The sequence below is a fragment of the Kitasatospora sp. NPDC048194 genome (assembly GCF_043202455.1).
GTDB lineage: Bacteria > Actinomycetota > Actinomycetes > Streptomycetales > Streptomycetaceae > Kitasatospora.
Genome location: NZ_JBIDAK010000006.1, coordinates 56,823 through 114,493 on the forward strand (window position 1 = coordinate 56,823; position 57,671 = coordinate 114,493).

Annotated in this window: 42 protein-coding genes, 4 tRNA genes and 1 riboswitch (2 of these 47 cut by a window edge); of the genes, 27 read left to right on the top strand and 19 right to left on the bottom strand. The window is 73.2% G+C overall.

The window, feature by feature from the left end:
• Positions 1–522 carry the 3' end of an AIPR family protein gene (locus ACGF07_RS10350; protein ID WP_392897148.1) on the top strand. Its footprint begins 1,215 nt before the window's first position, so the window shows 522 of its 1,737 coding nt (coding positions 1,216–1,737); the start codon falls outside the window, past its left edge; its stop codon occupies positions 520–522.
• A 267-nt stretch (positions 523–789) separates the two neighbouring features.
• Positions 790–2,730, top strand: a complete 1,941-nt coding sequence (locus ACGF07_RS10355; RefSeq protein WP_392897150.1) for a DNA cytosine methyltransferase — start codon at positions 790–792, stop codon at positions 2,728–2,730.
• On the opposite strand, the gene ACGF07_RS10360 is transcribed toward ACGF07_RS10355, so the two are convergent.
• From ACGF07_RS10360 to ACGF07_RS10390, 7 genes are all read right to left on the bottom strand, one after another.
• Positions 2,706–3,188, bottom strand: coding sequence for a very short patch repair endonuclease (locus ACGF07_RS10360; protein WP_392897152.1), 483 nt, complete (start codon positions 3,186–3,188; stop codon positions 2,706–2,708). The genes ACGF07_RS10355 and ACGF07_RS10360 overlap by 25 nt on opposite strands.
• A gap of 15 nt (positions 3,189–3,203) precedes the next feature.
• Entirely contained in the window at positions 3,204–4,748 is a 1,545-nt protein-coding gene (locus ACGF07_RS10365; RefSeq protein ID WP_392897154.1) for a hypothetical protein, read from the bottom strand.
• Between the two features lie 86 nt (positions 4,749–4,834).
• Entirely contained in the window at positions 4,835–6,727 is a 1,893-nt protein-coding gene (locus ACGF07_RS10370; protein WP_392897156.1) for a hypothetical protein, read from the bottom strand.
• On the bottom strand, positions 6,727–10,137 hold the full coding sequence (locus ACGF07_RS10375) for a helicase-related protein (RefSeq protein WP_392897158.1): 3,411 nt from the start codon (positions 10,135–10,137) through the stop codon (positions 6,727–6,729). Before ACGF07_RS10375 ends, ACGF07_RS10370 begins: the two co-directional genes overlap by 1 nt.
• Before the next feature lie 541 nt (positions 10,138–10,678).
• A complete protein-coding gene (locus ACGF07_RS10380; RefSeq protein WP_392897160.1) occupies positions 10,679–10,888 on the bottom strand; it encodes a hypothetical protein in 210 nt (69 codons plus the stop codon).
• A 26-nt stretch (positions 10,889–10,914) separates the two neighbouring features.
• On the bottom strand, positions 10,915–11,580 hold the full coding sequence (locus tag ACGF07_RS10385) for a hypothetical protein (RefSeq protein WP_392897162.1): 666 nt from the start codon (positions 11,578–11,580) through the stop codon (positions 10,915–10,917).
• A gap of 544 nt (positions 11,581–12,124) precedes the next feature.
• Positions 12,125–12,862: a hypothetical protein gene (locus ACGF07_RS10390; protein ID WP_392897164.1), complete on the bottom strand. Its 738-nt coding sequence runs from the start codon at positions 12,860–12,862 to the stop codon at positions 12,125–12,127.
• A 405-nt stretch (positions 12,863–13,267) separates the two neighbouring features.
• Between ACGF07_RS10390 and ACGF07_RS10395 the strand changes: the two genes are divergently transcribed.
• Positions 13,268–13,684: a hypothetical protein gene (locus ACGF07_RS10395; protein ID WP_392897166.1), complete on the top strand. Its 417-nt coding sequence runs from the start codon at positions 13,268–13,270 to the stop codon at positions 13,682–13,684.
• Positions 13,685–14,140: 456 nt separating this feature from the next.
• On the opposite strand, the gene ACGF07_RS10400 is transcribed toward ACGF07_RS10395, so the two are convergent.
• Both ACGF07_RS10400 and ACGF07_RS10405 read right to left on the bottom strand, forming a co-directional pair.
• Positions 14,141–14,773: a response regulator gene (locus ACGF07_RS10400; protein ID WP_392897168.1), complete on the bottom strand. Its 633-nt coding sequence runs from the start codon at positions 14,771–14,773 to the stop codon at positions 14,141–14,143.
• Positions 14,770–16,176 carry a sensor histidine kinase gene (locus tag ACGF07_RS10405; RefSeq protein WP_392897170.1) on the bottom strand — a complete coding sequence of 469 codons (1,407 nt, stop codon included), beginning with the start codon at positions 16,174–16,176 and terminating at the stop codon, positions 14,770–14,772. Before ACGF07_RS10405 ends, ACGF07_RS10400 begins: the two co-directional genes overlap by 4 nt.
• Positions 16,177–16,370: 194 nt before the next feature.
• Between ACGF07_RS10405 and ACGF07_RS10410 the strand changes: the two genes are divergently transcribed.
• From ACGF07_RS10410 to ACGF07_RS10440, 7 genes are all read left to right on the top strand, one after another.
• Entirely contained in the window at positions 16,371–16,946 is a 576-nt protein-coding gene (locus tag ACGF07_RS10410; protein ID WP_392897422.1) for a heme-binding protein, read from the top strand.
• Between the two features lie 229 nt (positions 16,947–17,175).
• Positions 17,176–17,601: a hypothetical protein gene (locus tag ACGF07_RS10415; RefSeq protein ID WP_350742838.1), complete on the top strand. Its 426-nt coding sequence runs from the start codon at positions 17,176–17,178 to the stop codon at positions 17,599–17,601.
• A gap of 130 nt (positions 17,602–17,731) precedes the next feature.
• Positions 17,732–18,619: an NAD(P)-dependent oxidoreductase gene (locus ACGF07_RS10420; RefSeq protein ID WP_392897172.1), complete on the top strand. Its 888-nt coding sequence runs from the start codon at positions 17,732–17,734 to the stop codon at positions 18,617–18,619.
• 246 nt (positions 18,620–18,865) lie between these two features.
• A complete protein-coding gene (locus tag ACGF07_RS10425; protein ID WP_392897174.1) occupies positions 18,866–19,444 on the top strand; it encodes a flavodoxin family protein in 579 nt (192 codons plus the stop codon).
• A 475-nt stretch (positions 19,445–19,919) separates the two neighbouring features.
• The gene (locus ACGF07_RS10430; protein ID WP_392897176.1) at positions 19,920–21,077 is read left to right on the top strand and encodes an LPXTG cell wall anchor domain-containing protein; all 1,158 of its coding nucleotides are present in this window, start codon (positions 19,920–19,922) and stop codon (positions 21,075–21,077) included.
• A 134-nt stretch (positions 21,078–21,211) separates the two neighbouring features.
• Positions 21,212–22,444, top strand: coding sequence for a hypothetical protein (locus ACGF07_RS10435; protein WP_392897178.1), 1,233 nt, complete (start codon positions 21,212–21,214; stop codon positions 22,442–22,444).
• 177 nt (positions 22,445–22,621) lie between these two features.
• Positions 22,622–23,398: a MerR family transcriptional regulator gene (locus ACGF07_RS10440; RefSeq protein ID WP_350742828.1), complete on the top strand. Its 777-nt coding sequence runs from the start codon at positions 22,622–22,624 to the stop codon at positions 23,396–23,398.
• A gap of 95 nt (positions 23,399–23,493) precedes the next feature.
• Here the strand turns inward: ACGF07_RS10440 and ACGF07_RS10445 are convergent, their stop codons facing one another.
• Entirely contained in the window at positions 23,494–24,549 is a 1,056-nt protein-coding gene (locus tag ACGF07_RS10445) for a helix-turn-helix domain-containing protein (RefSeq protein ID WP_392897180.1), read from the bottom strand.
• Between the two features lie 234 nt (positions 24,550–24,783).
• Between ACGF07_RS10445 and ACGF07_RS10450 the strand changes: the two genes are divergently transcribed.
• Entirely contained in the window at positions 24,784–25,464 is a 681-nt protein-coding gene (locus ACGF07_RS10450) for an RNA polymerase sigma factor (protein ID WP_392897181.1), read from the top strand.
• Positions 25,461–26,906: a hypothetical protein gene (locus ACGF07_RS10455; RefSeq protein WP_392897183.1), complete on the top strand. Its 1,446-nt coding sequence runs from the start codon at positions 25,461–25,463 to the stop codon at positions 26,904–26,906. Before ACGF07_RS10450 ends, ACGF07_RS10455 begins: the two co-directional genes overlap by 4 nt.
• 52 nt (positions 26,907–26,958) lie before the next feature.
• Here the strand turns inward: ACGF07_RS10455 and ACGF07_RS10460 are convergent, their stop codons facing one another.
• Together ACGF07_RS10460 and ACGF07_RS10465 are read right to left on the bottom strand one after the other, a co-directional pair.
• A complete protein-coding gene (locus ACGF07_RS10460) occupies positions 26,959–28,458 on the bottom strand; it encodes an aminopeptidase P family protein (RefSeq protein ID WP_392897185.1) in 1,500 nt (499 codons plus the stop codon).
• Between the two features lie 216 nt (positions 28,459–28,674).
• Positions 28,675–30,141, bottom strand: coding sequence for a PP2C family protein-serine/threonine phosphatase (locus ACGF07_RS10465; protein ID WP_392897187.1), 1,467 nt, complete (start codon positions 30,139–30,141; stop codon positions 28,675–28,677).
• Between the two features lie 619 nt (positions 30,142–30,760).
• Between ACGF07_RS10465 and ACGF07_RS10470 the strand changes: the two genes are divergently transcribed.
• A complete protein-coding gene (locus ACGF07_RS10470) occupies positions 30,761–31,423 on the top strand; it encodes a bifunctional DNA primase/polymerase (protein ID WP_350742816.1) in 663 nt (220 codons plus the stop codon).
• 230 nt (positions 31,424–31,653) lie between these two features.
• On the opposite strand, the gene ACGF07_RS10475 is transcribed toward ACGF07_RS10470, so the two are convergent.
• The 4 genes from ACGF07_RS10475 to ACGF07_RS10490 form a co-directional block, all read right to left on the bottom strand.
• Positions 31,654–32,637: a DUF5926 family protein gene (locus ACGF07_RS10475; protein ID WP_392897189.1), complete on the bottom strand. Its 984-nt coding sequence runs from the start codon at positions 32,635–32,637 to the stop codon at positions 31,654–31,656.
• Between the two features lie 300 nt (positions 32,638–32,937).
• Positions 32,938–33,489 carry an ATP-binding protein gene (locus ACGF07_RS10480; RefSeq protein ID WP_350742812.1) on the bottom strand — a complete coding sequence of 184 codons (552 nt, stop codon included), beginning with the start codon at positions 33,487–33,489 and terminating at the stop codon, positions 32,938–32,940.
• A 366-nt stretch (positions 33,490–33,855) separates the two neighbouring features.
• Entirely contained in the window at positions 33,856–34,680 is an 825-nt protein-coding gene (locus ACGF07_RS10485) for a glycerophosphodiester phosphodiesterase family protein (protein ID WP_350742810.1), read from the bottom strand.
• Between the two features lie 99 nt (positions 34,681–34,779).
• Positions 34,780–36,225 carry a purine-cytosine permease family protein gene (locus ACGF07_RS10490; protein WP_392897191.1) on the bottom strand — a complete coding sequence of 482 codons (1,446 nt, stop codon included), beginning with the start codon at positions 36,223–36,225 and terminating at the stop codon, positions 34,780–34,782.
• Positions 36,218–36,365, bottom strand: a riboswitch (TPP riboswitch). (Overlaps the previous gene by 8 nt.)
• A gap of 369 nt (positions 36,366–36,734) precedes the next feature.
• Here ACGF07_RS10490 and ACGF07_RS10495 point away from each other — a divergent pair.
• The 5 genes from ACGF07_RS10495 to ACGF07_RS10515 all read left to right on the top strand — a co-directional run bounded on the left by ACGF07_RS10495 (position 36,735) and on the right by ACGF07_RS10515 (position 42,055).
• Complete coding sequence (locus ACGF07_RS10495) at positions 36,735–38,456, top strand: S1C family serine protease (RefSeq protein WP_392897193.1); 1,722 nt, start codon at positions 36,735–36,737, stop codon at positions 38,454–38,456.
• Between the two features lie 61 nt (positions 38,457–38,517).
• Positions 38,518–38,605 (top strand) — tRNA-Ser (locus ACGF07_RS10500).
• Between the two features lie 166 nt (positions 38,606–38,771).
• A complete protein-coding gene (locus tag ACGF07_RS10505; RefSeq protein WP_392897195.1) occupies positions 38,772–40,136 on the top strand; it encodes an FAD-binding oxidoreductase in 1,365 nt (454 codons plus the stop codon).
• Between the two features lie 431 nt (positions 40,137–40,567).
• Positions 40,568–40,921 carry a hypothetical protein gene (locus ACGF07_RS10510; RefSeq protein WP_392897197.1) on the top strand — a complete coding sequence of 118 codons (354 nt, stop codon included), beginning with the start codon at positions 40,568–40,570 and terminating at the stop codon, positions 40,919–40,921.
• A 357-nt stretch (positions 40,922–41,278) separates the two neighbouring features.
• A complete protein-coding gene (locus ACGF07_RS10515) occupies positions 41,279–42,055 on the top strand; it encodes a pyridoxal 5'-phosphate synthase (protein WP_350748173.1) in 777 nt (258 codons plus the stop codon).
• 185 nt (positions 42,056–42,240) lie between these two features.
• Here the strand turns inward: ACGF07_RS10515 and ACGF07_RS10520 are convergent, their stop codons facing one another.
• A complete protein-coding gene (locus ACGF07_RS10520) occupies positions 42,241–43,305 on the bottom strand; it encodes a DMT family transporter (protein WP_392897199.1) in 1,065 nt (354 codons plus the stop codon).
• A 152-nt stretch (positions 43,306–43,457) separates the two neighbouring features.
• On the opposite strand from ACGF07_RS10520, the gene ACGF07_RS10525 reads away from it, so the two are divergent.
• From ACGF07_RS10525 to ACGF07_RS10535, 3 genes are all read left to right on the top strand, one after another.
• Entirely contained in the window at positions 43,458–44,336 is an 879-nt protein-coding gene (locus tag ACGF07_RS10525; protein WP_392897201.1) for a DUF1906 domain-containing protein, read from the top strand.
• A 46-nt stretch (positions 44,337–44,382) separates the two neighbouring features.
• Positions 44,383–45,639 carry a hypothetical protein gene (locus ACGF07_RS10530; RefSeq protein ID WP_392897202.1) on the top strand — a complete coding sequence of 419 codons (1,257 nt, stop codon included), beginning with the start codon at positions 44,383–44,385 and terminating at the stop codon, positions 45,637–45,639.
• Between the two features lie 190 nt (positions 45,640–45,829).
• Positions 45,830–47,488 carry a long-chain fatty acid--CoA ligase gene (locus tag ACGF07_RS10535; RefSeq protein ID WP_392897204.1) on the top strand — a complete coding sequence of 553 codons (1,659 nt, stop codon included), beginning with the start codon at positions 45,830–45,832 and terminating at the stop codon, positions 47,486–47,488.
• Between the two features lie 104 nt (positions 47,489–47,592).
• Here ACGF07_RS10535 and ACGF07_RS10540 read toward each other — a convergent pair whose 3' ends face one another.
• Positions 47,593–51,099 (bottom strand): PAS domain-containing protein, encoded by a 3,507-nt coding sequence (locus ACGF07_RS10540; RefSeq protein WP_392897206.1) that lies wholly within the window; start codon positions 51,097–51,099, stop codon positions 47,593–47,595.
• A 177-nt stretch (positions 51,100–51,276) separates the two neighbouring features.
• Here ACGF07_RS10540 and ACGF07_RS10545 point away from each other — a divergent pair.
• From ACGF07_RS10545 to ACGF07_RS10570, 6 genes are all read left to right on the top strand, one after another.
• A tRNA-Ser gene (locus ACGF07_RS10545) sits at positions 51,277–51,367 on the top strand.
• A gap of 175 nt (positions 51,368–51,542) precedes the next feature.
• Positions 51,543–51,618: transfer RNA gene (locus ACGF07_RS10550), tRNA-Arg, on the top strand.
• 31 nt (positions 51,619–51,649) lie between these two features.
• Positions 51,650–51,725, top strand: a tRNA-Arg gene (locus ACGF07_RS10555).
• Positions 51,726–52,033: 308 nt separating this feature from the next.
• Positions 52,034–54,682 (top strand): Ig-like domain-containing protein, encoded by a 2,649-nt coding sequence (locus ACGF07_RS10560; RefSeq protein ID WP_392897208.1) that lies wholly within the window; start codon positions 52,034–52,036, stop codon positions 54,680–54,682.
• Positions 54,683–54,948: 266 nt separating this feature from the next.
• The gene (locus ACGF07_RS10565) at positions 54,949–56,232 is read left to right on the top strand and encodes an SPFH domain-containing protein (RefSeq protein ID WP_392897209.1); all 1,284 of its coding nucleotides are present in this window, start codon (positions 54,949–54,951) and stop codon (positions 56,230–56,232) included.
• Entirely contained in the window at positions 56,229–57,305 is a 1,077-nt protein-coding gene (locus ACGF07_RS10570; RefSeq protein WP_392897211.1) for a C40 family peptidase, read from the top strand. The genes ACGF07_RS10565 and ACGF07_RS10570 overlap by 4 nt, the downstream gene beginning before the upstream one ends.
• A gap of 195 nt (positions 57,306–57,500) precedes the next feature.
• On the opposite strand, the gene ACGF07_RS10575 is transcribed toward ACGF07_RS10570, so the two are convergent.
• A protein-coding gene (locus tag ACGF07_RS10575; protein WP_392897213.1) for an aldo/keto reductase crosses the window boundary here: on the bottom strand, positions 57,501–57,671 show its final stretch. It continues 783 nt past the right edge of the window; the window shows 171 of its 954 coding nt (coding positions 784–954); its start codon lies beyond the right edge, outside the window — the gene reads right to left on this strand; the stop codon is at positions 57,501–57,503.

Below are 57,671 nucleotides of genomic sequence, written 5' to 3' on the forward strand. Positions count from 1 at the left end.
GCGCGTGTTCGGCACCAGCTTCCCGACTTCAGGCGGGAGAACCCGGTCGGTCAGAAGTTCGGCAAGACCGACGTCGCCAGGTACGAGTTGACCCACCTGAAGCGCCCGCACGACGTGGTCCTCGGAGCCGAGAAGTGCTTCCGGCTGTGGACGGAGGACGTTGTCGCGCGGTTCGACGGTACGCCTGACAGGCGCTACTTCCGCGAGGTCGTGGCGAAGCTGATCCTCTTCGAGCACACCCGGAAGATCATCCAGCGCATGAGGCTGGGCGGATACCTCGGACCGACGACGGCGTACACCGTCGCACTGATGGTCGACCGGCTCGGGGAGGCGGTCGATCTGGAGCGGATCTGGAGGGCCCAGGGGCTTCCGCAGAGGATCGCTGATCTCGTCCCGACACTCGCGGCCGATGTGGTCAGACCGCTGCTCGTCGATGCTCCCGGTTCCGGGAACGTGGGGGAGTGGTGCAAGAAGGTCCAGTGCTGGGAGAGAGTTCGTGATGCCGACTGGCATCCCAACTAGTGAGGAAATGGACAGGAAGGCGCCGACCGGCTGAGAGGTGATTGCGACAGCGAGCTGAGGCACGAGTGGGTGAGATCCGCCCCCCGGCAGCCGTCTCCGTAGTTTGGGCCACTAGTCTGACCTTCTGGATTGACTAAGCGTCAGTGAGCGACTCCTGGACACGGGAACTGGCCTGCGGAAATAGCTGATCGGGGATCTGGCTTGATCGCGACGGGGTGAGTGTGGTCTCCTGGTGCTCGGCCTTGTTAGTTGGATGGAGGTTGTAGGGTGGGGGAGGATTTTCCTGTCCTGGAGAAGGGGAAGTACGGCGTCCCCCTCGAGCGGAGCGTCCCCTACGAGCCGCGCCCTCACAAGGACAGCTGCAAGCCGGAGGACTTCGCGGCCTGGCTTGAGGGGCGGCGAGAGGACGAACTGCTCGCCGTCGATCTGTTCTCCGGCGCGGGTGGCCTCAGCCTGGGCCTCGAGCGCGCGGGCTGGACTGTCGCAGCCGCCGTGGACCACGACACACGCGCCCTGCAGACGCACGCTGCCAACTTCCCAGGGCTCAGCCTCGACCTTGATCTGGGTAGCCCGACCGACCGCGACCGTCTGTTTGATCTATTCCGTGATGTCAGGGTCGACCTCGTCGCCGGAGGCCCGCCCTGTCAGCCCTACAGCCGTGCTGGTCGCAGCAAGATCCGTAGTCTGGTCAGCCAGGGCAAGAGGGATCGGGAGGACCTGCGTAAGCAGCTCTGGAAGGCGTACCTCGAGATCGTCATCACACTCCAGCCTCGCGCTGTTCTCATGGAGAACGTGCCGGACATGGGGCTCGGCGACGACTTCTTCGTCGTCCGACGGATCCAACAGGACCTCGAGGAGGCCGGCTACGTAACCGAGGTGCGGCTGGTCGACGCATGGAAGTACGGCGTGCCGCAGCACCGGAAGCGCCTGATTCTGTTGGCCAGGAACGACGTCGACGAGTTCACGTGGCCGGCGGAGACGGAGATCACGACCCTCCGCGACGCGATCAGTGACCTCCCCGGGCTCGGGGAAGACGACTACGGGGACCGGCGGCTTTCATACACGATGCCCAAGGGCATCTCCGACTTCGCGCGCGAGATGAGGAAGGGCACCAAGGGTGTGGTCTGGGACCACATGACCCGGCGTGTCCGCCCGGACGACAAGATCATCTTCCAGCACATGGAGTCGGACACTCTCTACTCCGACCTTCCCGAGCAGTACCAGCGCTACAACCCGGAGCAGTTCACTGACAAGTACAAGAAACTCGCCTGGGACGAGCTCAGCCGGACGATCACGGCTCACATCGCCAAGGACGGCTACTGGTACATCCATCCCGAGCAGATCCGCACGCTCACCGTCCGGGAGGCTGCTCGTGTACAGACCTTCCCCGACAGGTTCCGGTTCGCCGGGGGGCGCAGTGACGCCTTCCGCCAGATCGGCAACGCGGTTCCGCCCTTCCTCGGTGAGGCGGCTGCCAGGGCACTGCGGCCCGTCGAGGGCGGGGAAGCGCCTGAGGGAGGCCTGAAGCCGTACTGGCTCGAGGTGCGGCAGGAGCTCTCCGAGTGGGCGAAGAAGAAGCGTCGAGGGAGCCACGCATGGTTCCTCCTTCCCGGCAAACAGCTGAAGCCCCTGCATGCCGCCGTGGTCTCCGTTCTTGCCGGCTCCCGAGCCCAGGCCCATGTTGCCGGGATTCTGGACGTGCTCCGAAGGAGGGCGGGCCTGGACCGGGAGCTCTTCGAAGCACTTCTCGAACGGGCGCCCACCGCCGCGAGCAGGAAGGCGTTGGAACGGCTCGAACCCGTCGTGGACAACGACGGCGCCTGGGATGAGCCGGGCAAGGTTCCGGACCTCCTCGGTCTCAAGCCAGCCGAGACTTCGCTGTACCGGCTCCTCATCAACGAGGACCTGCTGCTCGCTGGACAGGGGCCCGTCCGCGTTGCAGCGCGTGTCAACGGTAGTGAGGATCCGCGGAAGAACCAGTTGAGCGATGGCAGGGTCAGTCTCGCGAAGATCGTCGGCGCTGGTGAGGATGCCCCGCTCAGAATGGCGGCCATACGTCTGATCGGCATGTCGCTGTGCCGGGAGAAGGACCCGCTCTGCTTCAGCTGTCCGTTGAGGGAACGCTGTGTCGAGTACGGGCGACGGACGGAAGAGCAGATGGAGCCCGAGGGTGAGCGGACGCGTCAGTCGCGTTCCCAGCTCTTCTGATCGCTGGCCGTCGCATCCGACGACGCTTCCTGCCCGAGGGCGGCAGAACGCACCCGTTGAGCTGCTGCTCCCGGGTCCTTCCGGACCTCACACTCCCAGATGCGGATGACGAGCCAGCCAGCGTCCTGTGCAGCCCTCGTGTTGCGGCTGTCGCGAGCCTGGTTGGCTGTGATCTTCTCCCTCCAGAGCTGCGCGTTGGGTCCTCGAAACTCCCGTACCCCGTGCTGTGGGCACCCGTGCCAGTAGCAACCGTCCACGAACACCGCGACGTGCCACCGGGGCAGTATGAAGTCGGGTGTACAGCGGGGTGCGACGGCGCGGTGAAGACGGAACCGGAGCCCGAGCGCGTGGACGGCCTTCCGCAGTGCGATCTCCGGCCGGGTGTTACGCGTGACGCGGCCCCGGAGATGGTTCCCGCGCTCCGTGCTGACCCACGCCTGCTCTTCCACTTCAACCACGTCTCCAACACTCGGCTACCGGAACCTCGGCCGCCAGTGGTACGGAGAGATCCCAATCGTGTCCAGATCTACCAGACGCGCCCCGACCCGGAGGGTCTTCCGGACGATCTGGAAGTGCACGCCCTCGGACGGAAGGACCGGATTTCTCAGAACGTCCAGCACCTGTGGCAACCCGGACGGCCTGCCCAGCTTGAGCAGGTACCTCAGCGAGATCGCGGACATGTTGGGCACGGGAAGTGGCCCGAGGCACAGCTGCTGCGGCGTGCCCACGCACCAGGTCCAGTCGATGCTGTCGAAAGCCGGCCAACTGTCGGGCAGCTCGGCGGTGGCGGTGTCGGACCGGAGTTCTCCCCGAAGACGGTCGAGCTGCCTGGCAGCCGAGGAGGCCCAGTTTTCGATCTTCACGACCTCGGTGGAGGTGACCGCGTCGATCGGCCACTTGATCTCGACACAGAGCCCGATCCGTCGCACCGGGTCAACGGCGATGACGTCCAGGTCACCGGCCCGCTTCCCGCCCGCCCGGTACGCGGGTACCCGTTCGGCGACCAGCGTCCCCGGCACGCCAGCAAGCCACTCCGTCCAGGCGGCCGCACGCTCACCCTGTGCCCGTCCCACGGAACCGAAGCGTCGGAAGTCGGACGCAGCAGACCGGAGCACGATGGGGTCGATCGCTCGGGGCGTCAGCAGTGGTGGGCAGAGGATGATCCTCTCGCCGTGTCGTACGAGCGGCGAGGTCCTGGCGGAGCGTCCCCGCCGGAAGAGCAGTCGCTGCACCGCGGCGACCCGATGCTCCTCCGGGACCGTGGGACACATCTCGGCCAGGACCGCGTGGAGCTCCGGTAGGTGCATGTGGGCAAGAGTGCTCTCCAGGCGGGAGAGGCGGACCGCCGTGTGCTCACAGAGCGAGGCCAGACCCATGAGTACGGCCAGGACACGCGCCATGCTCCCCACAGTCAGACCGTCACCGAGGGCGAACGAATCTGGTAGGTAGCCCTCCGGTAGCGCCTGTCGGTACGCCGCCATCGCGGCGCCAGCACGCTCGACGGCAGCCGCGAGGACCTTGACCGGGGGTCCGACTCGCGAGTCGACGGGTCTCGTGGAGATCCACCGCCGCTCGGTCTCGGACAGAGCGGGGACGTCGTGGGGCAATGCTCCTTGCTCGAGGTATATGTCGGCAACCTCGACGGCGGGATCCCAGCGATGGCGAACACGGAGGACATCCCGCGACCGACGAACCTCGTAGGCCCCCGCCCGGATGCTGGTCTCCAGCGCGTCAAGGCGTGCGAGGCCGGCCACAGCCGCCACCAGCTCCACGGCGGCGTCCTCGCGGAAGTCGTGCTCGCCCAGAGGCAGTTCGTGATGCCACTCGATAAGCTGCGCCAGGACGGTCTCCCAGGGCACATCCGTCTCCACACCAGCCGTGATCTCCATCGCGCGCAGTTTCGTCGCAGCCCTGAGAAGGCCGTAGATGCGATCGGAGCCCGAGGCCCAGGCCGTGTGCTGCCGTACCTGGGCGCGTCGGTCGACGATCGCGTCGAGGAGTTCCGCTTCCGGTGTCACCGATCTCGCTCCTGCTCTCGAATTCCTGCTTGGACGCGAACGGCTGTGCATGGGGTGGGGCGGACCGCCCCACCCCATGCACCCGCTCAGAGGGTGGGATCCCAGTAGCCGACGCGGCTTCCGTCGGGTGAACCGAAGAGATGCCAGCGGGAAAGGTTCCTGTTCCAGAACTGGCAGGCAGTTTCGGGGAGTTGCAGACAACCGTGATCCGCCCCATTGTTCGCGAGCATGCAGTTCGGGTCGTAGAGACACGAGTCGTTGTCGACCGCGCGTGTCACGACCGCGTCCAGGTTCTGCTCGAGAACGGTGCGGAGGGCTCCGAGACTGAACTCGCTGCCACCGTTCGGATAGACGGCGAAGGCGAGGTCGTGTGGGAACAGATACTCCGAGAGGCTCGTCTCGCTGTAGCCGCTGTCCACCGCCAGAGCGCGAAGGAGCTGGTGCGAGAGCGAATGGAGCAGTCCGAAGAGCTCGTGGACAGGCAGGTCCGGGTCACCCTCGGCAGGCCGACTCTCCAGTCGGAGCGACTCGCCGTCCGTACGCCCGAGCTGGTGGACCAACCATCGGGTGACGCCGCCGGCCTGCCGGAGATCGGCGGCGGTGACCAGCCTGTTCCGGACCAGCCACCGACTGACCCGCTCACGGTCCACAGGAAACAACAACGCCTCGGCCTGGGTCGGGTGCGCGTACAGCAGTGTGCTCACGGGTGCCCCTCGCGAGGCCCGACCCCGGTACGGAACGAGGTCCGCCTCCTCAGGACTGAAACCGGTCCTGCTGTATCCGATGGCCAGGTAGGTGACGGGCAGATCGCTGATCAGGCAGGTCTCCGCGCCCAGCCCAGCTTCTTCCAGCACCGCGGGGTAGCGCTCGTAGAGCGCTCGACGATCCGGTGTCCGGGCCTCCGCGATGAGCCGTGGAATGCCCAGCCGATCCAGGTTGAGCACCCGTCGGTAGGTGTGAAGCTCGCTGGCGAGCGCGTGAGCGGCCTCGCTGTCCGGGTCGAGTGACAGGCTCTTCGAGACGCGTTCCTTCAGCCCGTCGACCTCCACCGGCATGAACTGGGCACGCAGGGCCTCGGCGTTCGTCGACAGCCCGGCCTCCTCCATGGCCCGGATGCTGTCCAGGACCACTTGGGGGACATCGACGGTGCGTCCGTCGGTGAGCCTCCTGAACTCGTCCTCGGTGATCTCGCCCAGCCACCAGCCCAGCACGGCGGCGGTGTACACCGGATTGCGGAGACGCTGGGCTTCCTGGGTGCTCGTGACGTTGACCAGCGTCAGGCCCTGGCCGACGTGGGCGGCTCCCGCGCTGTGCAGGAGCGGACTCATGTACTTGTCGGAGTAACTGCAGGACGGGTTGTTGCAATTCCACTGCACCGGCAGGTGGAATCCGCACCGCATGCACTCCCACCGGAAGTCACGGAACCGGCTGGCCCGGTCGTCGAGCTTGAACCGGTTGTGGCCTCGCGGGCACGTACGCGGCGGAAGCATCTGCGCGACCTCGCCACAGCGGTGGGCGAACACGAACTGTAGCTGGCGGTTTCCCACGTTGTTGCCGCAGGCAGGACACGGCGGCGGCCAGTCGGTGCCCGGTCGCGGGTCGTCGGCCGGCCAGACGTGTCCACACCGACCGCTGGCACAGCGGACCACACGGGGCCAGATCCGGCAGAAGACCTTTCCGGGCACGACCACCTCGTAGTGACGAGCGGCCATGGGCCCGTCGCTGGGGAACTCGGGAGCACGGTCAACGCCCTGTGCCACCGTGTGACCGGCCACGCGCCACCGGCGAACGAACCTCATGGCCTCGGCGACGAGGTGGTCGCGGTCGAGCGATGGACCGTCGAACTCGTCGTCACGCCCGTACTGCACCACCTGGGTGGTGTAGCCGGCCCGGTGATCGAAGGTCTGGCCTGGCCGGTACCGGTACAGGACCTGGCCGCGGTCGCGGGCCATGTCGTCGTTCCTGGGGGTGAACGCCATCACGACCTCCGGTCGGACAGGACGTAGAACGGGAGTCCCTCGGACACGTCCCGCAGGCTGGTCATGGGCTTGTGCTCAAGCCCCAGGTAGTCGCCCGTGGCCCGGTACCCGCGCGCGCCGCCGGCCGCGATACCGGCAGCCGCGCCGGCGGACCTTATGCTCGCCAAGGCACGCTCGACCATCGTCTCGAGGTCGTCGCGAAGCTCCTCGGCGTCCGGCCGTCCGGTGTGGAAGGCCGCGTGGAGGGACTCCAGCAGCCGGGTGAGCGTCAGCGAGTCCAGTCCCCCTCGGCGCCGGTCGCCAAGCGCCATCTGCATCCGGGACAGGTCGTGGAGGTGGGAGGGGGCGTGTCCGGCCTGCCACCAGTCCCGGTTTCCGATCTGGAGCACCTGGCCCATGAGGATGCCGGGAAGCGTACGGCGGACCGCGAACCGACTCCACCGGTTGATGGCCACGGGCTCGACCATCCGGTCCAGGTACTCGTGGAACTTTCCGTGGTACCTGAAGTGCGAGCGGTCCCGCTCCCGGACGGGGTTGAAGAGCATGAATACCAAGCCGTGGAAGGCGCGACCGACCCGGGACGACGCCTGGATGTACTCGGCCATGGAGCGCGGCATCCCGTTGAACAGCATCACGTTCAGGCGGTCCACGTCCACGCCGTGACTCACCATGCTCGTCGCGACGACCATCCCCGTGCTTCCGCTCGGTGAACCCACGTCGTCCAGGACGGCACGCACCTCGTCCAGTGGGGTCTCACCCTTCAGCTCTGCAACCACCAGGTCCGGATAGCCTTCCCTGCGCAGGGCTTCGTTGACCTGTGTGTCGAGAGATCGCCTGATGCGGCCGAAGTCGACCAGCGTGGTGGCGTAGGTGAGACTCGTCCGGTACAGGTCGACCGCGGTCTGCAGTTCCTCCGGGGGCCAGGAGGCGAGGTGGTCGGGAAGGTCCTGACGTCGCTCGAGCTGCCAGAGAGCCCGATGTGCCGAGGTCAGGATCCTGACCAGGGTCATCTCCGCCGTTCCGCGAGTGGGCATCACGCCGACGAACCTGCGCAGGGGCCGGTCCCGGTCCAGCCGCCAGTAGAAACTCTCCTCGAGGTTCGGGCCGGGCAGGGGGACGACGACTGACCTGAGGCCGAAGAGGTGCTCGCACTGCCTGTCCTCGCCCCGGATGGTGGCGGTCGTGGCGACGACCTTCATCCGCACCCGTCGCCCGTCCGGACGTTGCCGCGACGACAGCTCGCGCTGCACCTCCGCCAGCAGCCCCTCGTAGTGGCCCGAGAACGCACCCAGCTCCTCGTTGACCATGTGGAGCTCATCGATGATCTCGAGAGAGGGAGAGGGATCGTACAGCGGCCTGGACAGCGGCTTCGGCGGTTGCTTCGGATGCCCTGCGGCCTGACGTTCGTGGCACTTGCCGCCTCGCCCGAAACCATGGAGGGGACAGGAGCAGTCGACGTCGCCGAACAGAGCACCGAACCGGTCGGAGAGGCCGATGTTGGCCAGCTTGTCCAGGGTGCCCACGACGACCGCCGGCAGGTACCGGTAGATCTCCGAGTCCACCACGACGATGGGCAGCTTCTTCCCGCATTGCGGATTCGTGCAGACATGTTCCAGTCGCAGGTGCGAGGGGTCCGGCGGAGGAATCTCCACCGAGCGCTCACCACAGTACGGACAGTCGTGCACGAGGCGGTACCGGTGCCGAGCCTCCGCGCTGGAGCGAAGACGGGCCAGCAGCCCCGAGTCGGCGGTGAGGGAGTTGGGCGTGTTCCCCGCACCGGCGTAGAAGCCGATCGCGAAGGTCCAGCCGGGGTCTCCACCCACCGCCCTCAGCATGTCCCCGCGTCGTTGCCGGACGGTGTCGGCCGCCGCCACCACGTCAAGCTGGCGCTGCGTCTGCTGGAGCGTCAGCAGGCGCAGGGGGAACCTGCACCAGGCGGACACTCCGGCCCACTTGCCTCGTGCCCTGTCGTAGAACATGGCGACTAGGACGAGCCCGAGGTACGCCTCGGTCTTGCCACCCCCGGTGGGGTACCAGACGACAGTGGCGGCCTCGGTGGGATCGACGTTGCTCTCGTCCCCCCACAACCCCGGAGCGAAGAGGTTCTCCGGATGCTCCCGCCACGCCAGGGCTCCGAGCTGGCTCACGATGGCCACCAGCTGGAAGAGCCGCCAGCCCCGGCTGGGACGCTCCCTGAGCCGGTTGACCTCCGTCATGGTCTCGTTCGCGAGCCGGAACGCGAGCAGCAGGCGTGGATCGCGACGCAACCACGAGACGCCGTCCCGGAAGCGGGCCACTTCGAGAGCCGACGCCGCACGGTCGGCGTCCTTCCTCCGCGCCAGTTCGGGAGTGCCCTCCAGTTCCTCCGAGTCCCACACCGGGCTGGCCAGGTACGCCTCCATCTCGTCAGCAAGCGCGTCCAACACCGGCAGCGGATCCGAGCTGAGGCTCCCGTAGTCCCATCGCTCGTCGGTCCGCGCGACCGCACGGTAGGTGTCGTGAACGGGCACGGGCACGCTCCGCACCCCCACGAGCTGCTTCCCGTGCCACCGCGGCTCCACACCGCAGTTGTTCGCGTATGCCGCAAGCTCCCCCGAGTAACGGTAGGCGTCAGCTCCGAGATCCATCGTGATCGGCAACAGACGGTCGCCCTCGACGTCCAGACCAGCCCGGAAGAGGAAGCTGTCCCGCGACTCGTCCCGACGTGTACGGCCGGCATTCCTGCCGCGCCCCTGCACCGTCACGACGGGGTCCTTGGAGAGGTTCTGCAGCGTCGCGGTGACCCTGAGCCGCCCGGGGGCGACCGGCCTCACCGTCAGGAGCACGCGCGCGTCCGGGGACGGAACGACCGGAGTACCGACGATCTCCGAGCCAAGCCACTGCTCGAAGGTGTCGTCGTCCAGCATGGCCCCGGGAGGGACGAGGCGCTCGCGGCGGTCGTCTCCGGTCCGGCGATCGATTCGGGGGTCCCGTAGTGCCAGTTGCACCGCTTGGTCGAAGGCGCGACGAAACTCGCCCCGAAGCACCTCGCGGACGCCAGCCTCGTTGCCGAGTACGACCTCGACCGGTCCGACCCCCACACCCAGTCGCCGGAACGACGGTGCGAGACGATACGGCTCGTCCCGCTTACCAGCCCACTCCAACTGCTGAGCCCTGGTTGGCAGCGTCGCGTAGTAGAACGCTGCGCAAGCCCGCACGGTCACCGTGCTCGAGTTCTCCGCCTCGAACTCGAAGCCGAGACTGTCAGGAGTGGCTCGTCCGAGCCGTGCTGCGGCGCCTTCCCCGTCGGCGTTGTGCGGCCCCAGACTCTCCATGAAGTAACGGGCACTCGGTGGCTCGCCGAGACAGAGGTCGCCCTCGGACTCGCCGGTCGCGTCGGCCACGACCCTGTTCACCAAGTACTCGACCATGGCCGTCTGTTGGGCGATGGTGGGCTCCGAGGACCGAGCGCTCACCTCGCCTCCCGACTGGCAGCCGCGCACACCGGCCTGCGATCCGAGTGGAACGACTTGGGCATAGCCGACCAGGCGACAGAAGTAAGCGGGGCCATGCTCATCGGCGCGGTGCAAGGACGCGATGTGCTCCGCGGCGTTCGAGACCGGAGTGCGAACCCCATGCCTGAGGCTTGGCTGGGCGAGGGAAGCGCGGAGGGGAGCACGCGCGGCAACCGGTGGGTGGGCGACGGCGGACACGCCGAGCCGACCCGTAGGACAGCAATGTCCACGAGATCTCCAGGTCCGCGAGCTGGAAGCCGCCATGGCACGGCGCCATGGCCGGACATCTTCCACTCATCCGGACCACAGCAGGATGAGACGCCCGGACTCCGGGTTTCAAGCTCTCACACCTTGGCGAGGGAGATTGTCCGGATCCGGTGCATCGGTAGCTGAAATAACATCATAATGCAACGACCGATGGAGGGTTGACCTGAAGAACTGCCGGAGGTGATCGCCCTCAACGCGGCGATGGCACACTGGTCGAATGATCAGGGAACCAGCCGAAGTCGTCGTGAACGATGACGGGACCGTGGAGATCCCCCTCGGAGTGCTCGCCGAAGCCGGTCTCGATCCAGGTTCCCGGATCGTTGTCTTCAGCGACGGTGACGGCCGCATTGTGCTCCGGCGCCAGGAGGACGCGATCCGGGACCTCCTCGAGCGTGGCCATCTCTGACCGTCGCCTTCAGGGGGCCGTCACAGAAGCGCTGACGGGAAGACGACGCGACCAAAAGCTGTCGCCAAGACGGGCAGCCCCCCGATTGGGGCCTCGAAAGCCGCCAGCTCGTCCCATGCCTCGCGGACGCGCTCTTGGAGGAGGGGCAGATCGTCGGCGTGCACGGCCCCGAGTGATCGGCTGTCTGAGAGTTGCCTCCGACGCCACCGACCGTCACGATGGCGTCGCCGGCTGTTGAGCGGTGGCTGTGTTCTGAGTTGCGTCTGGTGCTCGAGCAGCAGACCGCAGATCCTGGGTCCGAGAGCGGCGGCACGCTCCTTCTCGGACTGCGGCAGAGAGTCCAGGATGCTTGGCCACTGCACCACGACTACGCGCTCCCATATCTCGGGAGGAATCGTGTTCGCCAGATGGTGGCTCTCGCCGATCGGGAGGTCGCGTAGGCGTCGTCCGGCCTGCTCGGTCTGTCCCACGTACGCCAGGCCCGTCGTAGTCAGGTGCACGCCGTAGAGAACAGGACTGGCGAGTTCCGCTTGGTCCGGAAGCTCCGACACGAGGAGTTCACCGACGCGGTGAGCGAACCTGTAACGCTGGTCCTGCCACTCTTCCAGTTCGTGGACGCTGCCCACCAGGATCTGCAGTGCCTCTTGCCAGGCTTGGTACGCACCCGCGCGTCGTGTTGTCGCCACGAGGCGGATTCTCCCTGACCTGGCGAAGAAACGAATCAGCGAGAACCAGTCGTTGTGCGGTCGGCTGAGGCATGTAGATGTCGTACAGTCGAGCTCGGGGGTGCTGGGTCTCCGCCCCCCGGAACGGCGAGATGCGGCTTCTGGCGGCAGCGGGCCGACGGGCCGTTGGTTGGCGCTGGGCTCCAGGGGGCGCGTTCGACATGTCGACCGGCGGGGTTGGCGCGTCGTGCCAGATCCGTGCCAGAACGGGCGGTGAACGACGGTCGGAAGCGGTCAAGAACGACCACCCCGAGAGCTCGGCTGATCGGGCATCACCGCACGTCAGAGGCCATTTCGGACGTGAATTCCCAAAGATTCCCAAGCTTAGAGCGCGAGTTCGATTCTCGTCGCCCGCTCCAGCAGTAAAGCCCCAGGTCAGCGACCTGGGGCTTTCGCATTGTCTGGACCAATTCACACCTGCCGTGCCGAATCCACGCCTGATCGCTCCGGAACAGCAACCGCCCCCCGGGCAGAGTGTGCTCGGTGGGGGCGCCAGGAGCAGCCCTCAGCCGGCGGTGCCGAGGGTTTCGGCGAGGCGGGCGTCCTGGTCGGGCGAGAGGCCGAAGCGGATGCCGCGCGGGCTGTAGGAGTCGCTGCAGAGCAGCACGCGGCTGGTGCGGGCGGTGTCGCCGCCGCTGAGAGGAGAACCCTCTTCGAAGTACCACGTCCCGCCGTCCCAGAAGGGGTGGTCGAGCAGGGCCTCGGCGAGGGCGGCCGCGGCCTCGGCCGGAGTGCCGATGGTGGCGAGGGCGGCGGCGACGGTCGCGGTGGCGTCGGCCGGCAGGTCGACGTCGCCGAGGACAGGCAGCAGGAGGAGCAGGCGGGCATGCGGGTCGGTGATCCCCGGTCCGGCGCCGGGGTGCTCGGCGACGTGGACCAGCTCTCGCCAGGCGAGCCCGGGGCCGGCGAAGTGGGCCTCGATGCTGGCCAGCGAGCGTGGCCGGTCCCAGCCGGGGTGGGTCACGTAGTAGTCGACCCCTTCGTCCTCGGTGAAGTTGCGGTGGACGATCAGGATGCTGTGGCCGTATCGCATGGGCAGCCGGATGACGGGCCAGGTGGCCGGGGCGGAGAGCCGCTCGTATGCGGCGTCCACGTCCGCGCCGTCTGCGCCGAACAGCGCGGGCTCGGGACCCAGACCCTCCCCCTCGGCGAGCCAAAGCAGGTAGGCGGCCCAGAAGCCGGGCAGGTGGACCAGTTCCTCGCCGGTGGCAAGAGACTCGTTCTCGTATCCAGGGATCAGCACACGCGCATGCTGTCACCTGGTGCCGACATGGTGCGGTGCGGGACGCCGCGGGGTCTCGCAAGCCAAGGCGCCTGCGGGGTAACGGCGGGACGTGGGCTGCTGTCGGCTGCGCGGCGTTGCGGCCGCGCGACCGTGCAGCCGCAGGTGGGTCGGCGGCGCGGTGGGCGCGGGGGTGGGCGGAACTGTCCGTGGCCGGGTGCCGTCCAAGCAGTGACGGGATGCCTGCCCGGGGTGAATGCCGGGGGGAGTGCGGAGGGCCCAGTGCAGTCAGGTGGTGCCGAGGTGAACCTCGGGTGCGCGGGTGATTGTCGTGCGGGCTCTGCGGTCGCGCCGCAGTGGTGGCCGGTGCTCGCGCCGGGGGTGACGGCCGGTCAGCTGGACGCCGCGCGGAGGTGTGAGGCGCTGTTGGGGGACACCGTCGACGCCGTGCGGCCGGCGCTGGTCTGGCGGGTGGCGGGGCCCCGGGTGGGGGCGCGGTTGCCGCTGCCGGGGCGGGAGTCGGAGGCGCACTGGTACGTCGCCCGCGGCCGGGATCTGCTCACCGTCGTGTCGCCGTTCCGGTGGGTGGAGCTGGCGGGGGCGGTGGAGCGGCACTGGCGGCGCCAGGGGTGGACGATCACCTCGGTGAACGCCGGGCGGGACCGGCCGGGGGTGGCTGCCGTCACTCGGGACGGGTACCAACTGGCCTTGGTTATCGGCGAGTTCGGCGAGGTGGCGGTGACCGCGGCTTCCCCCGGGGTGGCCGGCCCGGTCCGGCGGGCGGCCGGCGGCGCGGCGCCGCTGCCGGAGGTGCACTGTCCGTACTGGAGCTCGCCGGTGTGAGGTGGGGGGGGGGGGGGGGGGGGGGGGGGGCCCCCCCCCCCCCCCCCCCCCCCCCCGCCTCGTCGGGCGGCTTCGGCGCTGCCGCTCCCCCCGACTCCCCGGCAGCCCCGCCGTTTCCCCCCTGGTCGCGCTCTCCGGCGAGAGCGGTCCGCACGGACCCCGGCGAGCCCCCTCCCCGGGGACGTCGTGCTCTCACGCTAACAAACCGCGTGGTTGGTTTGTCAATAGTCGGATCCACGAAAAATCCACAACCACGGCGATGGTTCTCGAACCACCGCCACACTTGCTTCACCGGGCAGTTCGTCGGCTCGGCGGAGCGGCCTGCCCGGTGCCCGCGCCCGTTCCGGACGGCGACCCCGCGGTGCGTGTGCGTCGCCGGGAATCCGACATTCCGAGAATCATGGCAGCACCCAGTGACACCGCGCGAGTGCTTAGCGCAGTCGAGGGTGAAACCGCTCAACGCAGGAGTCGCCGCTCCTTGGCCACGGCCACTGCCCCGGACCGGGTCTCCACGCCCAACTTGTCGTAGATCCGCCCCAGATGGGTCTTCACCGTCGCCTCGCTGATGAACAGGGCCCGGGCGATCTCCCGGTTGCCCAGGCCGTGCGCCAGCTGCTCCAGGATCTCCTGCTCCCGCTCGGTGAGCTGCGGCGCGGGTGCCCGCATCTGCGCCATCACCCGGGAGGCGACCGGCGGCGAGAGCACCGTCCGGCCGCGGGCGGCCGCGTGGACGGCGGCGAACAGCTCTTCCGGCCGTTCCGCCTTCAGCAGGTAGCCGGTGGCGCCCGCGGCGATCGCCCGGGTGATGTCGGCGTCGGTGTCGTAGGTGGTGAGCACCAGGACGTGTGGCCCGCCCGGGGCTGCGGTGATCCGCCGGGTGGCCTCCACGCCGTCGATGCCCCCGCCGAGCTGGAGGTCCATCAGCACGACCTGCGGCGCCAGCTTCGCGGAGAGCGCGACGGCCTCCTCCCCGGTGCTCGCCTCGCCGACCACGTCGATGTCGCCCGCGCTGGCGAGCAGCGCCAGCAGCCCGGCCCGCACCACCGCGTGGTCGTCGCAGACCAGCAGCCGGACAGGGGTCGCGTTCATCGGTGCTCCAGGGGGATCGCGGCGGAGACGACGGTGCCCTCGCCGGGGGCGCTCTCCACGGTCAGCCTGCCACCCAGCTGCCGCAGTCGGGCCCGCATGGCCGGCAGGCCGTACCCCCGGCCACCGCCAGGACCGGCCGCGGCGGGGTCGAAGCCGCGGCCGTCGTCGGCGACGTCCAGCACCGCCTGGTCGCCCAGGAAGGACAGCGTGATCGCCGCCGTCGAGGCCCCGGCGTGCTCGCGGACGTTGGCCAGCGCGCCCTGGGCGATCCGCAGCAGCGCGGACTGTGCGGCGGCGGGCAGCGGTACCGGGACGCCGTCCAGGTGGAAGCGGACCGGCAGCCCGCTCTCGGCGGACTCCCGCTCGGCCAGCGCCCGCAGCGCCCGGTCGAGGGAGCGGCCGTCGGCCAGGTCGGCCGGCGCGAGGCCGTGGACGAAGCGGCGTGCCTCGGCCAGGTTCCGACCGGCCACCTCGGCGGCGGTGCGCACATGGGTACGGGCGGTCGCCGGGTCGGCGTCCCAGGTGCGCTCGGCGGCCTGCAGCAGCATCTGCTGGCTGGACAGACCCTGCGCCAGGGTGTCGTGGATCTCCATCGCCAGCCGTTCGCGCTCGGCGAGCGTGCCCTCGCGGCGCTCGGTGGCGGCGAGTTCGCGCCGGGTGCGGACCAGGTCGGCGATCAGCGCCCGCTGCCGGGCGGCCTGCCGGGCCATGAACAGGAAGACGCCGGTGGCCAGCGCGGCCACGGCCGGCGGCAGCAGGACGAGCGTGGCGTCCGCCCCGCCGGGCAGCCGGACCTGCGCGATCACCACCAGCAGCGTCAACGCCCCCACCAGCGGGATCGCCGCCCGCGCGGGCAGCGCCCGCAGCGCGGTGTAGATCAGCGGCACGGCGCACCAGGCGAAGCTCGGCGCGAGCAGCACCAGCACCACCCAGAGAGCGACCACCAGGACCAGCGGCCACCGGCGCGGGCGGCCCGGTACGGGCGGTCGGCGGTGGTCGGACCAGGAGGCGGCCGGCTGGGCGACGGCCAGCGCGGCGCTCAGCCCGATCACCCACGGGATCCACGGGCTCCCGGCGTGGTGGGAGAGGTAGCGGTTGAGCGAGGCGGCGAGCAGGAGCAGGAAGGCGGAGTCCAGCAGCAGCGCCAGCCGGCCCGCGTCCGGGTCACCGGCGGAGCCCCCCGCGTCCCGGCCGGTGACGGGCGGGCCCGCGGACGGACGGGGCTGCGGCACGGACGACTCCTGAGGGTGCGCGGTAGAGGGGGCGGGGAGGCCCGGTGGGCGGGGCGCGGCGGGGGCGCGGCGGGCCGGCGCGGCGCGGTGGGTGGGGCGCGGCGCGCGGCGCACCGACCCGCGCCGATACCTCGATCCCTCGATGGTGACCCGTCCGGCCCGGTCCCGCATCAGCCGATCGGTTGACGGCGTCGTCCCCCGTCCTGCCCGGACGGCCGCGCCGGAACGTCGATGCCGCGCGGCCGCGCCCGGCCGGAGGATCGAAGCAGTGCCGAGGCGGGCAGTGCCTGCCGCCCGGCCCCTGATCCGCCGTGCGGTCCGATCTCCGCCGCACGGCCCGCAGATCCCGCAGAACCGTCGAGGAGCTGGACCATGAAGAAGACCTCCAAGACCTCCGTCCGCACCGGGTGCTGACCGGCACCGTCGTCGCCGCCGCGCTCGCCGCCGCAGGCGTGGGCGCCGTCTCGGCCAGCGCCGAGACCACCGGGACCCCGGCGGCACCGGCCGCCGCCAAGGCCGACACCCGGGACGGCAACCTGGTCCAGTCCACCGGTCTGACCATCGACGCCGCCACCCGCGCCGCCCAGGCCGCCCTCGACGCGGCGACCAGGGCGGGCCAGCACGTCGCGGTCGCCGTGGTCGACCGCGACGGCGTCACCCGGGTCCTGCTCAAGGGGGACGGTGCCGGTCCGCAGGCCCCGGAGTCGGCCGAGCGCAAGGCCTTCACGGCGGTCTCCTGGAACGCCCCGACCTCGGAGCTGGCCAAGCGCCTCGCCCAGGCTCCGAACCTGAAGGACATCCCGGGCACCTTGTTCCTGGCCGGAGCTGCTCCGGTGCAGGCCAAGGGCGCTCCGGTGGCCGGGATCGGCGTCGCGGGCGCGCCCAGCGGCGACCTGGACGAGCAGTTCGCGCAGGCCGGCGTCGCCGCCCTGGCCAAGTGACGGGCGCCGGCGCCGGTCTGCGACCCACCGACCCGGGCCACTGACGGCCCGGGCGACGCCGCCGGCCGGTCGGCCCGCCCCCGTGGCCGACCGGCCGGATGTTCGCATTTCGGATGAGCCGTCGCGAATGTCCCCGTTCGGGTGAACGCCGGAAGGGTCGTCGCAGAACAGACGGTGACCCTTCGAAAAGCCGGTGTCGTTGTCAGTGCCGCGTGGCAGGCTTCCCGCTATGACGGCGTGGACCCTCAACGACATCGAACGTGCGATCCGCTCCTCCTGGGGTGTCGACACCTGTGCGCCCGAGGACCTGGCCCACTGGCGTCCGGACAATCCCGCCCGCGGCCAGTGCGGAGTGACGTCGCTGGTGGTGAACGACCTGCTCGGTGGCGAGCTGATGATGGGCGAGGTGCACGTCGACGGGGTCCGGACGGATCTCCACTGGTGGAACCGCTTCGCCAGCGGCTTCGAGATCGACCTCACCCGCGAGCAGTTCGGGCCGGCCGAGCTGGTCGGTCCCGGCCGTCCGGTCGCCCGCCCGGCCCGCCCCGGCCGGCTCCAGGCCCAGTACGAGCTGCTGCGTCACCGCGTGGTGACCGAGCTGGAGCGCAGCGCCGCCGCCAGCCGCAGCCACCGGCGGGCCCGTATCTGCGCCTGACGGCACCGGGTTCCGCCTGCCCGGGGGCTGCACCGCCGCTGACGTACAGTCGGCCACGAACGGGCTGCCGGGGACGGCTGCTACGGACGGGCCGCCACGAACGGGCGGCAACGGCGACGGGAGTGCGCGGATGACCGGGGCGACGACGGTCGGCTTCGTGGGGCTGGGTGCGATGGGGCGGGGCATGGCCGGCAGTCTGCTGCGGGCCGGCCACACCGTACGGGTCTGGAACCGCTCGCCCGGGCCGGTGGCCGAGCTGGCGGCCCGGGGCGCGCAGGCCGCGGGCACGCTCGCGGAGGTCTTCGCCGCCGACACGGTGGTCTCCATGCTGGCCAACGACGAGGCGGTGGAGCAGCTGCTGCTCGACCCCGAGCTGCTGGCGGGCGCGAACGCGACCCTGCACGTCAACATGGCCAGCGTCTCGCTGGCCCTCGCCGAGCGCGCCGCGGCGCTGCACGCCGAGCACGGCATCGGCTACGTCGCCGCGCCCGTCCTCGGCCGGCCCCCGGTCGCCGCGGAGGGAAAGCTCAACATCCTCGCCGCGGGCGCGCCGGAGCTGCTGGAACGGGCGGAGCCGCTGTTCGCCGCGATGGGCGAGCGCACCTGGCGGTTCGGTGACAGCCCGCAGCAGGCCAACACCGCCAAGATCAGCGCCAACTTCCTGCTGGCCTGCGCGATCGAGTCGATGGCCGAGGCGTGCAGCCTCGCCGAGGCGCACGGGGTGCGGCCCGCCGACCTGATCGGGATGCTCACCGGCACGCTCTTCCCCGGGCCGGCCTACTCCGGCTACGGCGCGATGATCGCCGAACGCCGGTACGAGCCGGCCGGTTTCCGGCTTCCGCTGGGCCTGAAGGACGTCGGCCTGGCGCTGACGGCCGGGGCCGAGCGCAACGTCCCGCTGCCCTTCGGCGGCATCCTGCGGGACGCGTTCCTGGACGCGCTGGCCCACGACGACGGTGACAAGGACTGGGCCGCCGTCGCCGAGGTCGCCCGCCGCCGGGCCGGCCTGCCCGACTGACCCGACGCGTTCCGAGGACGGGTCCGAGGGGCCGCTTGACGGAACACCGGGCGGGCGGAAGACCGGGCGGACGGAGCGGCGGCCGGCGACCGACGAAGCAGCGGTCGGACGACCGACGGAACAACAGGCCGACGGAACAAGGGCGAACGGAACAACGGGCCGCCGGAACAACGGTCGAACGGAATAACGGGCGCGCGCCCGACGCTCGCACTCGGCGTCCGCAGTACCCGACCGGGGGAGCATCCGATGGCCGACCAGCCGTCCGGCGCCGAGGCGCCACGCCGATTCCTGTTCCTCGACGCGAGCGCGCGCGTCGGCGGCAACTCCGAGCAGCTCGCCCGGCTGGCCGCCGAGGCGAGCCTGCCGCCGGGTGCCGAGCAGCAGTGGCTGCGGCTCGCCGACCACCCGCTGCCGCCCTTCCAGGACCTTCGGCACACCGGCGACGGCGGCTACCCGGAACCGGCGGGCCACGAGCGGCTGTTGCTCGAGGCCACCATCGCGGCCACCGACCTGGTCTTCGTCGCGCCGCTCTACTGGTACTCGCTGCCCACCGCCGCCAAGCTCTACCTCGACCACTGGTCGGCCTGGCTCCGGGTGCCGGGCCTGGACTTCCAGGCCCGGATGCGGGGCGGCACCCTCTGGGGCGTCACCGCCCTGGCCGGCGGGGACGACAAGGCCGAGCCGTTGATCGGCACGCTACGGCTCACCGCCGAGTACATCGGGATGCGCTGGGGCGGCGTGCTGCTCGGCAACGGCACCCGCCCCGGGGACGTCCTGCGCGACGAGCGGGCGCTGGTCGCGGCCAAGTCCTTCTTCGCGGACTGAGCCCGGCGGCCGTCGGCGGCGGTGCCCCGCCGCCCCCTGCCGCCGCCGACGACGGTCCGCTGCCGCCCGCACCCCGCCCTCGCCCGTACCTCGCCGCCGCCCGCACTCCCACCGGCGCCGCACCCGCGCAGCCGCCCGTACCGCGCCGCCGCCCGTACCTCGCCGCCGCCCGCACCCCCACCGCACAGCGGCCCGTTCACGCCACCCCCGCCGGTGCGGTACCGTCTTCCGGACGTGTACCCGTCACGCCCCGCCGAGGTGTTTCCCGCCCGCGTGCAAAAGCCGTGACGGTGGACGGAGTTGGACGATTCGGGCGCGCCGGAGCCGGGCGCGGGCCGCAGCATGCCACCTGCCTTCCTGAGTGGCCGGATCATTCGATACTCTCCGTCGGACTTTCAGCTTCGCGGGGGGTACGTGGCGTCTGCGGCCGCCCCCTCGCGCCCGGGCCTCGCCCGGAAACTTCCGTGAGGTCTCCTTGTCCATACGTCGCAGTCTTGCCCTTGCCGGCGCCGCCGTGCTCGCGTCCTCGCTCGTGCTGGCCGGTGCCCAGGGCGCCATGGCCGTCGGCGCCACCGGCACCCCGTCCGCCGCCGCCCAGGCCGAGAAGGCGGGCCACCAGAGCCTCGACCTCTCGGTGCACGGTGTTCCCGGCACCTTCATCGCCGGTGGTGACGCCCGCGAGTTCACCTACCGGATCGACAACTCGACGAAGACCGACTTCGTCGCCTTCCCGCTGCTGAAGTTCAAGAACAAGGCGGGCTCGCTCAAGGCGAAGGACCTCAAGCTGGAGTACCAGCTGCCGGCCTCGCTGCCCGGCGGCGGCACCTGGAAGACCGCCTCCGTCGCCCCCGGCGGCGGCGACGGCGACGACAGCGCCGTGCTGATGTTCCTCGGTGACGTCACCGCCGACGGCGACGCCGCCGACGGCGCCCTGCTCTACGTGGCCCAGGGCAAGAAGATCGACATCAAGGTCCGCGCCTCCTTCACCAAGGACGCCCCGCTGGGCAAGGCCGGTGTCGTTCCGGTGGTCTACTCCGCCGACGCCAACGACGAGAACGACCACGGCCGCTTCAGCTGCGACGGGATCAAGGGCGCTGGCTTCACCATCAAGGCCGGCGGCGGCAAGCCCAGCCCCACCCCCACGCCGACCAAGACCGGCAAGCCGACCCCGACCGGCAGCGGCTCGCCCACGGCCAGCCACACGCCGACCTCCAGCGCCTCGCCGACCGCGACCGCCACCGCGACCGCCACGGCCACGGCCACCACGACGCCCACCACCGAGCCGACGACGCCCACCGCGACGCCGACCACCCCGGCCACCGGCACCGCGTCGCCGTCCGCCTCGGCCTCCGCCTCCGGCGCGCCCACCACCCCGGCCGGGTCGGACAGCAGCTCCGACGCGCCGCAGCCGATCGACTTCCCGGTCCAGAACCCGACGGTCACCCCGCCGAAGATCACCCCGGCCGGTGTCACCCAGGCCAAGTCCGCCGCCGCCACCGCGGACAAGTCCCTCGCCACCACCGGTGGCGGAGACAACACCACCGCGATCGCGGCCACCGGTGGCGCCGTCCTGGTCGCCGGTGTCGGCACCCTCGTCGTGCTGCGCCGCCGCAAGTCCGGCCAGCAGGGCTGATCCGAGAGGGCTCCCCGAGCCCCGCCGTGCCGCCCGGGTGTCCGTTCGAACGGACACCCGGGTGACACGGGCGGTTCTTCTCCGTCCCATAGGATGTCCGGCCGGAGGGGGCGGATCGGCGGGGAGAGGAACAGGTGCGGGTAGCGCGCACGGCACGGGCCACCACCGACTACGACGCTGCGGCCGGGCGGATCGCGGGACTTCCGCTCCGCCGGCACCACGTCCTGCTGACGGCCTGGACGGTGCTCTGGTTCTTCCTGGTCGAGCCCCGCGGCGGCTTCTCCTGGCACTACCTGCGCCAGGGCGAGCAGCTGCTGTTCAGCCACCAGCCCGACGGCGGCCTCTCGCTCTACGCCCACCACCCCGAGCTGCAGATCGGCCCGGTCAGTCTGGCCGCCGCCCGGCTCACCGCCCCGTTCCCGCCGCACGCCGGTGAGTTGATCGCCGAGGCGGTGAGCGCCGGGCTCGGCCTGGTGATGCTCGTCCTGGTCGGCCGCACCGCCGCGCTGTACTACCTGGGCACCGGCACCAACCACCGCCGGCTCCAGCAGCGCCTGCTGATAGCCGGGCTGGCGTTCATCCCGATGTGGGTCGAGGTCTCCGTCCGCTTCGCGCACCTGGACGACGTCCTCGCGCTGTTCTTCACCACCCTCGCCGCGCACGCCCTGGCCCGCGGGAAGCCCGTCCACGTCGCGGTCTTCCTGGCCCTCGCGGTCGATTCAAAGCCGTGGGCGATCGCCTTCGCCCCGCTGATCCTGGCCCTGCCCCGGCCCGCCTGGCTGCGCACCGCCGTCTGGTTCTGCGTGCTGGTGGCCGTCGCCTGGCTGCCGTTCTACCTCGGCAACCTGGACACCATGGCGGCCGCCAAGTTCACCATTCCCAACCAGCCCGCCTCCGCCCTGCGCTGGTTCGGCGTCACCGACCCGGCGACGCCCTGGTGGGACCGCCCGACCCAGTTCGCGCTCGGCATCGGCCTCGGCTGCGTCGCCGTCCGGCGCGGCCGCTGGCCGGCCGTGGTGCTGCTCGGCGCGGACGCCCGGATCCTGCTCGATCCGAGCGTCTACACGTACTACACGGCCTCGATCCTGCTCGGCACCCTGCTCTGGGACGCGGTCGGGCAGAAGCGGCTCGTCCCGTGGTGGAGCTGGATCGCACTGGTCGCGCTGTACGGCGGCACGCTGCTCCTGCCGTCCGACCCGGCCCGCGGCTTCGTACGGCTCGTCTTCGTGGTGGTCTCGGCCGCCTACGTGCTGCTCTGGCCCACCCAGCGGACCCGTCGGCCCCAGCCCCGGGCCCGGGGCGGCGACGGCCGCCGCCGGACGGCGGGTCGGCGGCGCGAGCGGATCCTGGTCGGCGCAGGCAACTGAGCCCGTTCGCGGCCCTGAACCTCCTCAGCCGCCTCCGGCCACCGCCCCCCGGCGAGGCCCGTCCGCGACCGGGTCCGCGGCGCCCGTGGCCGTTCCGATGCCCGCCGGCGGTGCCGGCTTGACCCTCACGCGACGTGAGAGCGGAGAGTCGTGGTCAGCACCAGGGAGGAAACCCGGATGAACGAGAACGAGGGCTACTCGGTCGGCGCCGTGGCGAAGATCGCCAAGGTGACCGTCCGCACCCTGCACCACTACGACGAGATCGGCCTGCTGGCCCCCGCGGGCCGCACCCGGGCCGGCTACCGCCGGTACGTGGACGCCGACCTCGACCGGTTGCAGCAGATCCTGTTCTACCGCGAACTCGGATTCCCCCTGGAGGAGATCGCGGCGATCCTGGACGACGGCTCGGTCAGCCCGAGCGAGCACCTCCGGCGGCAGCACCGGCTGCTGACCGACCGGATCAGGCACCTCCAGGAACTCGCCGCAGCCGTCGAACACGCCATGGAGGCACGCAGGATGGGCATTCAGCTGACCCCGGAGGAGAAGTTCGAGATCTTCGGCGAGGGCTACCAGGAGGAGTGGGAGCAGGAGGCCGAGCAGCGCTGGGGCGACACCGAGGCCTGGGCGGAGTCCCAGCGCCGCGCCGCCGGCTACACCAAGGCCGACTGGCAGCGCATCCAGGCCGAGATGACCGAGCTCAACGAGCGCCTGGTGGCGGCGGTCGCCGCCGGCGAACCCGCCGACGGCACCGTGGCCATGGACCTCGCCGAGGCCCACCGCCAGCACATCTGCCAGAACTTCTACGACTGCACGTTCACCATCCACCGCGGGCTCGCGTGCCTCTACGTCTCCGACCCGCGCTGGTCCACCACCTACGAGGACCTCGCCCCGGGCCTGGCACAGTGGCTGCACGACGCCATCGTCGCCAACGCGGACCGGAACGAGAAGGCGTAGGCGCCCGCCGCCCCAGGGGCTCCCGTGCCGCCCCGCCCGGAGGGTCACGCCACCCCGTCGGACGGAGGGTCACCCCACACCGCTCGGACGGAAGGTCACGCCACCCCGAACCCGAAGGAGCGCCGGTACGCGGTCGGCGAGGTCCGCATCACCCGGCCGAAGTGGTGGCGGAAGGTCGCCGCGCTCTCGAAGCCGACCGCCGCTGCGATCTCCTCCACCGTGCCGTCCGGGGACTCCAGCAGCGGCAGACTGGCCGCGATGCGCTGGGTGACGACCCAGCGCATCGGGCTGGTGCCGTTGCGCGCGGTGAAGTGCCGCAGGTACGACCGGTCCGACATCCGGGCCGCGCGGGCGAGCACCGACACGGTCAGTGCTTCCGACAGGTGGTCCAGCGCCCACTGCATGCTCCGGGCGACCCCGTCGTCCTCCTCCTCGACCGGCCGGACCGCCGCCTCGATGAACTGCGCCTGCCCGCCGTCCCGGTGCGGTGCCACCACGAAGCGGCGGGCCACGGTGTTGGCCACCTTGGCACCGTGGTCCCGGCGCACCAGGTGCAGGCACAGGTCGATGCCGGCGGCGCTGCCCGCGCTGGTCAGCACGTCGCCGTTGTCCACGTACAGCACGTCGGGGTTGACCCGCACCTTCGGGTGGCGCCGCTGGAGCAGCTCGGCGTACCGCCAGTGGGTGGTCGCCTCCCGGCCGTCCAGTAGCCCGGCGGCGGCCAGTGCGAAGGCGCCCGAGCAGATCGACACGATCCGGGCGCCGCGCTCGTGCGCCGTCCGCAGCGCCGCCACCAGCGCGGGCGGTACGTCGCCACTGCCGGCGTTGCGCACGCCCGGGACGACCACGGTGTCGGCTGCCGCCAGGTCGTCCAGCCCGTGCCTGGCGGTCAGCGCGAAGCCGCCCACCGCCTCCAGCTCCGTCCCGGGCCGGTCGGCGCACACCTTCAGCCCGTACCAGGGTGCGGCCAGCAGGCCGACCAGCTCCGGCCGCGCCAGCCCGAACACCTCCACCACCACGCCGAGTTCGAACGGCGCCATGCCCTCGAAGGCGTACACCGCGACATCGTGCACGGGCTCCGGGCGCAGGCCGATGGCGACGGCCACCGGTCGCGACCGGGCGGCCCGGTCCTCGGCGATCTGCTCGGCCATGCGAACCCCCTGCTCACGGGTGGCGGATTCCCGGTGAGTGTAGTCGTCCCGGCCACGCCGGACCTTTCCGCGAATCGCCCTGCAACCTCGGCCCGGCCCGTACGTCCTTCAGTACGGGGGCGGAGGGAACCGGGCCGCGACAGGCTGCGAGGATCTCCCCGATCACGATCTTGATCAGGTGGGCCTGACGGGCCGGCGCACGCCGGCACCGTCCTGGGGGAAAGCAGACCGCACATGTCCATGGCCATCGGGCCGATCAGCGCGCCGGTGGGACGGCGCGGCTTCTCCGTCCGCGGAGTGGTCACCGCGCTGTTCGGCGGGTTGGAGGCGGCCGGCGAGCCGCTCGTCGGCCCCACCCCGGACCAGCAGGCGGCCCAGCGCCGCTCCGGCTTCCGGCTGCTGCGCGGCGGCCGCAAGCCCGCCGAGGACCGGCCCACCCTGACCGACCTCTACCACGCCCACCGGCTGGGCCTGGTACGGATGGCGGTGCTCCTGGTGGACCACCAGGACCTGGCCGAGGACGTCGTGCAGGAAGCTTTCACCCAGCTCTACCAGCGCTACGGAGAGCACCTGGACGACCTCGACAACGCCCTCGGCTACCTGCGGACCTCGGTGGTCAACGGCGCCCGCTCGATGCTGCGCCGCCGCAAGACCGCCCGTGAGTACGTGCCCCCGCACGAGGCCGACGCGCCCTCCGCCGAGGACCACGCGGTGCTCAACGACGAGCACCGCCGGGTGCTCGTCGCCCTGCAGGAGTTGACCCCCCGCCAGCGCGAGGTGCTGGTGCTGCGCTACTGGTCCGACCTGTCGGAGGCGCAGATAGCCGAGACCCTGGGGCTGTCCCGGGGTGCCGTGAAGTCCACCGCCAGCCGGGCCCTGGACGCTCTGGAAAAGCACCTGGAGAAGGTTCGATGACCGACGAGTTCCCCCGCCCGGGCGGCGGTGACGGCGACGGGCCGGCCGAGACCCCGACGGAACGGCTGCTCCGCGAGGCGATGAACGCCCGGGCGTCCATGGTCACCGCCCATGGCCTGCGCCCCGCCGCGCCCCCGAAGAGCCGGGTGCGCAGGCTCCGCCCGCTGTACCTGACCACCGCACCGATCCTCGCCCTGGCCGCGTCCCTGGCCATCGGCGTGCTCGCCTTCCACGGCGACCCGGTCGCCAAGCAGGACGTCCCGCCGCCCCCGGCCGCCGACCTCACCGCCTCCCCCAGCCCGACGGCCACCCCCAGCACCACCCCGAGCCCGACGGCCACCCCCACCGGCACCGGCACCCCGACCGACGACGCGGAGACGGACACCCCGCTCGCGGACGTCAGCCCGAGCACGACCCGGACGGCCACCGGCGCCCCGACGGGGGCGGCGAGCTCCTACAGCTTCCGTGGCGTGAAGTTCAAGGTCCCGGCGGGCTGGAAGGCTGTTCAGGTGACGGACCGCGGGGTGTGCGTCCTGAGCCCGGGTGCGCCGGCCGATCCGCAGCAGAACTGGTCGACCAGCATGTGCGCGCCGTACGGTGTCCTGCTCGTCGCCTACAACTCCTCGGACGAGCTCAAGGGCGGCGCCTGGCCGATGATGGGAGACCTGGAGTCACTCGACGGCTGGAGTCACCAGGGAGCCTGTCCGGTCTGGGGCAACCCCCACACGCCCGGCGCGCAGGAGGTGAACAGCAGCGATCCGGACCGGACTTTCCCCACGGTGGCCGGTCGTTCCGCGAACAAGTCGCAGTGGCAGGCGAGCTGCGGCAAGGACTCCTTCACGGCTCAGATCTGGGCACTGCCCAAGGACCAGGTGTTCGTCGCGGCGGCGGGTCTCAAGGACGACTACCAGGCCGGACTGACCTCGATCGTCAACAGCCTCGACGTGAGCGGACACCAGGCTCCGCCGGTGTCTCCCGAGGCCAGCAGCGACGACATCGCGGTCAGCTACGACGGCCTGGCGGACGGCCAGAAGGTGCTGGCCGGGGGCCCGGTCGTCACCTTCTCGGTGATCTACCGCAACACCGGTCACAGCACGTACAGCCAACTGGAGCCGCTGGTCGTCACCGACCACTACCCGGGTTCACCGCCGGCGCAGGTCGTGTGGACGGGCAACGACGGCACCCTCGAGCGCCAGGACGGCGGGACCTGGAAGCAGGTGGCGATGTCACCGGGCAGCGACATGGGCTACGCGGTGGCCGACCCCGCCTCGCTGTTCTCCCTGGCTCCGGGCCAGAGCAAGAAGGTGACCTACCGGCTGACGGTCGGCGCCGGGAACGGCCCCGGGGACATGCCCGTGAAGGCCCAGGTGATGCTTCCGTACAGCGGTAGCAAGCTGACGGTGCTCGGCGAGAAGGACATCACCGTGAAGATCGCCAAGTGACGCCGAGGGCCCGGCCTCCCGGAGGGGAGACCGGGCCCTTCGGGCAGCCGGCTCAGGCCAGCGAGGCCATCCAGGCCTCGACGTCCTCGGCGCGGCGCGGCAGCCCCGCCGAGAGGTTCTCGTTGCCGTCGGCCGTGACGAGGATGTCGTCCTCGATCCGGACGCCGATGCCGCGGTACTCCTCCGGGACGGTCAGGTCGTCCTGCTGGAAGTACAGGCCGGGCTCGACGGTGAGCACCATGCCGGGGACGAGCAGGGCGTCGACGTGCTCCTCGCGGCGCGAGTGGGCGCAGTCGTGGACGTCCAGGCCGAGCATGTGGCCGGTGCCGTGGAGGGTCCAGCGGCGCTGCAGACCGAGTTCCAGGACCTTGTCGACGTCGTACGCGGAGGCGTCCAGCAGGCCCCAGGCGAGCAGGCGCTCGGCGAGGACGCGCTGCGAGGCCTCGTGGAAGTCGCGGAAGCGGGCGCCCGGCCTGACGGCGGCGATGCCGGCCTCCTGGGCGTCGTACACCGCGTCGTAGATCTTCCGCTGCAGCTCGGTGAAGCGGCCGTTGATCGGCAGGGTGCGGGTGACGTCGGCGGTGTAGAGGGTGTGGGTCTCCACGCCGGCGTCCAGCAGCAGCAGCTCCCCGGGGCGCACCTCGCCGTCGTTGCGGACCCAGTGCAGGGTGGTGGCGTGGGGGCCGGCGGCGGCGATGGTGCCGTAGCCGACGTCGTTGCCCTCGACCCGGGCGCGGCGCCAGAAGGTGCCCTCGATCCAGCGCTCCGAGGTGGCGACGGCCTGGCCGAGCTCGCGGACCACGTCGGTGAAGCCGTTGACGGTGGCGTCGCAGGCGGCGCGCAGCTCGCCGATCTCCCACTCGTCCTTGACCAGCCGCAGGCCGCTCAGGAACTCCTTGAACTCGGCGTCCTTGTCGGCGTCCAGCACCTCGGCGAGCGCGGCCTCCAGGCCGGCGTCGTAGCCGCGCACGATGCGGGTGGGCACGGCGGGGTCGGCGGCCTTCGCGGCCAGCTCCTCGGCGGCCTTGCGGACGTCGCGCGCGGGCAGGCCGAGCAGCTGCTCCTGCTCGCTCAGGCTGTGCCGGCGGCCGACCCACAGTTCGCCGTAGCCGTCGAGCCAGAACTCGCCGTTCTCGCGGTCGGAGCGCGGCAGCAGGTAGAGGGTGAACTCGTGGCCGGCCTGCCCGGTCGGCTCGGCGACGAGCACCGCGTCCTCGGTCCGGTCACCGGTGAGGTGCACGTACTCGCTGGCGGCGCGGAAGTTGTAGTCCGTGTCGTTGGAACGCACCCGCAGGTTGCCGGCCGGGACGACCAGGCGCTCGCCGGGGTAGGCGGCGGAGAGCCGGGCGCGGCGCTCGGCGGCGTACGGTGCCTGGGCGATCGGGGCGAGGCCGTGCAGCTCGGTGTCGGCCCAGCCGGACTTCATGGAGGCGGCCAGCTCGTCCGAGATCTCGCCGTACAGGCCGTTCTTGCGACCACTGAACTGCTGCGGCTCCTCGCCGCCCTCGGCCTCGGGGTTCTCGGCCACTGCGGGGGTCCGGTCCTCGGTCACGTGCAACGCCTCCTTGGGGGGTGGTACCGCCGCCCGTCGGGGGAGGTGTCGGATCGCGACACGCGCGGGCGGCCGTCCGTCCATGGTACGGACGCCCGGCCGCCCGCCGGTTCGGGCCCCCTGAGCGGGCCCCTGGCGCGAGCCCCCTGAGCGGGCCCCTGGCGCGGGCCCCCTGAGCGGGCCCCCGGCGCGGACCTCGGGCGGGCCCGGTGGCCACTACTCGAAGCGCGCTCCCAGCAGCATCAGGTCATCGGTGGCGGAGCCGGCCGAGGAGGCCGATCCGGCGTCCGGCTCGGGGCAGACGGCCAGCAGGTGGGCGCACAGCCGGTCCGGGTCGATCCGCACGTCGCGCGGGGCGTCGGCGGCGGCCCGGCGCAGGTTGGCCTGTCCGGCGTGCAGGGTGGGGCCGCAGCGGCGGGCCAGGCCCTCGGTGTAGAGCAGCAGGGTGTCGCCGCGTTCGGCGGTGAACTCGACCCCGGGGGCCTCCCAGCAGGCCAGCATGCCGAGCGGCGCGGAGAGCGAGGTCTCGACGAACTCGGCGCCGTGCCGGCCGACCAGGATCGGCGGGCAGTGTCCGGCACCGGCGAGGGTGACCCGGCGCTCCTCCGGCTCGATCCAGGCGTAGACGGCGGTGGCGGTGCGGGTCGGCTCGGTGGTCTTGAGCAGCAGTTCCAGGTCGCCGAGGACGGAGACCGGGTCCTCGCCCTCGAGCACCGCGTAGGCCCGCAGCGCGGCCCGGATCCGGCCCATCGCGGCGGCGGCGCCGGGTGCGGAGCCGGGGCCCGCGCCGGGGCCGTCGCCGAAGACCGAGCCGACGGTGAGGCCGACGGTGCCGTCCGGCAGCGGGATGGCGTCGTACCAGTCGCTGCCGCAGGAGCGGTCCAGGCCGGCCGGGACGAGCCGGGCGGCCAGTCGCAGCCCGTCCTGCCGGGGGAGCCGGTCCGGCAGCAGGCCGCGGCGCAGCGCCTCGGTGGTGCGCAGGACGCGCTCGGCCTCCAGCTGCTTGGCGAGCAGCGGCGCGGCGGTCTCGCAGTAGCGGCGGGCGAGTTCGCGCCGGCAGCCGGTGGGGGAGGCGGGCCGGTCGTAGAACCAGACGGCGGCCGCGAGCGGGCCGTCCTCGATGGTGGCCAGCGGCAGGCCGAAGGCGCCGCCGAGGCCGAGGTGGACGGCCAGTTCGCGGAGCCGGTCGCCGATGGCCGGGTCCTCGGCGAGGTCGGCGGAGTGCAGTTGTTCGGGGCGGTCCCGTTCGCGTAGCAGCATGGCGAGCAGGCTCTGCTCGGTGGGGACGGTCTCCAGGGCGCCGAGGCTGGCCCGGTCGAGGCCGAGGCCGACGGGTTGGCCGGGGCCGCCGCCCGGCATCAGGGTGACCAGGACTCCCCGGTCGGCGCCGAGCAGTGCGGCGCCGGAGGCGAGGACGGCGTCCAGGGTGGCGGTGAGGCCGCGGGCGCGGGCGAGCCGTTCGGTGTGCTCGTGCAGGCTGGTGATATCGGACAGGCGTCCGGCCAAACGGTCCTGCACGGTGCCGGAGGGCGCCGCGAGGTCGCCCCCGGTTCCCTCCGGGGTGTCGGCGGGGCCGGGCAGACCCGGCGGGTCGAGGACGGTGAGGCCGCCCGGGCAGCCGGGTTCGCAGAGCTCGGCGGTCGTCGGCGACGGGTGGGAGGTCGACGGGTGGGACTCGGTCATGCCGCCACTCCTGACGCGGTGCTACGTGCCATGCGGAACCCCCAGATACGGCCGATGTGGAGCGAGCACGGCCAAAGGACGCGTTTCGTCTCGTTTCGCTACTACTCGTCATTGATCGACAGCAATGCCACCACTTCTACACAGGCCATTCGGGGCATGTCCAGATCCGGGGCGCCGCGGTGGCCGTTCCGCTCCGTCATCACCCCGGTCGGAGGGCGTGAACGGTTCGTGCGCGCGCCGGTCGGGTCCGCAGGCATGGAGGGGGCCGGGAGCGGGCAGAACCGTGGGGACGGACCGGGCGGCCGTCCGGATCGTATGCCCGAGCCGCCCGCGCATTGGGCCGGCCGGAAGTCTCTCACTCGTACGGTGGAACCGAGCGCGCCCGGGCGGCGTCCATCCGGTCGCATACGGGATTCTCGTTCCAAGGGCCTGTTCCAGTGCGCGGCCCTTCTCATGTCGTGCTCCACACCGTGCTCCACGTCGTAGCCGCGCCGTCCGCCGTGCCGCCCGCCCCGCTCCGCGCCGCCCGGGGCCGTGCCGCCGCGGGCCCGCGTGGCGAGTCCCGACGGATGCCGGTGGGGCGGAGCGAACCGAGCGGTCAGGGAAAGGAACGAGCGCCATGCGTGAGAACCCGAAGAGCCGGCCGAAGGAGTCGTCCGCCCGGTTGGACGCGGCCCTGACGGCCGCCGTCGAGTACCGCTGGCCGGTGGTGCCGGGCACCGTGCTGTGCGGTGGGCGCTGCTCCTGCGGGGATCCGGACTGCCCGGTGCCCGGCGCGCATCCGCACGACCCGTCGCTGCTGGCCGCCACCACGGACCCCCGGATGGTGCGCTGGTGGTGGGAGCGGCAGAGCCCGGACGCGCCGGTGCTGGCGGCCACCGGCTCCGCCGTCGCCGCGGTCTCGCTGCCCGCGGCGGCCGGGGCGCGGGCCCTGGTCTACCTGGGCGCGCTGCGGCTGCCGCTCGGCCCGGTGCTCGCGATGCCGGGCCGCTACGCGTTGCTGGTGGCCCCGTACTCGCTCGACGCACTCGGCGAGATGCTCGCCCAACTCCCTTGGGTACCGGGATCGTTGCGCTACCACGGGCCGGGCGGATTCCTCCCGCTGCCGCCCGGCGGGGCGGCCGCGGGGGTCCCCCCGGTCGGAGGCTGGGGGAGGGTGCGCTGGGTGCTGGCGCCGAAGCCGGCGGCGGACGGTGGCGTCCGGCTGCCGCAGGTCGGGCCGCTGCTGGGCGAGTTGGTGGACGCGACGGTCCGGCTGGACAGCGGGCACTCGGCGCACTGACCGGCGCCGGCTTCGCGGGCCCTCCGGGGCCCGCTCGGGCGGGCCGTTCGAACGGGCCGCTCCGGAAAGCAAAAGATCCGGCCGCTGGCGACGGGGGATGCACCAGCGGCCGGACTCTTTAGACAGTAACAAGGATCCGCGCCCGCGCCAATTTCCAAGAGGCCCTCCAGGGCCGGAAATTGCCCCTTCATGGCGACAATGTGACGCGTATCACCCGAATCCAGCGGGCTTTAGTTCAAGGTGACCTGACGGTTCACCAGGTTCGCGCGGGCGCGCCGCTCCTCGGCGGTCAGCGGGGTCCCGTCGGCGAGGACGGCCGAGAGGCGCTCGGCGAACTCCGCGGCCGGCTTCTCGCAGTCGGTGGCGGTCATGGCGAGCGGGAGGTCCCACACCGGGACGGTCAGGCCGTGCGCCCGGAAGGAGCCGACCAGGCGGGTGTCCGGGCCGAGCGAGGCCTCGCCGGCGGCGTTCAGCCGGGCCAGCGCGTCCAGCAGCTTCTCCTCGGGCACGGTCATCACCCAGCGCAGGTGGTTCTTGTCCGGGGTGCCGCACCAGTAGGCGGCGTCCAGGCCCGCCAGCTTCTCGGTCGGGATGGCCGAGGCGTTGGCGCGCTCCAGCGAGGCGGCGACCTCGCCGGTGGCGGTCTCGGCGTCCTCCAGCCAGAACTCGAAGCCGGTGTGCACGGTGGGCGTGAACTCGGCGGTGGTGTCCAGCAGGTCCTGGAGGCGGCGCCCGCCCGGCACGGTCCGGCGGGCCGGCACCGGGGTGCCGGGCTCGGTGGCCAGGGCCAGCTCCAGGGCGTCCGCGAGGTCCCGGCTGAGGTCGCCGGAGGCGGACTGGGTCTGGAGGCCGAGCAGGATCGAGCCGTCCTGGCGGCGCAGGGCCGGCCAGGCCAGCGGCAGCACGGTTGCCAGGGTGACGGACGGGACGTCGCCGTTGGCGGTCTCGGCGACCCCGGGCGCGAGCGTCAGCGGCGCCGTGGCGGCCGGCACCAGCTCGCGCAGCGCCACCCAGTCGGCCTCGCCCGGCAGGCCCTCGAACGGGCGGTGCACCAGCTCCTGCACCGCGTGCGAGGCCTCCCGGCCGTGGCAGGCCTTGTAGCGGCGGCCGGAGCCGCAGGGGCAGTTCTCACGGGCCCCGACCACGGGGATTTCGCCCGCGACGGCGGTGGTGGACTGGCGCTGCGGCGCCTTCTTGGCGGCCTTCTTGCCCATGGTGCGGCTCTCCCGGGAACGGTGGTCCTTTGCTCCGGGAAGCCTACTGACGTTCCCCGGGCACGCGGGAACGCGTCGGGGCCGGCGCCGTACGGGCGTCCGGTCGGCAGGCGTGCGGCCCGCCGTACGGGCGTCCGGTCGGCAGGTGTGCGGCCCGCCGTACGGGCGCCTGGTCCGCCGGTGTGCGGCCCGCCGTACGGGCGTCCGGTCCGCAGGCATGTGGCCGACGTACGGGCGCCTGGTCCGCCGGTGCGCGGTCGGCGGCCGGCGGCAGGAGAGCGGTGGCCGTGGGACGGCGCGTCAGGCGCTGCGCGCGTCGCCGCCGGTGCGCCGGGCGTGCCGGGCCCGGGTGGGCAGTGCTGCCCAGACCGTCACCTCGCCGGGCGCGTCGCGCACCCCCCAGTCGCCGGCCAGCTGGTCGACGATGCTCAGGCCGCGGCCGCCGCGCGAGGTCAGCGAGGGGCTGGCGGGCAGCGGCCGGGTGGCCGCGCCGCCGTCGGTGACCTCCAGGGTGAGCACGCCGTCCGCGTGCACCTGCCAGCGGACCAGCACCCCGCCGTCCGGTCCGTCCGAGCCGTCCGTGCCCTCGCCGTGCTCCCGGCCGTCCACCGCAGGGTGCGGCCCGGAGGGGACGCCGACCAGCAGCTGGTCCACCACCTCGGCCCGGGCCCCGCGGCCGAGGGCGGGGAGCGGACCGAGCGGGCGGGCGTACCGACAGGCGTTGCTCAACAGCTCGGAGAGGACCAGGACGGCGTCGTCGATCACCGGCTCGGGTATCCGCCGCTCCCCCAGGTCCCGACGCAGCCTGCGCCGGGCGACGCCGACACTCGCCGGACAGTGCGGTACTGCCATGGTCGAAGAAGTCGGCCCGACTTCTGCGGGCACCGAACGCGCCACCATCAACGCCACCCCCGGACCTCCTTCAGCGTATGCCGAGGGATGGATGCCCCTTGGTAATGCGTTGGAAACGACCGCCGGAGGATCCCGGGGGTCCATTTCCGGCGGTGCGACTCAGGGTCGACGAGAGGTCATTCCGTGCTCACCCTCCGTCGCGCCGACAGCAGGAATTCCGGCAAAACCGTGCACGGAAGGTTTGGCTGCCGACCGGAGGGATCACGTTCGTCCGGCCCGGTCCCCGGCCCGCCGCCCGAGCACCGCCCGAGCACCGCCCGACCACCGTTCCCCCCGCCGGACGATCACCGGGCGATCGCCGGACGATCACCGCCCGAGCTGCGCCAGCACCTCGGCGGGCCGGTTGGTGATGATCGCGGACACCCCCAGCTCCAGGCAGAGTTCGACGTCGGCCGGCTCGTCCACCGTCCACACGTGCACCTGGTGCCCCAGCTCCCGCAGCCGGGTGACCAGCTGCGGCCGGGCCCGGACCAGGTCGATGCCCGGACCGGCGATCCGGGCCCCGCCCGGCAGCGGACCGCCCGGCCGCAGACGGCCCAGCAGCGGCAGCATCCGTTCGAACAGGAACACCCGCTGGTACTCCGGCGCGTCGAGGGCCACCCGGTTCAGCGCGATCGAGGAGAAGCTCATGATCCGGGCGGACGGGCGGTCGCCCTCCCGGCTCGCGCCGATCTTGAACCGTTCCAGCATCCGCAGCAGCTCGGCCTCGACCCGGCCGCGGAAGCGCACCGGGTGCTTGGTCTCGATCGCCAGGTCCACCGGGCGCCCGCAGTCCACCACCAGCTCCAGCAGGCGCTCCAGCCGCAGCACGCCGCGCAGCTCGGGGTCGGTGCTGGGGCGGCCGGTCTTCCAGGCGCCGAAGTCGTACGCCTCCAGCTGGGCCAGCGTCATCGCGGAGACGGTGCCCTGGCCGTTCGACACCCGGCCGATGCGGCGGTCGTGCACGCAGACCAGCTCGCCGTCGGCCGTCACCCGGACGTCGCACTCGACGGCGTCCGCGCCCTCGTCGAGCGCGCGCCGGTAGGCCGCGAGGGTGTGCTCGGGCAGGGCGTGGGAGGAACCGCGGTGGGCGATCACCTGGACGGAGGGCGCGGTGCGCGCCTGCGTCGAGGACAGGTCTGGGCTGGTCACGGCCCCAACGATAGGCGGCGCAGGTGAAGCGGAGGCGAAGGCGGTCCCAATCCCCGGGGCCGACTCCGCCTCCCGCGCCTCAGCTCCGCCCCCCGCGCCTCAGCTCCGCGCGGCGCGCCGGGTCAGCGGGGTGAGCGCCCAGGTCGCCAGGGCCGGTACCAGGAAGGCGAACAGCGAGGCGGAGGTCCACTCCTGCGGGGTGAAGTGCAGCGCCTGCTGTGCCGAGGTCCAGAAGTCCGTCCACCAGGCGGCGACCGCGGTCGGCGCGATGAACTGGTAGACCGCGAAGCCCAGGGCCCACGGCAGCAGCATCAGCCAGCGCGACGGCGCCGTGTCGGAGAGGTCCCAGCCGTGCCGGCCGGCGCCGAGGAAGTAGTCCACCGCCAGCACCGCGAGCAGCGGGACGAACACCGAGCCGATCAGCCCGAGGAAGTTGTTGTAGGTGTCGGTGAACCTGTCGATCCGCAGCGCGAGGACGGTGGTCAGCACGCCGATCCCGCCGCTCAGCACCCGGCGGTCCACCCGCGGCAGCAGGTTCTGCAGCGACATCGCGGTCGAGTACACGTTGGCGAAGGACTGGTCGGTCTCCCGCACCACCAGCACCAGCAGGAACAGCCAGCCGGCCCAGACGCCGAGGAAGGAGTCGAACATCCGGCTCGGGTCGCCGTCGGACTGCAGCAGCGCCATCAGGCCGAGCACGTAGCACCAGACCTGGGCGACGGTGTAGCCGGAGAAGCTGCCCCAGAAGGCCGAGCGCGCGGTGCGGGAGTGCCGGGTGTAGTCGGCGGCCATCGGTACGAAGGAGATCGACACCGCGATCATCGCGTCGGTGGCGCCCAGGAAGCCGTGCCAGTTGCCCGCGCCCGGGTCGGGCACGCCCTGGCGGCCCAGCTGGACGGTGAAGTACACCATCGCGACGGCGACCGCACCGGCCACGAAGCGGCGCAGCACCGCGATCGCGCCCAGCGGCCAGATCGTCAGCGCGGTGGTCAGCGCGCCCGCGAGCAGCACGAACAGCCAGCGGTAGCCGCTCGTGTGGGCGACGGTCTGCGCGCCCGCCGTGATGGTCAGCAGCTCGAACACGCCCCAGCCGATGCACTGGACGATGTTCAGCACGGTCGGCAGGTAGGACAGCCGGGTGCCGAACAGTCCGCGCAGGTTGGCCATCGCGGGGGCACCGGTGCGGGCGCCGATCAGCGCGGCCACGCCGAGCATCGCGGTGCCGACGGCCGTACCGGTCACGATCGCGGTCACCGCGGCGGCCAGCGACAGCTCGCTGCCCTTCTCGCCGAGCACGGTGGCGGCGGTGGAGAAGCCGATCAGGCTGACGCCCAGGTTCATCCAGAGCGCGAAGTGGTCCCGGAAGCGCAGGGTGCGCGGCGGCTCGGTGTCCAGCACCAGCGGCGCCTCGACCCGTTCGGTGGCGGTGGCGGTGGCGGCGTTGGCCGGGTCCGTGTCCCGGCGCGCGTCCGGGCCCCCGGGACGATCAAGGAAATCCTTGGACGCGGAGGCGTTCGAAGAAGAGGATGGCGAAGCAGGCGGCATGGCCGATACTCCCTACGCCGGCATTACCCGGACAGGTTCCGGCGGTCAGCGCCCCCTCGACGGTCCGCCCGCTACTGCTTGGCGTACCGTCGACATGCGCACTCTCAGCCTGGTCGGTCCAAGCTCCCGCGTGTCAGTTGTGAGCGACAGGCTAACCGGCGAGGGTACGAACGCCAAGGCCACGGGTGGGCCGTCCGCATCGCGGAACGCCCGGACGGGGGGAGGGGAGTCCCTCGACCGCCGCCGCCGGCGCCGCCGTGGAAGCCGGCTCCGGCGCTGTCGTCGGCACCGGCTAAGGATTCTTATGAGTTCTTCAGAGGGGTCCTTACGGCAATCGAATCGATGGTGCGAAAAACTATGGTCCTTGGTTCTGTCAGCTATGGAGGTCGTCCGTGAGCACCGAGCGCGAGGTTGGGCCCACCGGGCCGCAGGGGGAGCAGCCCGCGGGTCCCCAGGAGGCGGCAGGGGCCGCTCCCGAAGGCACCGCTCAGGGAGGTCACAAGCCGACCATGGCGTTCGGTCGGGTCCCCGAGCCCGAGGCGAGGCCGGCGGCCGCCGATCCGGCTCCGGCCGACGCCGCCGAGGGCGGGCACCGGGCGACCATGGCGTTCAGCCGGGTCCCGGCGCCGGAGGCCGGGCCCGCGCCGACCGCAGCCGAGGGCGCCGCCCCCGAGGGCACCTCGGCCGAGGGCGGTCACAAGCCCACCATGGCCTTCACCAAGGTCCCCGCGCCCGAGGCCCCGGCGGCGCCCGCCGTCGACCCGGCCACCGGCTACGTCGACGCCCCGCCGCCCGTCCTGCCGCCCGCGCCGCCGGCCGCGGCCCCGGCGGCGTCGCCCGCGGCCCCGGTCGCTCCGGCCCTGCCGCCGGCTTCCAACCCGTACGCGACCCCCTCCCACGGCGTGCCCGCCGCCGGCGCGCACGAGCCGTACGGTGCCGGGCCCGGCGGTGCGCCGGCCCAGCACGGCCACCACCCGTTCGGCGCCGGCCAGCCGCTCGGCGGCTGGGGCGCCGGCCACGACGCCACCTCCGGCGGTGCGGGCTACCCGGGCGGCCCCGGCGGCCCGCTCGGCTACCCGGCCGACCACTCCGGTGGCCCCGGCGGCCCGCGCAGGAAGCGCGGCGGCCTGGTGGCCCTGCTCGCGGCGGTGGCACTGGTCGCCGGTGTGGCCGGCGGCGCGATCGGCGTGGTCGCCGCCGACCGCAACGACAGCAGCAGCTCGGCGAACGACCACCGCAGCACCACGGTCCAGGCCAGCAACACCCAGAAGAACGAGCCCGCCCCCGGGTCGATCGCCGCCATCGCGCAGAAGGCGCTGCCCAGCGTCGTCACCATCAAGGCGCAGGGCAGCACCGAGTCGGGCACCGGCACCGGCTTCGTCTTCGACACCGAGGGCCACATCCTCACCAACAACCACGTCGTCGCCCCGACCCTCGGCGGCGGCAAACTGACCGTCAAGTTCGCCGACGGCTCGTCGTACAGCGCCTCGGTGCTGGGCCACGCCGAGGGCTACGACGTCGCCGTGGTCAAGATCGACAACCCGCCGAAGGACAAGCTGGCCCCGCTGGCGCTGGCCGACTCCGACAAGGTCAACGTCGGCGACGCCACGATCGCGATCGGTGCGCCGTACGGCCTGGAGTCCACCGTCACCAGCGGCATCATCAGCGCCAAGGACCGCCCCGTCGCCTCGGGTGACGAGACCGGCTCGCAGGCCTCCTACATGAACGCCCTGCAGACCGACGCCTCGATCAACCCCGGCAACTCCGGCGGCCCGCTGCTCGACTCCAGCGGCGCGGTGATCGGCATCAACTCGGCGATCCAGTCCAACGCCTCCGCCAACGGCCGGGCCGGCAGCATCGGCCTGGGCTTCGCCATCCCGATCAACCAGGCGAAGTGGGTCGCGGACACCCTGATCAAGACCGGCAAGCCGGTCTACGCCAAGCTCGACGTGCTGCGCAACGACGACTACAAGGGCGACGGCGCGCAGATCCAGACCCGCGACATCCAGGGCCAGCCGGCCGTCACCCCCGGCGGCGCGGCCGACAAGGCCGGCCTCAAGCCGGGCGACGTGATCACCAAGCTCGGCGGCGCGCCGATCGAGAACGGTCCCGCCCTGGTCAGCCGGATCTGGACGCACAAGCCGGGCGAGACCGTCGACGTCGAGTACACCCGCAACGGCCAGACGTTCACCACCAAGGTCACCCTCGGCCAGCGGGACGGGGACCAGTGACCGGGGCGCGCGGAATCGTGTGCACCGAACCCCGCCGGACCCGTTAGGCTGACCTCCGCCTGGAGAGCTGCCCGAGCGGCCTAAGGGAACAGTCTTGAAAACTGTCGTGGCGTGACCCGTCACCGTGGGTTCGAATCCCACGCTCTCCGCCGGTAGGAGAACCACCTGCACAGGGCGGGTGCCGAGACCACTCGGCACCCGCCCTCGGTGTTTCCGGGGCCGGCTTCCGGGCGGGCCGAGGCCCACTTGCCCACCCCCTGCCCTCGGGGCAGAGTGCGGAGGGCGGGGGCGGGTGGGCGCGGAGCGGAGGCGGCGATGGGTGACCTGACGGACCGGCTGGCGCAGGGCCTCCCGGCGGAGGCCGTCGTGGTGGACCCCGGTGTGACCGCCGCCTACAGCCACGACATGGCCGGTTTCTGCGCCGCGGGCACGCCCGCGGTGGTGGTGTTCCCGGAGACGGTGGAGCAGGTGCAGCACGTGCTGCGCACGGCGACCGAGCTGCGGGTGCCGGTGGTGCCCCAGGGGGCGCGGACCGGGCTGTCGGGGGCGGCGAACGCGGTGGACGGCTGCGTCGTGCTGTCCCTGGTGAAGCTGAACCGGATCCTGGAGATCGACCCGGTGAACCGGATCGCGGTGGTGGAGCCCGGTGTGGTGAACGCCGAACTGTCGCGTGCGGTGGGGGAGTTCGGGCTGTACTACCCGCCGGACCCGTCCAGCTGGGAGTCCTGCACGATTGGCGGCAACATCGGCACCGGCGCGGGCGGCCTCTGCTGCGTGAAGTACGGGGTCACCGCCGAGTACGTGCTCGGGCTGGACGTGGTGCTGGCGGACGGGCGGCTGCTCTCCACCGGGCGCCGGACGGCCAAGGGCGTGGCCGGGTACGACCTCACCCGGCTGCTGGTCGGCTCGGAGGGCACCCTCGGGGTCGTGGTGCGGGCGGTGCTGGCGCTGCGGCCCGCGCCGGCTCCGCAGTTGGCGTTGGCGGCGGAGTTCCCGAGCGCGGACGCGGCCGGGGCGGCGGTGTGCGAGGTGATGGCGCGCGGACTGACCCCGTCGCTGATGGAGCTGATGGACGCGGTCTCGGTGCGGGCCGTCAACGAAATGGGGCGGATGGGTCTGCCGGAGTCGACCCGGGCGCTGCTGCTGGTGGCCTTCGACGGGCCGGACCGGGAGGCGGAGCTGGCGAGGGCGGCCGCACTGTGCCGGGAGGCCGGGGCGACCGAGGTGGTGCCGGCCCAGGACCAGGCGGAGTCGGACCTGCTGCTGGCGGCCCGGCGGCTGGCGCTGCCCGCGATGGACCGGCTGGGCACCACGATGATCGACGACGTGGCGGTGCCGCGTTCCCGGTTGGCCGAGATGCTGAACGGCGTCGCCGAGATCGCCGGACGGCACGACCTGACCATCGGGGTGGTCAGCCACGCCGGGGACGGGAACACCCATCCGATCGTGATCTTCGACGCCGCGGACGCGGAGCAGGCGGTCCGGGCCCAGCGCTCCTTCGACGAGATCATGGCGCTCGGGCTGGAGCTGGGCGGCACGATCACCGGTGAGCACGGCGTCGGGCTGCTCAAGCGGGAGTGGCTGGCGCGTGAGCTGGGGCCGGTCGCCCTGGACCTCCAGCGGCAGGTGAAGGCGGTCTTCGACCCGCTGGGAATCCTCAATCCGGGTAAGATGGTCTGATTTTCAAAACCCCTGGAGAATGTCACTGGATGGGCCATTTTTCCCGTCTTTTCCATATGACTTTCGGATCGTCTGTGAATGGCTGAAAAGTCGACATGGAAGGGTGGTCGAACTTTTCGGGGGCGCGTTCACGTCCGGACTGCGCCGGGGTGGTGCGACCGGCGACTCCGGTGACGTGGGGGGCGCCGCTTCGCGCAGGTCGCCGATCGGCCGTCGTTCAGGCGACATCGCAGGTCGGGAGCGGTGTGTCGGCGGCCCGTCCGGATCCGAGGCCGGTATTCGCGGCCCGAGTGGATATCACGCGAAAGGGCGAAAAACGCGGCGTCGGCTAGTGCTTTGTCGATTTGTTGCGGAAGTCTGGCTTCCGGCGTCGCAGCCACCGGGCGTTCGTCTGGCCGGCGAACTCCCGCAGCTCGTGCTCCGATTGCACGATGAACAGTTTCTTGGAGGTGCACATGGCTTGCAAACACACCCGTCGGGTGTGCGGCCTTCTGCTCGCCGCCCCATTGGCGGCCGGCCTGCTGCTGGCGGGTGCCGGCGCCGCGGCCGCCGACGACGGCGCGGGTGCTGCGGGCGGCTCCAACGCCGGCGTGGTGTCCAACAGCGGCACGGGCAACGTGTTCGGCGGGGTCGACGGCAACTACGTCTCCACCCAGCAGACGGCGACCGGCGCCGGTGCTTCGAACCAGGCCAACACCCTCGCGGCGAAGGACAACGCGGGCAACGTCCTGGCCGGTCAGGGCAACAAGAACATCAACGTCATCTTCGCGCCGGTCCCCCACTGACCGCCCCGGGCACCACCGACGGCGGGGGCGCCGGAGGTGGACGACCGCGGGTGGACCGACCACCCGTGGAAGGGCCCGGAGCAGTCCCCGGGTGGTTTCCGCCCGGGTGCGGATCGGACAGGGCGCATGGACCGGCAAGCGGAAAGGGTCGCCGCGAAACCGGACTCGTGGGCGGTGCCGCCATCGGCACCGCCCACGAGCGCGTCCGGTGCCCGGCGCCGTCACCGAGGGCCCGCGCCGGGAGCCGTCGGCCCACGGCGGTACGGTTGCGCTCCGACAGCGCACCACGTGCCCGGGCCCGGAACGGACCGGCCCGGCCGGCGCGACGACCGCGGCAACCGGAAGGAAGGGCGCGCGATGGCGGCGGAGGACGAGGACCTGACCGGTGCGGACGGGGCCGGGTCGGCACCCGAGCCCGAAGCCGAGGCATGCCCCGCGCCGCCGGACGAGCACCGGCCCGAGCCGAGGTCCGTCCCCGAGCTGCTGCTCGGCCGCCCGCCGATGGCCCGCCCGCTGCCCTCCTTCGACCACGAGGCCGCCCCCGCCGAGCCCGGCCCGCTGTTCGTGGAGTGGCTCGCCACCGCCCTGGACGCCGGGGTGCTGGACCCGCAGGCCTTCACCCTCTCGACCGTCGACGCGGACGGCGTGCCGGACGCCCGGGTGCTGGTGCTGCGCGACGTCGACGCGGCCGGTACCGGCTGGAACTTCTCCGCCGCCGCCGACAGCCCCAAGGGCCGTCAGCTCGCCGACCACCCGGCCGCCGCGCTGTCCGTCTACTGGCCGCAGCTGGGCCGCCAGGTGCGGGTCCGCGGCACCGTCGAGCGGGCGGCCGACCTGGTCGCCGCCGCGGAGTTCGCCACCCGCTCCCCCGCCGCCCGGGTCGGCGCGCTGGTCGGACGGCAGAGCGAGCCGCTGGGCGCGCTCACCGAGTACGACGAGGCGGTGGCGGTGGCCCGCCGCCGGCTGGAGGCCACCCCGGACGCCGTCGCGGCCGGGCACGCGGTCTACACCCTGTGGGCGCACGAGGTGGAGTTCTGGCAGGGCGACCCGCAGCGCCGGCACGTCCGGCTGCGCTACACCCGCACCGGCCCGGTCCGCAGCCCGGAGTGGTCGCGCACGCTGCTCTGGCCGTAGCGCCCCCTGGCGGCCGGGGCGTCCCGGCCGCCGCGCGCCCCAGCGGCAGCGCACCCCGGCCGTGGCGTTCCCGGTGCGGCGCTCCCCCGCCCGTAGCGTTCCCGGCCGTGCCGCTCCCCCGTGCGGCGCTCCCGGCCGGGGGCCGCGCGCCCGTAGCGCCCGGGACGCGGCCCCCGCGCGGGGCCCTACCGCCGCCCGGTCAGCGTGGCCCCCACGCTGGCCGCGACCACGCAACCGATTCCGGCCAACTGCGCGGCACCCAGCAGCTGGCCGAGCACCACCAGCCCGACCAGCGCGCTGACCGCCGGCTCCAGGCTGACCAGCACGCTGAACACCCGCTGGGGCATCCGGCGCAGGGCCGTCATCTCCAGCGCGTACGGGATCACCGGCAGCAGCAGCGACACCCCGGCCGCCGCGGCGAGCAGTGCCAGAGGCGAGGCGCCGGGCGCGGTCAGCCCGTTCCAGGCCTGGCCGAGCCCGAACGGCGCCAGCGTCAGCGCGCCGACCGTCATCGACACCGCCAGGCCCTGGAAGCCCTGGAAGGTGGCGCCGACCTTGTCGGTGAACAGGATGTAGGCCGCGTAGCAGGCCGCCGCCCCGAAGGCGTACAGCAGGCCGACCGGGTCGAGCGAGCCGCCGCCGGAGCCCTCGCCGAGCAGGGTCAGCAGCGCCACCCCGGCCGCCGCGAGCAGTGCCCAGAGCAGGTGGCCGGCGCGCCGGGCGAAGACCAGGGCGACGGCGAGCGGGCCGAGGAACTCGATGGTCGCGGCGGTGCCCATCGGCAGCCGGTCGATCGCCCCGGCGAACAGGAAGGTCATTCCGGCCGAGGCCACGCCGAGCAGCGCGGCCGCGGCGAGGTCGCGCGGGCGCTTGTCGCGCAGCCTGGGCCGGGTGACGGCGAGCAGGATGACCGCCGCGAAGGCCAGCCGCAGGAACGTCGTGCCGCTGACCCCGAGCGGGCCGAAGAGCGGCTTGGACAGCGCGATGCCGGTCTGCACCAGGAACATCGCGGTCAGACAGAGAAGCGGCGCCGGGATTCTCTCCGGGCGCCGCAGGACCTTGCCGAACCGGCCGGTGGACCGGCCGGCCCCCGTTCCGGGGGGTGCTGCGGAGCCGGGCTCCCCGCCTCGTCGCCAGCTGCCCCGCTCGCCGGCCGGCTCGCCCTTGGGGGCGGGCGGCATGGCAAGGGCCTCGGCGACGGCGGCGGCCGAGGTCGGGGCAGCAGTTTCGCTGGTACGGGAGACGGGCATGCTGACGAGTTTGCCGTAAGGACTGACAAACGGGCAAGCTCGTTACCAGAATCGGGACGGATGCGGACGGGTGCGCCCGAAAGGGTGGACGCCGGCGGGGCCCGCGGCGTGGTTGGCGCATTCGTCCGATGGTCCGTCAGTATCAAGGCCGGATGCGCTACATCCGCCCGGCGGCCCTCCTCGCCGCCTCCCTCGTGTTCCTGCTGGCCACCGACGGGACGGGCGTGAACGCCGAGGCCTCCGCCCGAGCCTCCGCCCGGGCCGCTGCCCCGCGGATCCGTGCCGTCACCCTCCCCGACCGGTCCGGTCCGCCCCCGGGCCGCGACGACTGGAGCGGCACGGCCTTCGACGCCTGCAGCGCTCCCGCGCTCGACACCTTGCGGGCCTGGCGCGCGGGCTCCCCGTACCGGGCGCTCGGCGTCTACGTCAGCGGTTCCCAGCGCGGCTGCGCCCAGCCCCGGCTCACCGCCGACTGGATCCGCCAGGCGCGCGCCATGGGCTGGCGGTTCCTGCCGGTGCACGTCGGGCTCCAGGCGCCGTGCGCCGACCCCGCCCGCAGGCCCAAGCGGATCGACCGGGCGAACGCCGTCCGGCAGGGCCGGGACGAAGCCGCCGAGGCGGTGGGTGCGATGCGATCGCTCGGCCTCGGCAAGGGCAGCCCGGTGTACCTGGACATCGAGTCCTACCCGATGCGGGACCCCGCCTGCGGCCAGGCCGTGGTCGACTTCGCCCTCGGCTGGACCGAGGCCCTGCACCGGGCCGGCTACCGCTCCGGCTACTACTCCAGCCTCGACTCCGGCATCGCCGACCTGGTCGCCGCCGCCCGGGCCGGCAGCTCCCCGCTCCCCGACGCCGTCTGGTACGCCCACTGGGACGACCGCGCCGACACGGTGGGCTCCGGCCCGCTCGTCCCCGACCTCTGGGGCGCCCACCAGCGCGTCCACCAGTACCGCGGCAACGTCCAGGAGAGCTACGCCGGAGCCGCCCTCACCGTCGACCGCAACCAGGTCGACGGTCCGGCCGCCGGTTGAGCCCCCGTCGATAGGGTGTCCCCCTCGACCAGCACGAGGGGGCGTAATGACGAACGGCCAGGAGAGCGGCGGAGCGCCCGGGTACGGCGCGGCCCCGCAGCAGAACCCGTACGGGCAGGGCGCGCACGCACCGAACCCGTACGCCCAGCCCGTTCCACCGCAGCAGCCGTACGGTCGCCCGGCCGCCGCGTCGAACCCCTACGCCCAGCCGGCCGCTGACCCCCAGCCGGTCCCGTACCCCCGGCCGGTCCCCCCGCAGCAGCCGGACGCCGCCCGACGGCCCGACCCCGCCGCCCGGTTCGAGGCCGCGCCGCAGCCGGGCGGCTTCCCCGGCCCGGCGCCGCGCCGCAACCGCGCCGCCGTGCTGCTCCAGTTCCTCCTGCAGTGGATCTACGCCCCGCTCTGGATCCTCGGCCTGGTGGCCGTCTTCGTCGTGCTGATCCTCGCCGACTACAGCGGCGGCGGCCCCGACTCCGACGGCTGGGTCCGGGTCAACCGCAGCTTCATCCCGCCGCGCCGCCTCCGCGCCGAGCTCACCGGCCGCCCCGAGGACTGGGAGCGCTACGTCACCCCGCTGCTCGAGCGCCGCATCGCCGCCGCGGAGGCGACCCACGCCGCCGGCGGCGGGACGGTGCAGCCCGATCTCGGCCGCGAGGTGTCGGTCGGACTCGCCGTGCGCCTCTACCGGGGCCTCGGCGCGGACGGCGTGGTCCGGATCGCCGAGCGGTTCGGCTGGCAGGGCGTGCCGAACGGCACCGACGCCGAGCAGGTCCGGCTCGTCCGCCGCTTCCCGGCCCCGGCCGCCCTCGCGGCCCCCTCCCCGCAGGATCCGCCCGCCGCACCGGGCACGCCCTGGGGCCCGCAGCCCACCCGCTTCGCGCTGCTGCTGCCGGTCGTCTTCCTGCTCCAGATCGTCTACGTCCCGGTGTACGGCCTGCTCACCTTCTGGGTGAACCACCCCGAGCCCGACCGCTGGGAGCGCTGGGGCGCCCGCTGGACGGTCGGCCCGCGCGCCTTCAAGGCCGAGTTCACCAACAGCCCTGCCGCCTGGGACCGGCACATCCGCCGCATCCTCAAGCGCGACGCCACCCGCGAACTGGCCCGCCCCGCCGACGGCTACGGGCCCCTCCTCGCCCCCGACGGCACCTTCCTGCGCCGGATCACGCTCCACCGCGCCACCTACTGCGGCGCCGGCGCCCACCGCGCGCTGCGCATCGCGGCCGAGGAGGGCTGGGTCCTCGACCCCGCCTACGCCCCCGACCCGGTCAACTCGCTCCGGCTCTGCCGCGCCGACCACCGCTGAGCCGCCCCGACCGCCGCTGAGCCGCGCCCGCCGGCGAGCGGGAGAAACCGGGCGAATCAGTGATCCGTTCAACGGCTTCGGGATGCTGACAGCGGACGGGCGGGGCGGCACAATCGGGCACGTCCGCGCGCATTACCCCCGGGTAGGGGCGCCGCAGGAGCCGCCAGTGCCGCCAGGTCGAGGAGGACCCGTGTTCAGCACGATGCAGGACGTACCGCTCACCGTCGCCCGGATCCTCGAGCACGGGTCCACGATCCACGCCCGCTCCACCGTCACCACCTGGGACGGCGCCGGCCCGGTCGTCCGCAGCTACGCCGAGGTGGGCGCCCGCGCCGCGCAGCTCGCGCACGCGCTGCGCGACGAGCTCGGGGTGACGGGCGACGACCGGGTCGCGACCCTGATGTGGAACAACGCGGAGCACCTGGAGGCGTACCTCGCCGTCCCCGCGATGGGGGCGGTGCTGCACACGCTCAACCTGCGGCTGCCCGGCGCCCAGCTGTCCTTCATCGTCAACCACGCCGCGGACCGCGTGATCATCGTCAACGGCAGCGTCCTCCCGCTGCTCGCCGCCGTGCTCCCGGAGCTGGCGCCCACGCTCAAGCACGTCGTGGTGGCCGGCCCCGGCGACCGCTCGCTGCTGGCGGGCTTCGCGGGCGGCGTGCACGACTACGAGGAGCTGATCGCGGACCGGCCGGTCGACTACCCCTGGCAGCAGGACATCGACGAGCGCCAGGCGGCCGTGCTCTGCTACACCTCCGGCACCACCGGGGACCCGAAGGGCGTGCTCTACAGCCACCGCTCGATCTACCTGCACTGCATGCAGGTCAACACCGGCGACAACTTCGCCTTCACCCCGCGCGACACCGCGCTGCCGGTGGTCCCGATGTTCCACGTGAACGCCTGGGGCATCCCGCACGCCGCCTTCATGTCCGGTGCCAACCTGCTCATGCCGGATCGTTTCCTCCAGCCCAAGCCGATGGCCGAGATGATCGCCGCAGTGCGGCCCACCGTCAGCGCCGCCGTCCCCACCATCTGGAGCGGCCTGCTGGACGAGCTGGACGCCGGTGACTACGACACCTCCAGCCTGCGGATGGTGGTCATCGGCGGCAGCGCCTGCCCGCCGTCGCTGATGAAGGCCTTCGACGAGCGCCACGGCATCCGGGTGCTGCACGCCTGGGGCATGACCGAGACCTCCCCGCTCGGCTCCTTCGCCCAGCCGCCGGGCGGCCTCACGCCCGAGGAGGAATGGCCGTACCGGATCACCCAGGGGCTCTTCCCGGCCTCCGTCGAGGCCCGGCTGATCGGCCCGGGCGGCGAGCGCATGCCGCACGACGGCGTCTCGGCCGGCGAGCTGGAGGTGCGCGGCCCCTGGATCGCCGGGGCGTACTACGGCGGCGCCGGGCAGGACCCGATCCGCCCGGACGACAAGTTCTCCGAGGACGGCTGGCTGCGCACCGGCGACGTGGGCACCATCACCGCCGACGGCTACCTGACCCTCACCGACCGGGCCAAGGACGTCATCAAGTCCGGCGGCGAGTGGATCTCCTCGGTCGACCTGGAGAACCAGCTGATGGCCCACCCCGAGGTGGCGGAGGCCGCCGTGGTCGCCGTCCCGGACGAGAAGTGGGGCGAGCGCCCGCTGGCCACCGTCGTGCTGCGCCCGGGCGCGACCGCCGGGCTGCCGGAGCTGCGGACCTTCCTGGCCGAGCGGATCGCCTCCTGGCAGCTGCCGGAGCGCTGGGCGATCGTCGAGTCGGTGCCGAAGACCTCGGTCGGCAAGTTCGACAAGAAGGTGATCCGGGCCGAGTACGCGGCCGGCGCGCTGGACGTCACGGTGCTCGGCAAGTAGCGGCGCACCGCCGGGGCCGGCCGACCCGACCGGGGGGCCGGCCCTCGGCGTACCCGGGCTCAGCCCGCCGCCACCGGGGTGGCCGGCCCTCGGCGTGCCCGGGCTCAGCCCGCGGCGGCGACGCCCGCCTCGCCCATCGCGCCGATCCGCCCGAGCAGGTCGACGATCCGGGACTGGACGTCCTCGGTGGTGGAGCGCTCGGCGAGGAACAGCACCGTCTCGCCGGTGCGCAGCCGGGGCAGTTCGCGCGGATCGAGGTCCACCGAGGTGTAGACCACCAGTGGCGTGCGGTGCAGCCGGTCGTTGGCGCGCAGCCAGTCCAGCAGGCCGACCCGGCGGCGGCGGATCTGGAACAGGTCCATCACCACCAGGTTGGGCTGGACGCTGGCGGCGCGGGCCACGGCGTCGTTCTCGTCCGTCGCGTGCTCGACGTGCATGCCCCGCCGCTCCAGGCTGCTGATCATGGCGGCGGCGATGTCCGGGTCGCCCTCGACCAGCAGGACGCGCGGGGCGTGGTGCTCGCCGTCGCGCGGGGCGAGGGCGCGCAGCAGCACGGCCGGGTCGGCCCCGTACGCGGCGTCCCGGGTGGCCTGGCCGAGACCGGCGGTGACCAGCACCGGGACGCGGTTGTCGAGCGCGGCGGTGCGCAGCGACTGCAGGGCGGTGCGGGTGATCGGGCCGGTCAGCGGGTCGACGAAGAGCGCCGCGGGGAAGCCGGTGACCTGGGCGGCCACCTCCTCGCGGGAGCGGACGATCACCGGCTGGTAGCCGCGGGAGCGGAGGGCCTGGTTGGTGGCCGGGTCGGGCTCGGGCCACACCAGCAGCCGCCGCGCGTTGGCCAGCTCACCGGTGCCGGACTGCGGCTGCTCCGCCCCGGACGGCCCGGCGGCCGGCAGCTCCGCCATCGGACGCGGCGCGGTCCGCGCCTCTGCGGGCACCGGCGGCTGCGGTGGTACGGGGGCCACCGGCGCGGCGCCGAGCGGGCGCGGCGGGGTGAGCTCGGCCAGGCCGCTGCCCACCGGCTGCGGGGCGCCCGGCTCTTCGGCCGCGGGCAGGGCGGAGCGGGCGGGCTCCAGTGCGCTGCCGGGGCCCGCGGCGCCCGCGGAGTCCTGGTCGCCCGCGTTCTCCGGGGCGGGGCCGGGCGGTACCGAGAGCCGCCGGCGGCGGCCGGTCGGCGGGGCGGCCGGCTCGGGTGCGGCGGGTGCCGGGCCGATGGGCAGGGCGTGCTCCAGACCCGGGTAGACGGGGGTGTCGGCCACCCCGGGCAGCGCGAACCCGCCCGAGGAGTCCTCGGCGGAGGGCAGGGCGCGGCGCCGGCGCGGCTTGCCCGCAGCGCCGTCCTCGGCGGGGCCGGAACCGGGAGCGGCGGGGTCCGGCGGCGCGGCGGCGTCGGAGGGCGCGGGGCCGAGCGCGAGCGGCTCACGGCCGGCGGGCCGGTTCTGCTGGGGGCGTGCGCCCTCGACGGGCACGGCGTAGGCGGGCCCGGAACTGCCGTCGTCGTTGCCCCACGGGTCGCTCTGCGCCCCGTCCGGGCCGGCCAGGCCCTGGCGGCCGTACGCGGGGTCCTTGCCCGTGCCGTTCCACTGCTCGGGGACGGCCCGCTCGATCCGGGCGGGGGCGTTCGGCCACTGGTCGGCGGGGGCCGCGGGGGCGGTGCCGGCCGCAGGGACGGGGGGAGGCGGCGGAACCGGGGGAGCGGCGGGAGCGGTGGGGGCCTGCTCCGCGGCGGCGGGCCGGCCGCGGCGGCCGCGGCGCTCGACCGGGGGTTCCTCGGCGGGTGCCGGCTCCGGCTCCGGGGACCCGGCGCCGGGCTGCCCGGCCGCCGGGGCGGCTGCCGCCTCGCCGCTGCTGGGCAGCTGGGGGATGCCGGGGAGCTCGGGCAGGACGGCGCTGTCGCCCTCCTTGGGCCGGTCGGAGCGGCCCTCGGCGGCCGCGCGCTCGGCGGCGGCCTTCGCGGCGGCCGGGTCCAACGGCAGCTCGACCACGTACGTCGTCCCGGACTTGCCGGGCAGCTCGTGCGGCTGGAGCACGCCACCGTGGCGCTCGACCACCGCGCGGGCTATCGGCAGGTGGACGGGGCTGCCGCCGATGCCGGGGCCGCGGATCTCGACCCGGGCGACGTCGCCGCGCTGGGCGGCGGCGAGCACCACGGTCGGCGGTTCGGGGGCGGCGCTCGGCGCGGCGGGGCCGCCCAGCCCCGGGGCGCCCAGTCCGGGCACGGGCATCCCGGCGCCGGCCAGACCGGGTACGGCCAGGCCGGGCGAGGAGGCGGTGGGGGCGTCCAGCGACAGCCCGATGCCGCTGACGTCGGCGACCAGGTGGGCCAGCGCCTGGGCGAGCCGCCGCTCGTCGGCGATCACCTCGACGGCGGCGGCGTGCACGGAGAACCGCACCCGGCCCGGGCCGACCAGCCCGCCGGCCTCCTCGACGGCCCGGCGGACCACCGCGTCCAGGCCGACCGGCACCCGCTTCGCGGCCTTCCGTCCGTCCTTGCGGTCCTCGGCGTCCCCGCCGTCCTTGTCCGCTCTGGCGTTCCTGGTCTCCGCCGGGCCGTTCTCGCCGGCCTCGGAGCGCTGGTGCTCGAGGACGCCGTCGATCAGCTTCCCGAACCGCCGGCACTCCTCGGCGAGCCGGCGCAGGGTCCAGTTGGCCTCCGGCCAGAGCTGTCCGGCCGGATCGGCGGCGAGCGCGTCCAGCCGCTGGTTCAGCGCGGTCAGCGCGCCGCCGAGCTCGCTCTCCAGGACGGCGGTGAGGTGCTCGTTGCGGGCGATGAGGGCGAGCTCGCGGCTGCGGTCGGTGAAGGTCATCACCGCTCCGACCAGCTGGTCGCCGTCCCGGACGGGAGCGGTGGTGAGGTCGACGGTGACCGGACGGCCGTCCTTGCGCCACAGCACGGTGCCCCGCACCCGGTGCTTTCGCCCGGAGGTCAGGGTGTCCAGCAGCGCCGACTCCTCCAGGGCCAGCGGGGTGCCGTCGGCCCGGGAGTGCTGGATCAGCGGGTGCAGCTCACGGCCGCCCAGCTCGCTCGCCCGGTACTCCAGGATGTGCGCGGCCGCGGGGTTGACCAGGACGCAGCGGCCTTCGAGGTCCACGCCGAGCACGCCCTCGGCGGCGGCCCGCAGGATCATCTCGGTCTGCTTGTGCTGGCGGCGCAGCTCGGCCTCGACGCCGAGCCGGCCGGAGAGGTCGCGGACCAGCAGCAGGAGCAGGTCGGAGGAGGACGGCGAGCGCGAGCCCTCGCGGTACGGGTCGTACGGGGCGAGCGGGGAGCGCGTGTACCCGTCCTCGTCGGCGAAGTCGTTGCCGGACACCTCGACCGGGAAGGTGGTGCCGTCGGTGCGGTGGGCGGTCATCCGGACCGGGCGGTCCAGGGCGTCGCCGTCGCGGGTGGCCGGGCGCATCGAGCCGGGGATCCGGCTGGGGTCGAACTCGGGCAGCAGGCCCAGGACGCCCATGCCGACCAGTGAGGTGCCCGGCGCCTGCAGCGCCTGGACGGCCGCGCTGTTGGCGTCCACGACGGTGCCGTTGCTGTTCACCAGCAACAACGCGTCGGGCAGGGCGTCGAGTATGGCGGCGAGGCGAGCAGCGCCTCGGATCGGCCTGCTGCTCACGTCGACAGGTCTCCTCGGCTCAGGGCAGCTCCTCCGGAGTCGGCAGTATCTCATTCTTCTTTGCGACGGGGACGACCCGCCTAGTAACGTTGGCGGTGGTTGGTGCCGGACCCCAGGGTTGTGGCATCATCACTGACACACGGAACGGGTCCGCTCGCGCGGGCATGGTCCCTGTGGGGAGGCTTCGCCTAGTCCGGTCTATGGCGCCGCACTGCTAATGCGGTTTCGGGGTTATTCCTGATCGAGGGTTCAAATCCCTCAGCCTCCGCAGCACGGGAGCCCCGTCGACGATCTTGTCGGCGGGGCTCCTCGCATGTCCGGGGGTGGATCCCCGGCCGCCCGGGGAGGGCGGGGCCGGGGTCGGATCAACCGATTTCGTCCTGCGTCGCAGGTCATGTAATGTTGTCCCCGCAACGCCCCGGAGGCACGGTTCGCCGGGGCGAGCGCTCATAGCTCAACGGATAGAGCACTTGACTACGGATCAAGAGGTTGCAGGTTCGAATCCTGCTGAGCGCACCAACCTCCGCAAGATCGGGTTCGCCCGTTCCTTGCGCTCATAGCTCAACGGATAGAGCACTTGACTACGGATCAAGAGGTTGCAGGTTCGAATCCTGCTGAGCGCACCAGCGAGAAGCCCCCGGCCGACGGCCGGGGGCTTCTGCCGTTTCCGGCCCGTGCCCGGCGGTGATCGCGGCGGACGGCCCGGTCCGGCCCGGTCGACCCGCTTCCTCGTGCGGGGCCCGGGTCCGCTCCCCTGCCGGGGCCTCCTCCGCACCCGTCCCGCCCTGCCGCCCGGGCGGCCCGCCGAACGGGTGGGACACGGCCAGGGGGCGCAGGTGTCGCCCTCCGGCCGCGCCGGGATCGTGATTCCTTTTTGTCGGATCTTGTGCTCGGGCCGCTCGCCGCCCGGTAGCCGACCGCGAAGGAGAGCCGGATGAGCCGACGGTTTCCCCGCACAGCTGTCGCCCTGGCCGTCCTCGCGGCCGGGCTGCTGACCGGTCCGAACGCCCCGGCCGCCCCGGCCCGGCAGTCCCCTGACTCCTGGTCGCCGGAGCACCGGGCGGTCCTGCCGTCCGGTCTCTCCGTCCAGTTCGACTTCGCCGCCGCGCCCGGCACGGCCGTCACCGCCGAACCCGGCCGCCTGGCGGAGCGCGCCGGAGGGGCCGGCTCCGGCGGAACGTACGCGGACGGCATCGGTCCGGGGGAGCCGGCGCAGACCTTCACCCCCGCCCCGGGCCGTCCGCAGACCGATGGCTCCTGGCGCACCGTCGGCACCCTCCGGCTGAGCTTCTCCCGGCCGGTCCGCAATCCCCGGCTCCACCTCAGCGGACTGGCCGCGGTCGCCTCCGGCGAATCCGGCACCACCGGCACCGCGGCCCGGCTGACCCTCACCGGCGGCTCACCCGCCGCGCCCACCCTGGTCGGCCGCACCGGCTGGAACGGCTGGACGGTCGACGGCAACTCCCTCGCCCCCGGCGGCGCCGACGGATCCACCGACGGCGCGGCCGGCACCGCGGCGGAGGGCACCCTGGAACTCGCCGGGACCTTCCGCACGGCGGTGTTCCGGGTCGAGCAGCGCTCCACCTCGCGGGCCGGGAGCACCACCGCCGCTCCGGTCCTGCGCCAGGCCTACACCGTCACCGTCGACGAGTTCCTCGGGACGGCGCCGCAGGCCTACGGCAACGCCTCGCACGTGGTCTCCGACCTCTTCCTGGGCACCGACGCCACCACCGGGCCCCGGCGCGACCGCGCCCCCGGCCGGACCGCCGCCCCCGCGGCGGAGGACGGACCGCTGGTCCAGCTCGACCACGGCGCCGCCCGGCGGGCCACCCCGTTCGCCAGTCCCTACGGGCCGCCGCCGGCCAAGCCGCAGCCCGGTCGCGGTGAGTACCAGGGCCCCGACCCGTCGATCGGCTTCCCCGCCGAGGCCGCGATCGGCCACTACTACCGGGTCACCGTCCCCGTCGCGGTGGGCGACCAGCCCGCCACCCTGGCCGGCTGGATCGACTTCGGCCACAGCGGCCGGTTCGACCCCGTCGACCGGGTGCAGACCGAGGTCCCGGCCGGCGCCCGCACCGCGACCCTGGAATGGACCGTCCCGGCCGGCGCGGCCCCCGGCGAGACCTGGGCCCGGCTGCGGATCGGCCGCGACACCAGTCAGCTCGTCCCCTCCGGCGGCTTCGCCGACTCCGGCGAGGTCTCCGACCAGCGGATCAAGCTGACCGTCGGCGCGGCGCGGCCCGAGATCGCCGAGCCGGTCGACGGCGCCGTGCTGGCCGACGCCCGGCCGCAGATCCGCGGCGCGGGCGCGGTGGCCGGCGCCTCCGTCGAGATCCGGGAGGGCGAGGACGCGCTCTGCAGAGCCCGGGTCGAGCGCGGCGGCGACTGGTCCTGCCGCCCGGGGAGCGCGCTCCCCGCGGGACCGCACAGCCTCACCCCGGTGGAGACCACCAGCGGGGGAGTGGTGCTGCGCGGTGAGGCCGTCAAGATCACCGTGAAGACGGCCCCGCCGGCCGCGCCGGTGCTCACCCTGCCGGCCTACACCAACGACCCGGGGCTGCAGCTCACCGGCACCGGCGAGGCGGGCAGCACGGTCTCGGTCACCGACCGCTCCGGCTCCGCCGACCTGTGCAGCAGCGCGGTCCGCGCGGACGGCGGGTGGTCCTGCCTGCCGGTCGAGAACCTGGCGGACGGGAGCCACCAGCTCACCCCGGCCGCGGTCGACGCGGCGGGGAACCGGACGGTCGGGCAGGCGGTCACCCTGGTGGTCGACACCGTGCCGCCGGACAAGCCGACGCTCACCGTGCCGGGCGCGGGCGACGTGCTGAAGCTCAGCCGGCCGACGTTCGCCGGGCGTGCCGAGCCGGCCGCGAACGTGCTGGTCACGGCACGGGTGGGGGCCGCCGGCCCGGGCGACCGCACGGTGCTCTGCGGGGCCGCGGTGGCGCTGGACGGGAGCTGGACCTGTACGGCCAACCGGGACCTGGGGGACGGCGAGCAGTGGCTGACCGTCACGGCGACCGACCGGGCGGGGAACGGGACGTCGGCGGACCCGGTCCGGGTGCGCGTCGCCGCCGCGGCCCCGACCCCGGCGGCGTCGAGCCCAGCGACGCCGAGTGCGGCGGTGCCGAGCCCAGCGACGCCGAGCGCGACGGCGTCGAGCCCTGCGACGGGCCCGGCGGCGACGGCCGCTCCGGCAACGCCCGTACCGGACAAGCCGGTTGTGGCGAGCGGGGGCGCGAGTGCGACGACGCCCACGGCCACGGCCACGCTCGCGCCCACCGCCACCACCACCGCCCCCTCGGGCGCGACGGCGGGCGCTCCCGGGCCGGGCCCGCTGGCGAGCGGCGGCCCGTCGGTGGAAGGCGCCGGTCAGGACGAGTCCGGCTCCGGCCGGTCCGGTGCGCGGCCGCTGCCCGCACCGCCGGCCGGGGCGACGGTGGCGGAGGCCGAGCAGACCGCGGGCCGTCACCGGGAGACCGGCCGGCACGGGGTGCTCGCCGGGGTACTGCTGTTGTTCGCCGGAATCGGGCTGATCACCCGTCGGGTGTTCGCCCGCGGGCCCGGCTCCCGACGGCGCTGACCTGCGCCGACACCGTACCGACCATCCGTTCATCCGTTCATGTGCCTGCGCGTCAGGTCGGCTTCGGACGATACGTCAGTAAATGTCGACACACCTCGACTCAAATGTCGCATTTGATGACGTATGAACTTAGCCTGATTTTGGCACTGCCCGTCAGATCCGGGCCGCCCGTTGCGCGACACACCGACCCAGAGGATCCGTGCATGGACGTCACCCGCGACTCTTCGCAGCGACCGGAGAACCTGACCGAGGAGCTCCCTCCGGTCTTGCCGGAACGTTTCGCCTCGGGCTCCAGCCCGCTGGCCAAGGTCTCGACCGTCAAGGCCGCCCCCCAGGCCCCGGTGGCCCCGGTGGCCCCCAGGACAGCCAGGACCCCCCAGGCCGCCACGGCCACCGCGGCCGCCACGACGCCTCCGCCCGCCGACAGCGGACCGGCCACCACCCCGTTGACCGTCGTCCCCGGACCGTCCCCCGCCGGCGCGGGCGACCTGCGGGATCCGCTGGAGAAGCCCGCCTCGGAAGCCACCGACCGCCCGGGCGGCGCCGCCGGTGCTCCGACCGCGGCCACCCCGCGCCGCCCCCCGCGCGCCGACCAGGCGCTGCGCGAGCACCCCGCCCCCGCGCTGCCCGGCTGGGTCGCCCTGCTGGTGGTGCTCCTGGGCCTGGCCTCGGTGGGCTACGTGCTGCTGCGCACGGGGGTGCTCCCGCACTGGGACGCGCTGCCCGAGCTGCGTGACCGGGCCGTCAGGGAGAGCGGCCGGGCCCGGGTCGACGTCCGGGCGGTGGCCGCGGTCACGGCGGCCGGCCTGCTGGTCGTGTGCGCACTCGCCGGCCTGCTGGCGAACGCGGGCGGCGAGACCCGGGTGCTGACCCGCTGGGGCCGCTACCGGGGCACGGTGCGCAGGACCGGGCTGGTCTGGGTCAATCCGCTGCTGCGCCGCCGCCGGGTTGACGTGCGGCTGCGGCACTGGCGCAGCGAGCCGGTCAAGGTGGTCGACCGCACCGGGACGCCGATCGTGGTCCGGCTGCTGATCGTCTGGCGGGTCAAGGACACCGCGCGGGCGCTGCTGGCGATCGAGGACCACGAGAGCTACCTGCGCGCCCAGGTCCAGGCGGTGCTCACCCGCACCGCGTCCACCCTGCCGTGCGACAGCAACGCGGCGCCCGGCCCCGCGCTGCGCGACGGTCAGTGGTTCGCCGACGAGATGACCCGTGCGCTGGCCGCCGAGGTCGCCCCGGCCGGCCTGGAGGTCTACTCCGCGCAGCCGCTGGCGCTGGACTACGCGCCCGAGGTCGCCGAGTCGATGCGCCGCCGTCGAGTGGCCGACCTGGACGCGGGTCTGCGGACCGTGCTGGTCGACGACGCGGTGGAGGCGGCGGCGCTGGCCGTCCGCCGGCTGGAGCGCGCGACGGCGCACCAACTGGACGAGGCCGCCCGCAGCGCGCTGATGGAGCAGCTGCTGGTCGCCTTCGTCGCCCCGGCCGGAGTGGCCGCCTCGGTACCGCCCCCGGCCGCCCGGGCCGGGCGGAAGGAAGGACGACCCGCATGAGGATAGCCACCGGCGCGTACGCCGAGCCCGGTTCCGACCCCGACGCGGACTCCGGTCTGATCGGTTTCGAGGAGCGCCTCGGCAGCATTCCCGCGGTGGCGGGCTGCGGCTGCCCGAACTGCGCGGCCCGGCCGCGCACCGCCCGCCCGGCGTCGGCGTCCGGTGGAGGGCGAGTGAACCGCGTCGTGCGGAGCACCTGCCTGGCCACCACCGTGCTCGCGGGCGCCGGCGTGGTCGGCCTGACGGTCGGTGCCGGGTCCGCCCAGGCCGCGGCCGGCCGGCAGGGCTGGGACGGTTCGAAGTACTGGTTCAGGAACGGCGCCGGTGAGTGGCGCTGGACCAGCCGCTACGACGTCTACGCCAGTCGCACCGGGAAGCCCGGTGGCCCCGGGAAGTCCGCAGGCGCCGCGAAGTCCGGTGGCCCCGGGAAGTCCGCTGCCACCGGGAGCTCCGGCGGTGCCGGTGGGTCCGGCGCGGAGGCCGTCTCCAACGGCCCGGCCTCCTCCTGGGGACCGCGCCAGGGCTGGGACGGTTCGAAGTACTGGTTCAGGAACGGCGCCGGTGAGTGGCGCTGGACCAGCCACTACGACGTCTACCTCAGCCGCACCGGGAAGTCCGGTGACCCCGGGAAGTCCGCCGGCGACACGGCCTCCTCCGGGAGCCAGGCCTCCTCCGGCGACACGGCGGCCCCCGGCAGCAAGGCCTCCTCCGGACGCACGGAGGCGGCGGTCGACTACGCGCTGGCCCAGCTCGGCAAGCCCTATGTCTGGGGCGGTGACGGCCCGTCCGGCTACGACTGCTCCGGGCTGGTCCAGCAGGCCTACCTGCGCAGCGGGATAAACCTTCCGCGGGTGGCCGACGACCAGTACGCGGCGACCACGCCGATCGGCTCCGGGCAGCTGCGCCGCGGGGACCTGGTGTTCTGGTCGGACAGCGGCCGGGCCTCGGGGATCCACCACGTGGGGATCTACCTGGGCGACGGCACCTTCGTGGAGGCGCCCCGGCCGGGCCGGACCGTCCGGATATCGGCGCTCACCTCCGGCTACTACCCCACCCACTTCGGCCGGCCCTGACCCAGGCCGGACCCGGCCCTGACCCGGGCCGGACCCGGCCCTGACCGCCGTGACCGGCCCTGACCGGCCCGGGCCCGGCCGCGGCCGGTGGGCAGCACCGGGCCCCGACGGCGGAGCGCCGTCGGGGCCCGGTCGTGTGCTCAGTCGGAGCCCGGTCGGGCTCACCCGCTGCTCACCCGCTGCTCATCCGGGCGCTCACTCGGAGGCGGCGTCCAGCAGGGCGGTCTGCTCGGCGGTGAGCTCCAGCCCGGTCGCGGCCAGCAGCGGGGGCAGCTGGTCGAGGGTGCGGGCGCTGGCGATCGGGGCGGCGACGGTCGGACGGGCGGCGAGCCAGGCCAGCGCCACACTGGCCGGGGCGACGCCGTG

Coding starts and splice junctions, on each gene's coding strand:
- ACGF07_RS10370 (WP_392897156.1), bottom strand. CDS start 6,727: ATGGCGTTCACCCCCAGGAACGACGACATGGCCCGCGACCGCGGCCAG.
- ACGF07_RS10375 (WP_392897158.1), bottom strand. CDS start 10,137: ATGGTCGAGTACTTGGTGAACAGGGTCGTGGCCGACGCGACCGGCGAG.
- ACGF07_RS10380 (WP_392897160.1), bottom strand. CDS start 10,888: ATGGCCACGCTCGAGGAGGTCCCGGATCGCGTCCTCCTGGCGCCGGAG.
- ACGF07_RS10400 (WP_392897168.1), bottom strand. CDS start 14,773: ATGAACGCGACCCCTGTCCGGCTGCTGGTCTGCGACGACCACGCGGTG.
- ACGF07_RS10405 (WP_392897170.1), bottom strand. CDS start 16,176: ATGCGGGACCGGGCCGGACGGGTCACCATCGAGGGATCGAGGTATCGG.
- ACGF07_RS10415 (WP_350742838.1), top strand. CDS start 17,176: ATGACGGCGTGGACCCTCAACGACATCGAACGTGCGATCCGCTCCTCC.
- ACGF07_RS10420 (WP_392897172.1), top strand. CDS start 17,732: ATGACCGGGGCGACGACGGTCGGCTTCGTGGGGCTGGGTGCGATGGGG.
- ACGF07_RS10425 (WP_392897174.1), top strand. CDS start 18,866: ATGGCCGACCAGCCGTCCGGCGCCGAGGCGCCACGCCGATTCCTGTTC.
- ACGF07_RS10440 (WP_350742828.1), top strand. CDS start 22,622: ATGAACGAGAACGAGGGCTACTCGGTCGGCGCCGTGGCGAAGATCGCC.
- ACGF07_RS10445 (WP_392897180.1), bottom strand. CDS start 24,549: ATGGCCGAGCAGATCGCCGAGGACCGGGCCGCCCGGTCGCGACCGGTG.
- ACGF07_RS10450 (WP_392897181.1), top strand. CDS start 24,784: ATGTCCATGGCCATCGGGCCGATCAGCGCGCCGGTGGGACGGCGCGGC.
- ACGF07_RS10455 (WP_392897183.1), top strand. CDS start 25,461: ATGACCGACGAGTTCCCCCGCCCGGGCGGCGGTGACGGCGACGGGCCG.
- ACGF07_RS10465 (WP_392897187.1), bottom strand. CDS start 30,141: ATGACCGAGTCCCACCCGTCGACCTCCCACCCGTCGCCGACGACCGCC.
- ACGF07_RS10470 (WP_350742816.1), top strand. CDS start 30,761: ATGCGTGAGAACCCGAAGAGCCGGCCGAAGGAGTCGTCCGCCCGGTTG.
- ACGF07_RS10475 (WP_392897189.1), bottom strand. CDS start 32,637: ATGGGCAAGAAGGCCGCCAAGAAGGCGCCGCAGCGCCAGTCCACCACC.
- ACGF07_RS10480 (WP_350742812.1), bottom strand. CDS start 33,489: ATGGCAGTACCGCACTGTCCGGCGAGTGTCGGCGTCGCCCGGCGCAGG.
- ACGF07_RS10490 (WP_392897191.1), bottom strand. CDS start 36,225: ATGCCGCCTGCTTCGCCATCCTCTTCTTCGAACGCCTCCGCGTCCAAG.
- ACGF07_RS10495 (WP_392897193.1), top strand. CDS start 36,735: ATGGCGTTCGGTCGGGTCCCCGAGCCCGAGGCGAGGCCGGCGGCCGCC.
- ACGF07_RS10505 (WP_392897195.1), top strand. CDS start 38,772: ATGGGTGACCTGACGGACCGGCTGGCGCAGGGCCTCCCGGCGGAGGCC.
- ACGF07_RS10510 (WP_392897197.1), top strand. CDS start 40,568: ATGAACAGTTTCTTGGAGGTGCACATGGCTTGCAAACACACCCGTCGG.
- ACGF07_RS10515 (WP_350748173.1), top strand. CDS start 41,279: ATGGCGGCGGAGGACGAGGACCTGACCGGTGCGGACGGGGCCGGGTCG.
- ACGF07_RS10520 (WP_392897199.1), bottom strand. CDS start 43,305: ATGCCCGTCTCCCGTACCAGCGAAACTGCTGCCCCGACCTCGGCCGCC.
- ACGF07_RS10525 (WP_392897201.1), top strand. CDS start 43,458: ATGCGCTACATCCGCCCGGCGGCCCTCCTCGCCGCCTCCCTCGTGTTC.
- ACGF07_RS10530 (WP_392897202.1), top strand. CDS start 44,383: ATGACGAACGGCCAGGAGAGCGGCGGAGCGCCCGGGTACGGCGCGGCC.
- ACGF07_RS10560 (WP_392897208.1), top strand. CDS start 52,034: ATGAGCCGACGGTTTCCCCGCACAGCTGTCGCCCTGGCCGTCCTCGCG.
- ACGF07_RS10570 (WP_392897211.1), top strand. CDS start 56,229: ATGAGGATAGCCACCGGCGCGTACGCCGAGCCCGGTTCCGACCCCGAC.